Annotated in this window: 45 protein-coding genes and 1 pseudogene (1 of these 46 cut by a window edge); 22 read left to right on the top strand and 24 right to left on the bottom strand. The window is 72.0% G+C overall.

Annotated elements, in window-relative coordinates; translation table 11 throughout:
* Positions 1–77: 77 nt before the first annotated feature.
* From ACFO0B_RS10750 to ACFO0B_RS10705, 10 genes are all read left to right on the top strand, one after another.
* The gene (locus ACFO0B_RS10750) at positions 78–974 is read left to right on the top strand and encodes a class I SAM-dependent methyltransferase (protein WP_378612235.1); all 897 of its coding nucleotides are present in this window, start codon (positions 78–80) and stop codon (positions 972–974) included.
* Positions 971–2,191, top strand: coding sequence for a cytochrome P450 (locus ACFO0B_RS10745; protein ID WP_378612234.1), 1,221 nt, complete (start codon positions 971–973; stop codon positions 2,189–2,191). The genes ACFO0B_RS10750 and ACFO0B_RS10745 overlap by 4 nt, the downstream gene beginning before the upstream one ends.
* Before the next feature lie 11 nt (positions 2,192–2,202).
* Positions 2,203–3,927 (top strand): fatty acyl-AMP ligase, encoded by a 1,725-nt coding sequence (locus ACFO0B_RS10740; RefSeq protein WP_378612233.1) that lies wholly within the window; start codon positions 2,203–2,205, stop codon positions 3,925–3,927.
* Between the two features lie 131 nt (positions 3,928–4,058).
* Positions 4,059–5,003, top strand: coding sequence for a LysR family transcriptional regulator (locus ACFO0B_RS10735; RefSeq protein WP_378612232.1), 945 nt, complete (start codon positions 4,059–4,061; stop codon positions 5,001–5,003).
* Positions 5,004–5,078: 75 nt separating this feature from the next.
* Complete coding sequence (locus ACFO0B_RS10730; protein WP_378612231.1) at positions 5,079–6,755, top strand: AMP-dependent synthetase/ligase; 1,677 nt, start codon at positions 5,079–5,081, stop codon at positions 6,753–6,755.
* 25 nt (positions 6,756–6,780) lie between these two features.
* Positions 6,781–8,043, top strand: coding sequence for an NAD(P)/FAD-dependent oxidoreductase (locus ACFO0B_RS10725; protein ID WP_378612230.1), 1,263 nt, complete (start codon positions 6,781–6,783; stop codon positions 8,041–8,043).
* Complete coding sequence (locus ACFO0B_RS10720; protein WP_378612229.1) at positions 8,040–8,642, top strand: SGNH/GDSL hydrolase family protein; 603 nt, start codon at positions 8,040–8,042, stop codon at positions 8,640–8,642. The genes ACFO0B_RS10725 and ACFO0B_RS10720 overlap by 4 nt, the downstream gene beginning before the upstream one ends.
* 28 nt (positions 8,643–8,670) lie before the next feature.
* A complete protein-coding gene (locus ACFO0B_RS10715; protein ID WP_378612228.1) occupies positions 8,671–15,183 on the top strand; it encodes an SDR family NAD(P)-dependent oxidoreductase in 6,513 nt (2,170 codons plus the stop codon).
* On the top strand, positions 15,180–17,273 hold the full coding sequence (locus ACFO0B_RS10710; RefSeq protein ID WP_378612227.1) for a beta-ketoacyl synthase: 2,094 nt from the start codon (positions 15,180–15,182) through the stop codon (positions 17,271–17,273). Before ACFO0B_RS10715 ends, ACFO0B_RS10710 begins: the two co-directional genes overlap by 4 nt.
* On the top strand, positions 17,270–18,832 hold the full coding sequence (locus ACFO0B_RS10705) for a PfaD family polyunsaturated fatty acid/polyketide biosynthesis protein (protein WP_378612226.1): 1,563 nt from the start codon (positions 17,270–17,272) through the stop codon (positions 18,830–18,832). Before ACFO0B_RS10710 ends, ACFO0B_RS10705 begins: the two co-directional genes overlap by 4 nt.
* A 1-nt stretch (position 18,833) precedes the next feature.
* On the opposite strand, the gene ACFO0B_RS10700 is transcribed toward ACFO0B_RS10705, so the two are convergent.
* Positions 18,834–19,295 (bottom strand): VOC family protein, encoded by a 462-nt coding sequence (locus ACFO0B_RS10700; RefSeq protein WP_378612225.1) that lies wholly within the window; start codon positions 19,293–19,295, stop codon positions 18,834–18,836.
* Positions 19,292–19,864, bottom strand: a complete 573-nt coding sequence (locus ACFO0B_RS10695; protein ID WP_378612224.1) for a DinB family protein — start codon at positions 19,862–19,864, stop codon at positions 19,292–19,294. Before ACFO0B_RS10695 ends, ACFO0B_RS10700 begins: the two co-directional genes overlap by 4 nt.
* A 61-nt stretch (positions 19,865–19,925) precedes the next feature.
* Between ACFO0B_RS10695 and ACFO0B_RS10690 the strand changes: the two genes are divergently transcribed.
* Positions 19,926–20,885 carry a helix-turn-helix transcriptional regulator gene (locus tag ACFO0B_RS10690; RefSeq protein WP_378612223.1) on the top strand — a complete coding sequence of 320 codons (960 nt, stop codon included), beginning with the start codon at positions 19,926–19,928 and terminating at the stop codon, positions 20,883–20,885.
* On the opposite strand, the gene ACFO0B_RS10685 is transcribed toward ACFO0B_RS10690, so the two are convergent.
* From ACFO0B_RS10685 to ACFO0B_RS10645, 9 genes are all read right to left on the bottom strand, one after another.
* Positions 20,882–21,301, bottom strand: coding sequence for a pyridoxamine 5'-phosphate oxidase family protein (locus ACFO0B_RS10685; RefSeq protein WP_378612222.1), 420 nt, complete (start codon positions 21,299–21,301; stop codon positions 20,882–20,884). The two genes, ACFO0B_RS10690 and ACFO0B_RS10685, sit on opposite strands and share 4 nt — an antisense overlap.
* Before the next feature lie 19 nt (positions 21,302–21,320).
* Positions 21,321–22,133 carry a carbohydrate ABC transporter permease gene (locus tag ACFO0B_RS10680; protein WP_233017175.1) on the bottom strand — a complete coding sequence of 271 codons (813 nt, stop codon included), beginning with the start codon at positions 22,131–22,133 and terminating at the stop codon, positions 21,321–21,323.
* Complete coding sequence (locus ACFO0B_RS10675; protein WP_378612221.1) at positions 22,123–23,160, bottom strand: carbohydrate ABC transporter permease; 1,038 nt, start codon at positions 23,158–23,160, stop codon at positions 22,123–22,125. Before ACFO0B_RS10675 ends, ACFO0B_RS10680 begins: the two co-directional genes overlap by 11 nt.
* Before the next feature lie 2 nt (positions 23,161–23,162).
* Positions 23,163–24,002, bottom strand: coding sequence for a metallophosphoesterase (locus ACFO0B_RS10670; protein WP_378612220.1), 840 nt, complete (start codon positions 24,000–24,002; stop codon positions 23,163–23,165).
* Positions 24,003–24,077: 75 nt separating this feature from the next.
* Positions 24,078–25,448, bottom strand: a complete 1,371-nt coding sequence (locus ACFO0B_RS10665) for an ABC transporter substrate-binding protein (protein ID WP_378612219.1) — start codon at positions 25,446–25,448, stop codon at positions 24,078–24,080.
* A gap of 41 nt (positions 25,449–25,489) precedes the next feature.
* Complete coding sequence (locus tag ACFO0B_RS10660; RefSeq protein WP_378612218.1) at positions 25,490–26,617, bottom strand: ABC transporter ATP-binding protein; 1,128 nt, start codon at positions 26,615–26,617, stop codon at positions 25,490–25,492.
* Positions 26,617–27,492 carry an alpha/beta hydrolase family protein gene (locus ACFO0B_RS10655; protein ID WP_378612217.1) on the bottom strand — a complete coding sequence of 292 codons (876 nt, stop codon included), beginning with the start codon at positions 27,490–27,492 and terminating at the stop codon, positions 26,617–26,619. Before ACFO0B_RS10655 ends, ACFO0B_RS10660 begins: the two co-directional genes overlap by 1 nt.
* Positions 27,489–28,013: a YiiD C-terminal domain-containing protein gene (locus ACFO0B_RS10650; protein WP_378612216.1), complete on the bottom strand. Its 525-nt coding sequence runs from the start codon at positions 28,011–28,013 to the stop codon at positions 27,489–27,491. Before ACFO0B_RS10650 ends, ACFO0B_RS10655 begins: the two co-directional genes overlap by 4 nt.
* Positions 28,014–28,026: 13 nt before the next feature.
* The gene (locus tag ACFO0B_RS10645) at positions 28,027–29,187 is read right to left on the bottom strand and encodes an acyl-CoA dehydrogenase family protein (protein WP_378612215.1); all 1,161 of its coding nucleotides are present in this window, start codon (positions 29,185–29,187) and stop codon (positions 28,027–28,029) included.
* A gap of 144 nt (positions 29,188–29,331) precedes the next feature.
* On the opposite strand from ACFO0B_RS10645, the gene ACFO0B_RS10640 reads away from it, so the two are divergent.
* From ACFO0B_RS10640 to ACFO0B_RS10625, 4 genes are all read left to right on the top strand, one after another.
* Complete coding sequence (locus ACFO0B_RS10640; RefSeq protein ID WP_378612214.1) at positions 29,332–30,258, top strand: PDR/VanB family oxidoreductase; 927 nt, start codon at positions 29,332–29,334, stop codon at positions 30,256–30,258.
* A gap of 58 nt (positions 30,259–30,316) precedes the next feature.
* Positions 30,317–31,021: a hypothetical protein gene (locus ACFO0B_RS10635; protein ID WP_378612213.1), complete on the top strand. Its 705-nt coding sequence runs from the start codon at positions 30,317–30,319 to the stop codon at positions 31,019–31,021.
* A gap of 340 nt (positions 31,022–31,361) precedes the next feature.
* Positions 31,362–32,363, top strand: coding sequence for a GNAT family N-acetyltransferase (locus tag ACFO0B_RS10630; RefSeq protein ID WP_378612212.1), 1,002 nt, complete (start codon positions 31,362–31,364; stop codon positions 32,361–32,363).
* 84 nt (positions 32,364–32,447) lie between these two features.
* A complete protein-coding gene (locus ACFO0B_RS10625; RefSeq protein ID WP_378612211.1) occupies positions 32,448–33,257 on the top strand; it encodes a hypothetical protein in 810 nt (269 codons plus the stop codon).
* A gap of 6 nt (positions 33,258–33,263) precedes the next feature.
* On the opposite strand, the gene ACFO0B_RS10620 is transcribed toward ACFO0B_RS10625, so the two are convergent.
* The 5 genes from ACFO0B_RS10620 to ACFO0B_RS10600 form a co-directional block, all read right to left on the bottom strand.
* The gene (locus ACFO0B_RS10620; RefSeq protein WP_378612210.1) at positions 33,264–34,235 is read right to left on the bottom strand and encodes an SCO2521 family protein; all 972 of its coding nucleotides are present in this window, start codon (positions 34,233–34,235) and stop codon (positions 33,264–33,266) included.
* Position 34,236: 1 nt separating this feature from the next.
* The gene (locus tag ACFO0B_RS10615) at positions 34,237–35,244 is read right to left on the bottom strand and encodes an SCO2522 family protein (RefSeq protein ID WP_378612209.1); all 1,008 of its coding nucleotides are present in this window, start codon (positions 35,242–35,244) and stop codon (positions 34,237–34,239) included.
* On the bottom strand, positions 35,244–36,158 hold the full coding sequence (locus ACFO0B_RS10610) for an SCO2523 family variant P-loop protein (protein WP_378612208.1): 915 nt from the start codon (positions 36,156–36,158) through the stop codon (positions 35,244–35,246). Before ACFO0B_RS10610 ends, ACFO0B_RS10615 begins: the two co-directional genes overlap by 1 nt.
* Positions 36,158–38,128 (bottom strand): SCO2524 family protein, encoded by a 1,971-nt coding sequence (locus ACFO0B_RS10605; RefSeq protein ID WP_378612207.1) that lies wholly within the window; start codon positions 38,126–38,128, stop codon positions 36,158–36,160. The genes ACFO0B_RS10610 and ACFO0B_RS10605 overlap by 1 nt, the downstream gene beginning before the upstream one ends.
* 461 nt (positions 38,129–38,589) lie before the next feature.
* Positions 38,590–39,471 (bottom strand): SDR family NAD(P)-dependent oxidoreductase, encoded by an 882-nt coding sequence (locus tag ACFO0B_RS10600; RefSeq protein ID WP_378612206.1) that lies wholly within the window; start codon positions 39,469–39,471, stop codon positions 38,590–38,592.
* Between the two features lie 573 nt (positions 39,472–40,044).
* On the opposite strand from ACFO0B_RS10600, the pseudogene ACFO0B_RS10595 reads away from it, so the two are divergent.
* The 3 genes and pseudogenes from ACFO0B_RS10595 to ACFO0B_RS10585 form a co-directional block, all read left to right on the top strand.
* Positions 40,045–40,140 (top strand): annotated as a pseudogene (locus ACFO0B_RS10595) (aldo/keto reductase); the annotation flags it as partial.
* A 126-nt stretch (positions 40,141–40,266) separates the two neighbouring features.
* Positions 40,267–41,148, top strand: coding sequence for an alpha/beta fold hydrolase (locus tag ACFO0B_RS10590; RefSeq protein ID WP_378612205.1), 882 nt, complete (start codon positions 40,267–40,269; stop codon positions 41,146–41,148).
* A gap of 193 nt (positions 41,149–41,341) precedes the next feature.
* Positions 41,342–41,542 carry a hypothetical protein gene (locus tag ACFO0B_RS10585; RefSeq protein ID WP_378612204.1) on the top strand — a complete coding sequence of 67 codons (201 nt, stop codon included), beginning with the start codon at positions 41,342–41,344 and terminating at the stop codon, positions 41,540–41,542.
* 10 nt (positions 41,543–41,552) lie between these two features.
* Here ACFO0B_RS10585 and ACFO0B_RS10580 read toward each other — a convergent pair whose 3' ends face one another.
* Genes ACFO0B_RS10580 through ACFO0B_RS10570 form a run of 3 tightly spaced genes read right to left on the bottom strand, consistent with a single transcriptional unit; the run spans position 41,553 to position 43,376 of the window.
* Positions 41,553–42,335 (bottom strand): ABC transporter ATP-binding protein, encoded by a 783-nt coding sequence (locus ACFO0B_RS10580; RefSeq protein ID WP_378612203.1) that lies wholly within the window; start codon positions 42,333–42,335, stop codon positions 41,553–41,555.
* Positions 42,332–42,790 (bottom strand): PPOX class F420-dependent oxidoreductase, encoded by a 459-nt coding sequence (locus ACFO0B_RS10575; RefSeq protein ID WP_378612202.1) that lies wholly within the window; start codon positions 42,788–42,790, stop codon positions 42,332–42,334. The genes ACFO0B_RS10580 and ACFO0B_RS10575 overlap by 4 nt, the downstream gene beginning before the upstream one ends.
* Before the next feature lie 22 nt (positions 42,791–42,812).
* Positions 42,813–43,376 carry a hypothetical protein gene (locus tag ACFO0B_RS10570; protein WP_378612201.1) on the bottom strand — a complete coding sequence of 188 codons (564 nt, stop codon included), beginning with the start codon at positions 43,374–43,376 and terminating at the stop codon, positions 42,813–42,815.
* A gap of 241 nt (positions 43,377–43,617) precedes the next feature.
* On the opposite strand from ACFO0B_RS10570, the gene ACFO0B_RS10565 reads away from it, so the two are divergent.
* Entirely contained in the window at positions 43,618–43,935 is a 318-nt protein-coding gene (locus ACFO0B_RS10565; RefSeq protein WP_378612200.1) for a helix-turn-helix domain-containing protein, read from the top strand.
* Between the two features lie 29 nt (positions 43,936–43,964).
* Here ACFO0B_RS10565 and ACFO0B_RS10560 read toward each other — a convergent pair whose 3' ends face one another.
* The 3 genes from ACFO0B_RS10560 to ACFO0B_RS10550 form a co-directional block, all read right to left on the bottom strand.
* A complete protein-coding gene (locus tag ACFO0B_RS10560; protein WP_378612199.1) occupies positions 43,965–44,561 on the bottom strand; it encodes a ClpP family protease in 597 nt (198 codons plus the stop codon).
* A complete protein-coding gene (locus ACFO0B_RS10555; RefSeq protein WP_378612198.1) occupies positions 44,558–45,163 on the bottom strand; it encodes a ClpP family protease in 606 nt (201 codons plus the stop codon). Before ACFO0B_RS10555 ends, ACFO0B_RS10560 begins: the two co-directional genes overlap by 4 nt.
* Before the next feature lie 84 nt (positions 45,164–45,247).
* Entirely contained in the window at positions 45,248–46,411 is a 1,164-nt protein-coding gene (locus ACFO0B_RS10550) for a phosphotransferase family protein (RefSeq protein WP_378612197.1), read from the bottom strand.
* A gap of 124 nt (positions 46,412–46,535) precedes the next feature.
* Here ACFO0B_RS10550 and ACFO0B_RS10545 point away from each other — a divergent pair, with 124 nt between their 5' ends.
* Entirely contained in the window at positions 46,536–46,739 is a 204-nt protein-coding gene (locus ACFO0B_RS10545; RefSeq protein WP_378612196.1) for a hypothetical protein, read from the top strand.
* Positions 46,740–46,748: 9 nt separating this feature from the next.
* Positions 46,749–47,492 (top strand): amidohydrolase family protein, encoded by a 744-nt coding sequence (locus ACFO0B_RS10540; RefSeq protein WP_378612195.1) that lies wholly within the window; start codon positions 46,749–46,751, stop codon positions 47,490–47,492.
* On the opposite strand, the gene ACFO0B_RS10535 is transcribed toward ACFO0B_RS10540, so the two are convergent.
* On the bottom strand, positions 47,477–49,663 hold the full coding sequence (locus tag ACFO0B_RS10535; RefSeq protein ID WP_378612194.1) for a molybdopterin-containing oxidoreductase family protein: 2,187 nt from the start codon (positions 49,661–49,663) through the stop codon (positions 47,477–47,479). The genes ACFO0B_RS10540 and ACFO0B_RS10535 overlap by 16 nt on opposite strands.
* Positions 49,664–49,743: 80 nt before the next feature.
* Positions 49,744–50,406 (bottom strand): lysophospholipid acyltransferase family protein, encoded by a 663-nt coding sequence (locus ACFO0B_RS10530; protein WP_378612193.1) that lies wholly within the window; start codon positions 50,404–50,406, stop codon positions 49,744–49,746.
* Positions 50,407–50,445: 39 nt separating this feature from the next.
* On the opposite strand from ACFO0B_RS10530, the gene ACFO0B_RS10525 reads away from it, so the two are divergent.
* Positions 50,446–50,570, top strand: the 5' portion of a protein-coding gene (locus tag ACFO0B_RS10525; RefSeq protein WP_378612192.1) for a hypothetical protein. It continues 322 nt past the right edge of the window; 125 of the gene's 447 nt are visible here — the first part of the coding sequence; the start codon lies at positions 50,446–50,448; the stop codon falls past the right edge of the window.

Genomic DNA, 50,570 nt, shown 5'->3' with positions numbered 1-50,570 from the left:
GCGTGAGCGAGTCAGGCCCGGAGGCGGTAGCGGAGCGTGGCCACGGAGGGCCCTCGTTCACGCCGAATGGATACAGCGTGAGCGCTTCGGTCTGCGCCGCGCGGGCCGAGTCGGCGGCGGCCGCTGTCCGGCACCACTACGACGTCGGCAACGATTTCTACGCGCTCTGGCTCGACCCCTCGCTCACCTACTCCTGCGCCATGCCCGCCACCCCGGCCGACACCCTCGCTGCGGCACAGCAGCGCAAGCTCAGCTACCACCTGGACGCGGTCCGCGCGCACGACGCCACCGAACTGCTCGACATCGGCTGCGGCTGGGGCGCGCTGCTCGCCGTGGCCGCGAGCGAGGGCGTCGAGCGGCTGACCGGGCTCACCCTGGCCGAGGAGCAGGCCGCGCACGTGCGCGCGCTCGACCTGCCCGGCACCGAGATCGCGGTGCGGAACTGGCTGCACCACGAGCCGGAGCGGCCCGTCGACGGCATCGTCTCGATCGGCGCCTTCGAACACTTCGCCACCCCCGCGGACAGCCGGGCCGAGAAGATCCGCGTCTACCGCACCTTCTTCGAGCGCTGCCGGAGCTGGCTGCGCCCGGGCGGTGCGCTCTCGCTGCAGACCATCGCCTACGCGAACATGGCCCGCGACCAGGCCAGCACCTTCATCCAGCGGGACATCTTCCCGGACGCCGACCTGCCGACCCTCGCCGAGATCACCGCGGCCGCCGACGGCCTGTTCGAGGTGCGCACCGTACGCAACGACCGGCTGGACTACGCCTGGACCTGCGAGCAGTGGGCCGCCCGGCTCAAGCGCCGCCGGGCTGAAGCGGTCGCCCTGGTCGGCCCCGAGATCACCGAGCGGTACGAGCGCTACCTGCGGCTCTCCGCGCTCGGCTTCCGGATGGGCAAGATCGGGCTGCTGCGGATCGTGCTGGAGCCGTACCGCAGCGGCCACTTCACCGGAGGCGGGGCCCGGCGGTGACCGCGGTCCCGGTGCGGTTCAACCCGTTCACCGACGAGTTCCGCGCCGACCCGTACCCGATGTACGCCGCGCTGCGCGAGCACGCCCCGGTGCACCGCACCATGGGCATGTGGGTGCTGACCCGCCACGCCGACGTGCGCGCGGTGCTCAGGGACCGGAATTCCGGCGTCGACGTCATCCCGCTCGCCCTGCGCCGCCAGGCCGCCAGGCTCGGCGTCGGCGACACCGAGCGGATCGACCGCCTCGGGTCGAAATCGCTGGTCTTCACCGAGAACCCGGACCACGCCCGGCTGCGCGCCCTGGTGAACCGGGTCTTCACCGCCGCCGCCGCCCGGCTGGCCCCCCGCGTCACCGCGCTGGCCGAGCGGCTCACCCGGGACGCCTGGCACGACGGCGAGACCGAACTCATGGGCTCGTTCGCCGGGAAGCTGCCGGTCCTCGCGCTCTGCGACTGGCTCGGGCTGCCCGAGCACCTGCACCCGCTGGTCGGCGGCTGGACCCACGACATCCGCTTCCTGCTCGAACCCGGCCTCATGACCGCGGCCGACTTCACCAGGGTGCGCACCGTGGTCGACACCTTCACCGCCGAACTGCACGCGGTGATCGACCGCCGCCGCGCCGAACCGGGCGACGACCTGATCAGCCTGCTGCTCGCGAGCCGCATCGGAACCGGCGACCGGCTCACCGACGAGGAGCTCGCCACCATCGGCATCATGTGCTTCGTCGCGGGCGTCGAGACCACCAAGTCGCTCATCGGCAACGCCGTGCTCGCGCTGACCGCGCACCCCGCCGCCCAGGACCGGCTCCGCACCGACCCGGCACGCACCGCCGCCGCGGTGGCCGAGACCCTGCGCTACGACAGCCCGCTGCAGCACACCAAGCGCGTCGCCCGCCGGGACGTCCCGCTCGGCGACCGCGTACTGCGCGCGGGCGACCAGGTGCTGCTCTGCCTCGGCGCCGCCAACCGCGACCCGGCGGCCTTCCCCGCCCCCGACACCTTCGACCTCACCAGGGAACCCGGCGCCCACCTGGCGTTCGGCCACGGCCTGCACGGCTGCCTCGGCGCACCACTGGCCGAGCTCCAGGCCCGCATCGCGCTCGATTGCCTGCTCCGGCTGCCGGGCAGGCTGGTGCGGGCGGGCGAGCCGGAGTGGCAGGACCACAGCTTCATCGTGCGCGGCCCGCGGCGGCTGCCGCTCGCCGTCGAGACCGCCTGAGGGAGAACACCGTGCTGCTGCCCGACATCCTGCGCGAGCGTGCCCGCACCGCCCCGGCGGCCACCGCCTACGTCTTCCTGGACGAGCACGGCGCCGAAACCACCGCGCTCACCTACGCCGGGCTCGACCGACGCGCCCGCGCCATCGCGGCCCGGCTGGCCGGGACGACCCGTCCGGGCGACCGCGCGCTGCTGGTCTTCCCCTCCGGACCGGACTTCGTCGCCGCCTTCTTCGCCTGCCTGTACGCCGGGGTGATCGCGGTGCCCGTGATCCCGCCGCGCCGCGGCCGTGCGCACCCCGCCACGCACGGCATCGTCGCCGACTGCGACCCCGCCGTCCTGCTCACCGTCGGCGCACCGGAAGTCGACCTGCCGGTGCCCCAGCGGATCGCGGTGGACGAGGTGCCCGCCGCAGGCCCCTCCATCGACCCGAAGCCGTGCGCCCCGGGAGGTCCCGCCTTCCTGCAGTACACCTCCGGCTCCACCGGCGCGCCGCGGGGCGTGGTGGTGACGCATCGCAACCTGAGCGCCAACCAGGAGATGATCCGCGCCGCCTTCGGCCACGACGAACACTCCACCTTCGTCGGCTGGGCCCCGCTCTACCACGACCAGGGGCTGATCGGGAACCTGCTGCACCCCCTGCACCTGGGCGCGCCCTGCATCCTGATGGCCCCGCTCACCTTCATCCGCCGCCCGCTGCTCTGGCTCACCGCCATCTCGCGCTACCGCGCGCACACCAGCGGCGGCCCGAACTTCGCCTTCGACGCCTGCGTGCGCCACGCCGAGCGCTCCGGCGTCCCGGCCGGGCTCGATCTGAGCAGCTGGCGGGTCGCCTTCAACGGCGCCGAGCCGATCCGCGCCGAGACCCTGCGCCGCTTCGCCGCGACCTTCGCCCCGCACGGCTTCGACCCGGGCGCGCTCTATCCCTGCTACGGCCTGGCCGAGGCGACGCTGCTGGTGAGCGGCGGCGTTCCCGGCCGTGGCGCGCGGGAACTGCGCGCCGACATCGCGGCGCTCGGCGCGGGCACGCTGCGCGCGGCGGCGCCGGGGGAGCCCGCGCGGCCGCTGGTCGGCTCCGGGCGGCCCGCGCCCGGCGTCGACGTCCGGATCGTGGACCCGGAGTCGGGGGAGCCGTGCCCGCCGGGCCGGATCGGCGAGATCCGCCTCGCGGGGGCGAACATCGCGGCGGGCTACTGGCGCGACCCGGACGGCACCGCGGCGGTCTTCGGCGGTCGGCGCGCAGCCGGTGGCGTCGGAGACGGCGAGCGGGTCGACGCCGCGGACGGCCTGCGCACCGGCGACCTCGGCCAGTTCGTCGACGGCGAGCTGTACGTCACCGGCAGACGCAGGGACCTGATCATCGTGCGCGGACGCAACCACTACCCGCACGACCTGGAGCACACCGCGCAGGCCGCGCACCCGGCGGCGCGCACGGGCGGCACCGCCGCCTTCGCCGCAGGCGCCGACGACCGCCCGGTCCTGGTGCAGGAGATCGAGCGCGACACCACGGCAGCGGAGGCCGAGATCGCGGGCGCCATCCGATCCGCGCTGCTGCGCGACCACGACCTGGCACTCGGCGAGCTGGTGCTGACCGTGCCCGGCGCGCTCCCCAAGACGAGCAGCGGCAAGATCATGCGCGGCGCCGCGCGTGCGCACCACCTCGGTGCCGGGTTCGAGCGGTGGGGTGCCCCGCCGGTCGAACCGGGCCGCCGGATGAACCTTCGGCCAATTCACTAGCACGTGCGCCTCGGCTTCGTCGTGAGTTAACCCCCGCGCCATGAGCCCGGCTCCCGTACGGCCGGGCAGGTTCATCTGCGGTTACCTCTCGCCGCTAGCGTTTTTCCTACGCGGAAGAAGGGGCCGGCGTCATGGAGATCCGTCATCTGGTTTCATTCATCACGATCGCCGAAGAACTGCATTTCGGTCGCGCAGCGCAGCGCTTGCATCTGACCCAGCCGAGTCTCAGCGCCCAGCTGCAGAAGCTGGAGAAATCGCTGGGGGTCCAGCTGGTCGCCCGGAACTCGCACGAGGTCAAGCTGACCCCGGCCGGGCGGGAGTTCGAGGCACAGGCCCGATTGGTGGTGGCCCAGCTGGACCGGGCCGCCGAGGCGGCCAAGGCCACCGCCGCGGGCCGCTCCGGGCGGCTCGACGTGGGGTACAACCTCCCGGCCAGCCGGCACGTCCTCCCGGACGCACTGGCCAGGATGACCGAGCGGCACCCGGACATCGAGGTCTCGCTCTGGGAGAAGCGCACCGGCCCGCAACTGCAGGCGCTGGTCGACGGCGCGCTCGACATCGGCATGGTCTACGGCCACCCCAGCTCGCCGGAGTTCAGGTACCGGCGCCTGCTGCACCGGGTGCCGCTGGTGGCGGTGGTCGGCCGCAGGCACCGCTGGGCCGAGCGCCCCGGCGTTCCCTTCGCCGAGCTGGCGGGGCAGGACTGCGTGCTCTTCGCCAGGGAGCAGTGTCCGGCCATGTACGACTCGATCTTCCGGGCCGCGGCGCAGAACGAGATCTCGCTCGCGGTCACGCACACCGCCGACGATCCCGGCGCCACCGCGCACATGGTGTCGGTGCGGCCGCTGGTCGGCTTCGCCTCGCTGCCGCGCGCCATCTCGATGGGCATGGGCGGGCCGGGCAACGGCTCGGTCGCGGTGAAACTCTTCGACCCGGTTCCCACTCTGGATTTGTACGCGGTGTGGCGGACGAACGAATCGAAACCGGCCGTGGAGATGTTCCTGGATTGCCTGGATTTCCCCGAACCGGTGCACATCGAGAGTGCCGCCGCCGTTCCGACCCGCGCGGTTGGATAGGCGATGACATTCGCGCGGTAGGAACAGCTGCCGCGGTCGGATATCGGTTCGCGATCCCCCGGAGAATTCTGTGGTGTGAACACAGTTTCGGTGGCCGAGAACGGTTTCGACATAGCGGATACCGAGGGATTGCACTCGGTGGTCGCGGGTGCCGCGCTGCGGCATCCGGAGCGGCTCGCCCTCGGCGGCGCGGACGGCACCCGGCTCACGAGCGCCGAGCTCGACCGCCGGGTGCGGGCGCTCGCCTCGGCGCTGCTGAGCCGCGGGGTGGCGCCGGGTGACCGGGTCGCGATCCTGGGCCGCACCACGGTGGAATGGGCACTGCTCGACTTCGCGGCGCTGGCGATCGGCGCGGTGGTCGTCACCGTCTACCCGACCTCGTCGCAGGCCCAGATCGAGCACATCCTCTCCGACAGCGGCAGCGCGCACTTCGCCGCCGAGTCCGACACCGATGCCGAGCGGCTGCGCGCCGCGGGCGCCGACCGGGTGTGGCTCTTCGCCGAGGTGGGGGAGTGGTCGACCGGCCCCGAGGCGCCGGGGCTGGACCGGGTGCTCGGCGCGGTGCGCGCCGCCGACCCGGCCATGATCGTCTACACCAGCGGCACCACCGGCGTCGCCAAGGGCTGCGTCATCACGCACCGCAACATGTTCGTCTCCGCCTCGAACACCGTGCGCCGCACCGGGACCCTGTTCGAGGGCGGCACCACCGTGCTCGCCCTCCCGCTGGCCCACGTCTTCGGCCAGACCATGCTCTTCGCCTGCGTCTTCGGCGGCAGCGGCACGCATCTGCTTCCCGCCATCCCCGAGCTGGTCCCCGCGCTGCCGGTGCTGCGCCCGACCTTCCTGCCGATGATCCCGTACGGCCTGGAGAAGATCCGCAAGTTCTGCCGCACCCTGCTCGCCGCCGGCGAGGAGGACGCCGCCGTCGAGCGCGGCCTGGAGCTGCTGCGCGAGGGGGAGATCCCCGCGCCGACGGAGCACGCGGTGTACGCGGCGCTCGGCGGCAGGCTGCGCGCGGTGATCTCCGGCGGCGCCTCCCTCGACGAGTCCACCCAGGGCTTCTACGCCGGGTTCGGGGTGCAGCTGCTGAACTGCTACGGCCTCACCGAGGCCGCCACCGCGGTCACGGTGAACGCGCCGGAGAGCAACCGCTTCGGCACCGTCGGGCGGCCCATCCCGGCCACCGAGGTCGGCATCGCCCCCGACGGCGAGGTGCTGGTCCGCGGCCCGCACGTCTCGCCGGGGTACTGGGGCGCGGCGGCAGGGCTGCCGATGGCCGACGCCGAGGGCTGGCTGCGCACCGGAGATCTCGGCGAGCTGGACGCCGACGGTTACCTCACCATCACCGGCCGCCGCAAGGAGATCCTGGTGACCTCCGGCGGCAAGAACGTCGCGCCCACCCCGCTGGAGGACCGGGTGCGGCTGCACCCGCTGGTCAGCAACTGCATGGTGGTCGGCGACGGCCGCGACTTCGTCACCGCGCTGGTGACGCTCGACCCGGACCAGCTCGCCCGCCGCCGCGCCGCCGATCCCGCGCTCGATCCCGACGCCGAGATCGAATCCGCGGTGGCCGAGGCGAATTCCCTCGTCTCCCGCGCGGAATCCATCCGCGCATTCCGGATCGTGGACGGCGATTTCACCGTCGAGGAAGGGTTGCTCACTTCCTCCCGGAAACTTCGCCGGGCCGCGATCGAAAAGGCGTACGCGGCCGATATCGCCGCGCTCTACGCATCGCGCACCGTCGCGCGCTAGCCCCTTTTCATTCACCGATCGGAAAGTGAAGCGAAATATGTACGACGTCATCGTTGTCGGTACCCGGGTGGCCGGTTCGCCGCTGGCCATGCTGCTCGCCCGCCAGGGTTACCGCGTACTCGCCGTCGACCGGGCCACCTTTCCCAGCGACACCCCGTCGACCCACTACATCCACCAGGCCGGCTCCGGCTTCCTGAAGTCGTGGGGGCTGCTGGACCGGGTCGTCGCGACCGGTGTCCCGGCCATCCGGCACCTGAACTTCTCCTACACCGACATCGACATCGCGGGGTTCGCCCGGACCGCGCCGGACGGTGTCGACGCGGTGTACTGCCCGCGCCGCACCGCGCTGGACACCGTCCTGGTCGAGGCCGCGGGCGAGGCGGGCGCCGAGCTGATCCAGGGCTTCACCGTGAGCGGGCTGGTCTTCGACGGCGACCGGGTCGTCGGTATCCGCGGCAGCGAGGCGGGCGGCACCGAGCAGGAGTTCCGGGCGAAGCTGGTGGTCGGCGCGGACGGCGCCAACTCCACCGTCGCCAAGGCGGTCGGCGCCGAGACCTACGAGGGCTCCGCCGCCGCGTGCTTCATCTACTACTCGTACTACGACGGCGTCGACTGGGGCATGCAGCACCGCACCGGCTTCGGCGAGCAGCAGTTCGCCGGCTGGCCCACCAACGACGACCAGACCCTGGTCGCGGTGATGCGCAAGCGCGACCGGTTCCGCGAGTTCCGCCAGGACCCCGACGCCGGTGTGCAGGAGGTCGTGAGCCAGATCGACCCCGAGCTCGGCGAGCTGCTGCGCGACAAGGGCACGCGGGCCGAGCCGTTCCGCCCGATGCTCTACCCGGACAACTACCGCAGGAAGTCTCACGGCCCGGGCTGGGCGCTGGTCGGCGACGCCGGCTACCACAAGGACCCCTTCACCGGCTGGGGCATCACCGACGCCTTCAAGTACGCCCAGCTGCTCTCGGAGAAGATCCACCAGGGACTCTCCGGCGCGCGGCCGCTGGACGAGGCGCTCGCCGAGTACCAGGTCGAGCGGGACGCGCAGAGCGCGAGCACCTACGAGCTCACGCTGAGCATCTCCGAGCTGAGCCTGACCCCGTACTACGACTCGGTGTTCCGGGCGACCAGCATGGACGAGGAGTACATCAAGAACTTCTTCGGGCTGATCGCGGGCATCTACCCGCCGGAGAAGTACTTCGGCGAGGAGGAGCTGGCCGCGCTCTACGAGAAGGTGAACTTCCCGCTGGAGGCGCGGCACGTGAGCAAGAGCGGGGTGACCGCGTGAGCGCCGCCCTTGTCGCGCTCGGCGACAGCTTCGTGGAGGGGCGCGGCGACGACGCGCCCGGCGGCGGGTACCGGGGCTGGGTGCCCCGGCTCGGCGGCCAGCTCGGGCTGCGCCCGGCCACGGTCCGCAACCTCGGCCAGCACGGCGCCACCACCGGCGCCGTGGTCGAGCACCAGCTGCCGCGGGCGTTCGCGGCCCGCGCCGGGCTCTACGGCGTGGTCTGCGGGGTGAACGACCTGGTCAGCGATTTCCACCCGGTCCGGTTCGAGCGCAACCTGCGCACCCTGTTCAGCACGCTGCGGGCGAGCGGCGCCACCGTGGTCACCGCGAACTACCCGGACATCCCGGCCCGGCTCCCGGTGCCGCCCGGCATGCGCACGCTGCTGCGCGAGCGCTTCGCCTTCGCCAACGCGGTGCTCGGCGAGGTCACCGGCGACACCGGCGCGCTGCTGCTCGACCTGGCGGGCGACCCGGCCTGGGCGCGGCCCGAGATGTGGACCGCCGACGGGCTGCACCCGGCCCCGCTCGGCCACCACACCTTCGCCGTCGCCGCCGCGGGCGCCATCGCCGACCGCACCGCGACCACCGTCGCCGCCTGACCACCCGCCCGGTCCGAGAGGAACTTCCGTGACGGACGAACGACGCCTAGCGCGCACCCCGATCGCCATCGTCGGCATGTCGGGGCTGCTGCCGCGGGCACGCAACCACCGCGAGTACTGGCAGAACATCATCGACGGCGTCGACTGCACCACCGAGGTGCCCGCGTCGCGCTGGAACCTGGACGACTACCACGACGCCGACCCGGAGGCCCCGGACAAGACCTACTCCCGGCGTGGCGCCTTCCTGCCCGACATCGAATTCGACCCGCTGGAGTTCGGGCTGCCGCCGAACCAGCTCGAGGTCACCAGCACCATGCAGACGCTGAGCCTCGGCGTCGCCCGCGACCTGCTCATCGACGCGGGCGCCACCGGCTCCGAGTGGTACGACGCGAGCCGCACCGGCGTCGTGCTCGGCACCACCGGCCCGGTGCCGCTCATGCACCCGCTCGCCGCCCGGCTCTCCACCCCGGTGCTGGAGGAGGCCGCGCGCTCGGTCGGGCTGAGCGAGGCCGACGCGAAAGCGGTCTCGGCCAGGTTCGTCGCCGCCTACGCGCCGTGGGAGGCGAACTCCTTCCCCGGGCTGCTCTCCAACATCACCGCGGGCCGGGTCGCGAACCGGCTCGGCCTCGGCGGCATCAACTGCACCGTCGACGCCGCCTGCGCCGCCTCGCTCGCCGCGCTGCGCACCGCCGTCGCGGAGCTGCAGGACGGCCGCGCCGACATGATGATCACCGGCGGCGTCGACACCGAGAACACGATCTTCATCTACCTGTGCTTCTCCAAGGTCGGGGCGCTCTCCAAGTCCGACCGGATCAGCCCGTTCGGCAGCGACGCCGACGGCACCCTGCTCGGCGAGGGCATCACCATGCTCGCGCTGCGCAGGCTCGAGGACGCCCGCCGCGACGGCAACCGGATCTACGCGGTGCTGCGCGGGCTCGGCTCGTCGTCCGACGGCAGGGCCAAGAGCATCTACGCCCCGCGCGCGGGTGGCCAGCGGGTCGCGCTGGACCGCGCCTACGCCGACGCCGAGATCTCGCCCGCCACCGTCGCGCTGATCGAGGCGCACGCCACCGGCACCCCGGTCGGCGACAAGACCGAGCTGACCGCGCTGAAGGAGCTGCTCACCGACGCCACCGACGAGCCGCGGTTCGCCGCGCTCGGCAGCGTCAAGTCGCAGATCGGGCACACCAAGGGCGCCGCGGGCACCGCCAGCCTGATGAAGCTGGCCTTCGCGCTGCACCAGAAGGTGCTGCCCGGCACCATCAACGTCACCGCGCCGAACGCCGAGATCGCCCCCGGCGACGCACCGTACTACGTGAACTCGCGCACCCGGCCGTGGATCCGCGACCCCGAGCGCCCGGTGCGCCGCGCCGCCGCCTCGGCCTTCGGCTTCGGCGGCACCAACTTCCACGTGGTGCTCGAGGAGGCCGGCGCCGAGCGGCCGAGCGTGCTGCACCGCACCGCGCGGGCGCACCTGTGGCACGCGGCCGACGTCGCGGGGCTGATCGACGCCGTGCGCAGTGCCGCCCCGATCGACGGCGGCGAGATCCCGGAGGCGCACGCGCGCATCGGCTTCGTCTCGCTGGACGACGAGAACGCCGAGCACCTGCGCGGGCTCGCCGTCGACGAGCTGGTCCGCAATCCCTACGCCGCCTCCTGGGAGCACCCCGAGGGCGTGTACTACCGCGCCTCCGCACTGCCGGACCGCAAGGTGGCGGCGCTCTTCGCCGGCCAGGGCAGCCAGTACGTCGACATGGGCGCGGACGCCGCCATCGCGCAGCCCGCCGTCGGTGCCGCCTTCGACGCCGCCAACGAGGCGTTCGCCGGTGCGCCGCAGCGGCTCTCGTCCGTGGTGTTCCCGCCGCCCGCCTTCGACGAGGCGACCGCGGCCGCGCAGGAGCGGGCGCTGCGCCGCACCGAATTCGCGCAGCCCGGCATCGGCGCGCTCGCCGCCGGGCAGTTCGCGGCGCTGCGCGAGCGCGGGTTCCGCGCCGACGGGTACCTCGGGCACAGCTTCGGCGAGCTCACCGCGCTCTGGGCCTCGGGTGCGCTGAGCGGGTCCGATTTCCATGGACTGGCAAGGGCGCGCGGCGTGGCGATGACGCCGCGCGACGGGGTCGAGGCGGGGACGATGGTCGCGCTCAACGCGACCGTCGAGGTGGCGCGGGAGATCGTGGACGCCATCGACGACGTCTGGATCTGCAACCACAATGCCCCCGACCAGGTGGTGATCGGTGGTGGCTCGAACGCGGTCGCCGCCGCGGTCGCGGTCTGCGGTGAGCGCGGGGTCGCCACCCGCGCGCTTCCGGTCTCCGGCGCGTTCCACACCCCGTACGTGGCGCACGCGGTCGACGCCTTCGCCGCCGCGCTCGCGGAGGTGGAGATCGGGGCGCCGGACGCGCCGGTGTACGCCAACAGCGCGGGGGCGCGGTACGGCACCGACGCCGCCGCGAACCGGGCGGTGCTCACCGGGCAGCTCGGGCAGCCGGTCGAGTTCGTTGCCGCGCTCACCGCGCTGCGCGAGGCGGGGTGCACGGTCTTCGTCGAGTTCGGGCCGAAGCAGGTGCTGACCTCGCTGGTGCGGCGCACCCTCGGCGACGACGTGATCGCCGTCGCCACCGATTCCGGGCCGATCGGCAACAGCGATCTCTCGCTGACCCGCGCCGCCGTCCGGCTCGCCGTGCTCGGCTTCGGATTGTCCGGGATCAACCGGCACGCCGCGCCGGTGCTCGAGCCGCACCGGCCGAGCCGGCCCATGACGGTGACCATCTCGGCGCCCGAGTACGTGCCGGAGACGCGGAAGGCGGCGCACGCCGCCGCGCTCTCGGACGGGTATCGGGTCGAGCTCGACGGTGCCGCTCCGAACGGGAACGGCTCCGCCGGTCGCGGTTCCACCGCGGCGAGCGGCACTGGTGCCGGCGCCGCGAAGGGCGGTGTCGGCAACGGCGCCGGGACCGTCGTGAACGGTGCCGGTGCCACCGCGACGGGTCCCGGTGCCGCGCGGCGCGTGCCCGCCCGCACCTCCCACTCCGCCCCCGCACCGCGCATCGGCACCGTGGCGACGGCAACTCCGCCCTCGCCGGTCCCGGCGCCGCCCAGGTACGCCCCCGACCCGACGGAGATCTCCGTGTACTCGACCCCGCAGGACGGCGCCATGGAAAGCGCGCTGACCCAGCACCTCCGATCCCACCACCAGTTCCTCGACGGCCAGCTCGACATGGCCCGCGCCCTGGTCAGCGCGCTCGACGCCGGCGTCCTGACCGAGTCCACCGTGCGCGCCATCGAAGCGGTGAAGGACCACGGCGTCGCCATCGCCGCCAGCCACACCCGCGCCTCCGACGTCCTGGCGCAGCTGGCCGATCTCGAGGCCGGTTTCGCTCGGCCCGCCGCTGCGCGGCCGGTTCCGGCCCATCAGCCGGCCGCCGTGCCGCAGCACCGGCCCGAGGCGCTCGCCTCGGGCCACACCAACGGTTCGGTCGAGGCGCTTCCTTCGGCGCCCGCCCCGGCCGGCGACTCGGCTGCCGTAGCCACGGCAGCAAGTCCTGCCTCGGCAGGCGGCCGGCCCCCGGCCGCGCCCGCCCCGGTCGCGAATTCCACTGCCGTGGCTACGGCAGCCGCGCCGGCGCCGGCCACCCCGTCGGCCGAGACCGCCGCCGAGCAGCTGAGCCAGGCTCCTGCGGGCAGCCGCGAAGACCTGCTCCGGGCCCTGCGCGAGGTGGTCGCGGAGAAGACCGGCTACCCGGTCGAGATGGTCGATACCGGCATGGATCTGGAGGCCGACCTCGGCGTCGACTCGATCAAGCGTGTCCAGGTCATCGGCGCTCTGCAGGAGCGGTTCCCGTCCCTGCCGAACCTCGGTCCGGAGCAGCTCGGCACCCTCCGCACCCTCGACCAGATCGCCGAACTCCTCGGCGCGAGCGGCACCGACGCCGCTCCGGAGACCCCCGCGGACTCCGCCGCCGGGGACAACGCGGAAAACCTCCGCCAGGCCCTGCGCGAGGTCGTCGCGGAGAAGACCGGCTACCCGGTCGAGATGGTCGACACCGGCATGGACCTCGAAGCCGACCTCGGCGTCGACTCGATCAAGCGCGTCCAGGTCATCGGCGCACTCCAGGAACGCTTCCCGGACCTACCCAACCTCGGCCCGGAACAACTGGGCACCCTGCGCACCCTCGACCAGATCGTGGCCGAGCTGAGCACCGGCGGTGATGTCCACCCAAAAGCTGATGCCGCGGCGAACCTGCCGCGGCATGCCGTCGAACTGGTCGCCCTGCCCACCGCGGATCTCGCCGTCGGTGCCTACCGGGAGCACCCGGTGGCCCTGCTCGTCGATCCCGCGAACAGCGGCGAGGCCACCGCACTGACCACCGCGCTCACCGGGCGCGGCTGGTCGGTGCGCACGGTGGCGGAGCTCCCCGGCCCGGGGGAGCGGCCCGACCTGTGCCTGATCCTGCTCGGCGCGGGCGGAGCGGACATCGAGCGCCTGCTGACCCACACCATCCTGGCCGCTGGCCGGATCACCCCCGCCATGTCGGCGGAGCACGGCCGCGCCACCGTCGCGACCCTGATCCGCCTGGACGGCGGCCTCGGCTTCCGCACCGCCGACGACCCGGCCGGCGCCCTGCTCGGCGGCGTCGGCGGTATCCTGAAGACCCTCGCCGCCGAACGCCCCGACCTGTTCTGCCGTGCCATCGACATCGACCCCGTGGCGACGCCGGAGCGCTGCGCCGAGCTGGTGCTCACCGAACTGGAGGACGCCGCACGCGACGTGGTCGAGGTCGGCGTCACCGCCGAGGGCGCCAGGTCCACCCTGGTCCCCGGCGGCTTCGGCCCGGCCCGCACGGTCACCGGGATCCGCCCGCTCGACCGGCAACCCGACCTCACGCTGACCGCCGACGACCTGCTGGTCGTCTCCGGCGGCGCCCGCGGCGTCACCGCGACCTGCGTCCTGGCGCTGGCCCAGCGGGTTCCGGCCCGGTTCGTTCTGCTCGGCCGGACCGAACCGGCGCCGGAGCCGGAGTGGGCGGCAGGCGTCGCCGACGCCGATCTCCAGCAGGCGGCCGTCCGTGCCCTGGCGGGCACCGGTGCGAAACCCCGCGATATCGCCCGCACCTGCTCCGGCATCAGGGGCGCCCGCGAGATCCGGGCGACCCTCACCGCGCTGGACGGCCGCGCCGACTACGTGGCCGTCGATGCCACCGATGCCGAAGCGGTCGGCAAGGCACTCGCCCCCTGGGGTGGGGCGATCACCGGCATCGTGCACGGCGCGGGCGTGCTCGCCGACTCGAGGATCCCGGACAAGACCGCCGAGTCCATCGCCCGCGTCCTCGGTCCGAAACTGGCCGGGCTGACGGCACTGCTCGCCGCGGTACCGGAGCCGAAGCATCTCGTCATGTTCACCTCGGTGGCCGGCCTCTACGGCAACACCGGCCAGGCCGACTACGCCGCGGCCAACGAGGCGCTCTCCCGCTTCGCGGTGGCCTGGCGCCGGGCGCACCCGGACCGGCACGTCACCGCGATCGACTGGGGCGCCTGGGACGGCGGCATGGTGACGCCCGCGCTGCGCGAGCACTTCCACGCGCGCGGCGTCGAGCTGCTGCCCCCGGAGATCGGTGCGGCGGCCTTCACCGAGCAGTTCACCGCAGCGCGCGAAGCCGACACCGTCGTGCTGATCGGCCCCGCCGAGTCGCTGGCCGGACCCGCTCCGGTGCCGCTCGCCCCGGTCCGGCTGCGCCGCACCCTGATCGGGCTCGACGACGAGCCGACAATCGACGCGCACCGGGTGGGGGAGCACGTGGTACTGCCCGCCACCTTCGGTCTCGGTGCCATGGCGCACGCCGCGGAGCGCGCCCTCCCGGGCCGCACCGTGTTCGGCGCCAGGGACTTCCAGGTGCTCAAGGGGCTGGTGTTCGACCATCCGGTCGATGCGCTCGAGCTCGAGCTGGAGCCCGGCGCCGAGACCGGCGGTGTGCTCCCGGTGCGGGTCACGGTGCGCGACGGCGCGGTCGCGCACTTCCGGGCAACGCTGGAACTGGCCGTCGCCCCGGCGGAGCCGCCGGTGCTGACGGCGCCGACCGGCCCGGCGAGCACGCTCGACATCTACCGCGAGGCCATCCAGTTCCATGCCCCCGCACTGCAGGGGCTGCGGCGGGTGCTCGCCGACACCGGGGACACCGTGGTCTTCGAATGCGCCATCGACGCGGCCCCGGTCGCGGCGGGCGCCTACGCGAGCAGGCTGCACGACCCGGTCCGCGCGGACCTGATGCTGCAGGGCCCGCCGGTGCTCGGGCACCGGCTGCTCGGCGCGGCCTGTCTGCCGCTCGGCATCGGGCGGGTGGAGTACTACCGCCCGCTGCCGATCGGCGAGCCGTTCCGGCTGGTCGTCGGCAACGGTCGCGCGGGGCGCGTCGACGCCCGCGTCGATGCCACCGCGGTCGCGGCCGACGGCACGGTATTGCAACGGTTCTCGGACGTCGTGGTGGTCACGACGCCCGATCTGACGGAGAAGTTCCAGACCTCGGTGAGGCGGTGGATGGCATGACGACCCTCGAGTTCGACGGCATCGCGTTCGATCCGGACGCGGTGCACGAGCCCGCCGCTCCGGCGCCGGAACCGGAAACGGCCCCGGTTCCACCGCAGCCGGACACGGTCTCGGCGCCGCCGGGACCGGAGACGGCCCCCGCGGTGCCGACCACGAGTGCGCCGAATCCGCTCGCGCAGCTCCGCGCAGGCGTCGCGGACGCACACCGCGCCGCCCTGGCGGCGCAGTACGCGATCCAGCGCGCTCTCTGGGAGCGCGCCGGATTCGCGACCGGGACCGGCACCGGACAGCCCGCCCGGACCGGCACGTCGGCGCAGCCCGGCATCGCGGCGCAGCCCGGCGCCACGACGCGGCCCGCGGCCACCGGTGTCGCCACCCACCCGGCGGACCCGGGTGCGGGCACCGCCAGTGCGGAGCCGCCCGGCGTCGCCGCGCGGCCTGCCCCGCCGCACGCCCCGGAATGGGCCTTCAAACCGCAGGCCCGCACCGCCCGGACGTACCTCGACCGAGCAGCGCTCGACCAGCTCGCCGCCGGCGACATCGCGACGGTCTTCGGCCCGTCCCACCGGCGCCCCGGCATCCGCCCTGCGGCGAAGCTCGCCGCCAAGCACCCCCTCGTCCTCACCGAGGTCGACAGCCTGGAGCTCTTCGGCGCAGGCGGCCGCGGCCGACTCACCGCCTCCTACCAGGGCGACCCCGGCACCGCGGCAACCCAGGCCGCCGAGGTCTTCGCCCTGTACGCCGGGCTGCACCTCGGCCTGACCGGCTCCACCCTCGTCTCCTCCGGCCCGGCCGGCGCCCCGGGCCCGCACGCAGGCACCCTGGAACTCCACGTCACCGAGATCGACCTGGTACCCCGCCCCCACCTCACCGCCGAGGTCCGTATCGCCGGTACCGAACCACTCTCGGTACGAGTCACCGCGACCGAGCCGATCGGCGCCGAGATCGGTCCCGGCCGAGCCGACGAAACCCTGCTGCTCAACGAATTCCACCTGACACACCTGGCCCGCGGCGACCAAGCCATCGCCATGGGTGCGGAGTTCGCCGAGTACACCGGCGTCCGAGCCACCCGCCTCCCCACCGGCGGCCTGCTCCTGGTCGACCGCGTCCTCGACTTCGACGGCACCCGCGGCCGGCTGGACGAGGCCGCCTACACCACCGAGTACGACTCACCCGCCGACTCCTGGTACTACGGCGCCACCGCCAACGAGTCCATGCCGCACTTCGTCTACATGGAGACCTCACTCCAGGCCGCGCTGCTCATGGGCTACTACGCGGGGCCGACGCTGACCCAGCCGGGCACCACCCTGAGCCTGCGCAACCTCGGTGGCACCGCCACCGTCCTGCGCCGGGTCGATCTGCGGGACAGCACCATCCGCCAGCAATCGCGGCTGCTGACCACCACCATCCTGCCCGGCTCCTCGCTGCAGACCTTCGACTACACCCTGAGCACCGGCGGCGAGCCCTTCTACCGCGGCGAGACCATGTTCGGCTACTTCAGCGACGAGGCACTAGCCAACCAGACCGGCCTCGACGCGGGCCGCCCGGCCCCCACCTGGCTGGCCGAGCACCCGGACGCCGAGCGCAGGACCATCGACGTGGCCGCCCGCCGCGCCGACCCGGCGGCCCCGCTCTGCTCCCGCGACACCCTCGCGCTCATCGACCGCGTCCAGGTGGTCGACGGCGGCGGCAGGTACGAGGCGGGCTACCTGCACTCGCTGCGCGAGATCGACGCGGGCGACTGGTACTTCGACCGGCACTTCCACCTGGACCCGGTGATCCCCGGCTCGCTCGGCGTCGAGTCGGTGATCCACGCCGTGCAGGAGTGGATGCTGGACGCCGGGTACGCCGACGGCCTCGCCGACCCGGCCTTCCGCATCCCCGCCGGCATCCCCTTCGGCTGGCGCTACCGCGGCCAGTTCCTGCCCACCGACGGCACCGTCGAACTGGAGGCGCACATCAAGGAGATCAGGCGCGGCGAGCACGGCGTGATCGCCATCGTCGACGGCTCACTGTGGAAGCCCGGGCTGCGGATCTACGAACTCACCGATCTGGCGATCGAACTCGGCGAACGGCAGGTCGGGTCGTGACCACGCTGCACCGGCCGGTCGCCGAGACCCCGGCCGAGATCACCGCGCTGCTGCGCGACGTCACCCGCCCGGTGTGGGTGCTGCACCGGGACGGCCGGGTCGGGCTCACCGCCGACCGGGCCGCCACCGCGGGCGCCCAGGTGCTCGCCGCCGTCGGCCCGCTCACTCCGGACCGGCTCGGCGACAGCCGGTTCCGCGCCGCACACGGACTGCGCGGCGCCTACATGGCGGGTGCCATGGCCAACGGCATCGCCGCACCCGCGCTGGTCTCGGCGCTGGCCGGGGCCGGGTACCTCGGCTCCTACGGCGCGGCAGGCGTCACCCCGGACCGGGTGGACGCCGCGCTGGCCGGGCTGCGCGCCGAACTCGGTGAGCTGCCCTACGCCTGCAACCTGATCCACAGCCCGTCCGAGCCCGCGCTGGAGCGGGCCATCGTCGACGCCTGCCTGCGGCACGGCGTGCGCTGCGTGGAGGCATCGGCCTTCATGGGCCTCACCGCCGAGGTGGTGCGGTACCGCGCGGCCGGGCTGAGCACCGATCGGCAGGGCCGGGTCGTCGTCGGCCACCGGTTGATCGCGAAGGTGTCCCGGGTCGAGGTCGCCGAGCACTTCCTGCGCCCGGCCCCGGCCGCCCTGCTGAACCGGCTGGTCGAGTCCGGCGACATCACCGCCGAGCAGGCCGGGCTCGCCGAGCAGGTGCCGATGGCCGACGACATCACCGCGGAGGCGGATTCCGGCGGCCACACCGACCGCCGCCCGCTGGTCGTCCTGCTGCCGGAGATCATCGCGGCGCGCGACCGGCTCGCCCGCACGGTCCCCGGCGCCGCCGAGGTCCGCGTCGGCGCGGCGGGCGGCATCGGCACCCCGGCCGCCGCCGCGGCCGCCTTCGCGCTCGGCGCCGCCTACATCGTCACCGGCTCGGTGAACCAGGCGACAGTGGAGGCCGCGCAGTGCGCCGCCACCAAGCAGCTGCTGGCAGGCGCGCAGTTCGCGGACTGCGTCATGGCGCCGTCGGCCGACATGTTCGAGCTAGGGGTGCAGGTGCAGGTGCTGCGCCGCGGCACCATGTTCGCCGGCCGCGCGCAGAAGCTCTACGACACCTACCGCGCCTACGACGGTCTCGATGCGCTACCCGCCGAGCTCCGCGCCGACCTCGAGCGGACGCTCTTCAAGCGCCCGGTGGAGCAGGTCTGGGACGAGTGCGTGCGCTTCTTCACCGAGCGCGACCCGGCCCAGCTGACCGGCGCCGCGGAGCACCCGAAACGCCGAATGGCCCTGGTATTCCGCTGGTACCTCGGCCTCTCCTCGGGCTGGAGCATCCGCGGCGAGGCCGACCGCGTCGCCGACTACCAGGTGTGGTGCGGCCCCGCCATGGGCGCCTTCAACACCTGGGCGGCAGGCACCCACCTGGCGGCGTTGCCGAATCGGCAGGCCGCCGAGATCGCCGACCAGCTGCTGCTCGGCGCGGCGTACCTGACCAGGGTCGCGCAGTTGCGCACCGCGGGAATCCGGCTGCCCGCCGGCTGCGCCGACTTCGTCCCCATCCCGCTGGAGGCGTGAGTCAGTCCAGGCAGAACTCGTTGCCCTCCGGATCGGCCATGACGAGGAAGCCGTGGCTCATCGGCGGTGCCGGTTCGGAGCGGCGCAGCCGGATGGCGCCGAGCGCGACGAGGCGGTCGCACTCGGCCTCCAGCGCCGCCATCCGCTCGTCACCGGTCAGCCCCGGCGCCGCCCGCACATCCAGGTGCACGCGATTCTTGGCGACCTTGTCCTCCGGCACCTGCTGGAAGAAGAGCCGGGGACCGGTGCCGTCCGGATCCTCGGCCGCCGAGTTGCTGTTGCGCTGCCCCTCGGGGACGCCCATCTTCGCGAGGAACGTGTCCCAGGCGTCGAGCGGGTCGGCGCCTGCGGCGAGCTCGACGCCGGGCGGGCCGGGGATGACATAGCCGAGCGCGTCGCGCCAGAAGAGCGAGAGCCCGCGCGGGTCGTGCGCGTCGAAGGTGATCTGGACGGTCCGGCTCATGCGGTCGCTCCTCGTCGGGTGTGCAGGTAGAGGTCGCGCAGCAGGCAGACCTCGGAGAGATGGTGGATCAGCTCGCGGTGGATGTGCAGGACCAGCTCGGCCATCGGCGCGTCCCCGTGCCCCGGCTCCTTCGGCCCGACGGGGGTGGCGAGCGCGGTCTCGTCCAGCCCGCGCACCCCGGTCAGCCAGGCATCGAGCTCGGTATCCAGCTGTGCGAGCGCTGCTTTCGCGGTTCCCGCGTAGGCCCAGTCCTGGTACGACGCCGCCGGCCCGCCGAAGTGGGTCGCGTTGCGCACGGCCAGCACCCCGACGATCACGTGCCCGAGCCGCCAGGCGATGGTGGTGAAGGGCTCGGGCGAGGGGGTCGGGAAGGCGAAGTCGATCAGGTGCTCGCCGGTGCCGAATTGCAGCGCCGACCCGTCGCGCGGCCGGACGTTCCACGCCTCCGGCACCGGTGACCAGGTGTACTCGTCGTCGGTGAGGCCGGCCAGCCGGTCCCGCACCTGATGGTTCCAGTGGAACTCCCACTGCTCGCGCAGCGCGCGGTTCCAGTCGAGTGTCGATGTCATGCCCCCACCCTCACAGCCCCTGCGGACAGGATCGGTCCGCTAGTCTCGGGAGACTGTGGGTGTGGCGGACGAGGAAGCGCGCGGCACGACCGAGCGGGTACTGACCCTGCTCGGGCTGCTCCAGCAGCGCCGGGTCTGGACCGGGGACGAGCTGGCCGACCGGCTCGGCGTCACCCCGCGCACGGTGCGCCGCGACGTCGAGCGGCTGCGCGCCATCGGCTACCCGGTCCGCGCCGAGCACGGCATCGGCGGCGGCTACCAGCTCGGCCCAGGCCAGGAGCTGCCGCCGCTGCTCTTCGACGACGAGGAGGCGATCGCCACCGCCGTCGCGCTGCTCGCGGGCACCGGCGCCGCGAGCACCGGGGACGCGGCGCTGCGCGCCCTCACCAAGCTCGACCGGGTGCTGCCCACCCGGCTGCGGCACGAGGTGCGCGCGCTCTCCGGCTCGGTCGAGTCCTTCGGCGGCGGCCGCGCCCCGGTCGACCCGGAGGTGCTGATGACGCTGGCCCGCGCCTGCCGGGACGAGGTCGAGGCCGGGTTCGAGTACCCGTCCAAGGAGGGGACCGGCCGTCGCCGCGTCGAGCCGCACCGCCTCGTCGCCTCCGACCGCCGCTGGTACCTGCTCGCCTACGACCTGGACCGCGCCGACTGGCGCACCTTCCGCCTCGACCGCATGGCCGAGGTCACCGCCCGCACCTGGCGCTTCCGCCCCCGCGCCGATGCCCCCGATGCCGCCGCCTTCGTCCAGCGGGGCGTCGCCGGCGGCGCCTACCGCCGCCAGGCCCGCTTCCTGGTGCGGGCCCCCGCGGCGACGGTCCGCACCCAGGTCTCCGCCAACGCCGCGATGGTCGTCGAGGTCGACGCCACCACCTGCGAAATCCACAGCGGTGCCGACAACCTCGACGTAGTACTCATGTACGTGGCCGCCCTCGGCCACGCCTTCCGCGTCCTCGAACCCCCCGACCTCGCGACCCGCGCCGAGGAGTTGGCGGCCCGCCTCACCGCCGCGGTACAGCCCTAGACCGACCCCAGGTCCGCCGAGAGCCACTGCTCGGGCCGCATGTACACGGCGACCTGCTCCCCGTGCGACTGCGCGTACTCCAGGTACCCCTCGAGCTTCTCGGCGGGCAGATACCGCGCCGCCATCTCGCGCACGAGTGCGTCACCGGGCTCGATCCGGGTGACCGGCCCCTCCGCGGTCACGTAGCGGATGGTCGGCTCCAGCACCTGGACCATGAGGCTGAACCGCTGCGCGGCCTTCAGCAACTCGAGCTTCCTCGAGGTGGCCCCGGTGAGCACCCAGAGCTCGCCACCGGGGGTGTAGTCGTACCAGATCGGCACGTTCAGCGGGGCCCGGCCGGGAGCGCCTGCGACGGCGAGCGCGCCGATGTGCGGCCGGGCGAGGAATTCCTGTCGTTCTTCCAGGGGGAGCGCCATGCGCTCACCCTACCCACCGCTACTTCAATCCCGAGCGCACGAAGGCGTTCACGATGTGCCGCTGCAGCAGCAGGTACATGATCAGCACCGGCAGGCAGGCGAGTCCGGCGAGCGCCATCATCGGCCCCCACTGGTCGCCCTCGGTGCCCATGAAACTGCGCAGCCCCAGCTGCAGCACGCTGTTGGACTGCCGCAGCACCACCGCGGGCCAGAAGTACTCGTTCCAGGCGTTGATGAAGAGCAGGATACCGAGCGCGGCCAGTGCGGGGCGCAGGTTGGGCACCACGACGGTCCACAGGATGGACCACGAGGAGCGGCCGTCGATCCGGGCCGCCGCCACCAGCTCCTTGGGGAAGCTCGCCATGTGCTGGCGCAGCAGCAGCACCGCCAGTGCCGAGCAGAGCGTCGGCAGCGCGACCCCGATCAGCGTGTTGATCAGCCCGAGCTGGGTGAGCAGCACGTAGTTCGGCAGCATGGTCACCTGGAACGGCACCAGCCAGGTGCCGACGAACGCCAGGTAGAGCACGCGCTGGAACGGGAACGTGTACAGCGCGAAGGCGTACGAGGCGAGCAGCGCCACCAGCAGCTGCCCGGCCGCGGAGAACGCCGCGACGAAGAAGGTGTTGCCGATCAGCCCGAGCACGTCCACCTTGTCGGCGGCGTCGGTGTAGTTGGCGATCGAGAGCGGCCACGGGAACGGCGTCAGCGAGGTGACCTCCTCCGGCCTGCGCAGCGAGGTCGCGAAGAGCCAGTAGATCGGGAACACCGCGATCAGCGCGGTCGCGCCGAGCAGCAGGTGGCTGCCGAGCGCGCGCAGGCGGTCAATCGTCATGGAAGGCAACCTTCTCCGAGATCCAGACCAGGGCTCCGGCGAGCACGCCGAACCCGAGGAAGAGCAGCACCCCGGCCGCGGCGCTGAGCCCGGCGTCGAAGCTGTGGAAGGCGTAGTCCCACAGCAGGTAGTAGATGTTCGTGGTGGCCTGCGATGGCCCGCCCTGCGTCATCGAGTCGATCAGCGGGAAGGTCAGCGCGGGGCTGAGCAGCACCGTGGTGAGCACCATGAACATCAGGGTGGGGGAGAGCAGGGGCAGCGTGATCCAGCGCCGGATCTGGCCAGGGCTCGCGCCGTCCACCTGCGCGGCCTCGTCGTAGTCGCTGCTGATCCCGGCCAGCCCGGCCCAGATCACCAGCACCGCGAAGCCGAGCAGCTGCCAGCCGGTGATCACGATGATCACCGTGTGCGCGGTGTCCACGTCGTAGACCCAGTTGCGGTCGCTGTTCAGCAGTTGCCCGATGACGCCGCCGCCCGGGTGCAGCAGCCAGCGCCACACCGCGGCCGCCGCCACCGGCGCCACCAGGAACGGCGCGAAAATGAAGGCGTGGTAGAGGGTTCGAGCCCGGCCGTGCACCCGCCGCCCGGCCAGCGCGACGAGCAGCGGGAGCAGCACCGTGAAGGGCAGCAGCCCGAGGATCAGCACGCCGGTGCGGCCGAGCGAGTCCCAGAAGGCCGGAAGCTCGAGCAGCCGTTCGTAGTTGCCGGTGCCGACCGGCGTCATCGGCTGGGTCGGCAGCAGGTTCCACGAGTAGGTGGAGAGCTCGAACGCCTGCACCAGCGGCCGGTACGTCCACACCACCAGCAGCACCAGCGCGGGCGCCAGGTACAGGTAGGGGACGAGGCCCCGCCCCAGCCGACGGAGCCGGGCCGAAGCCGTGGCGGTGCCCGCCGCCTTCTCCGGCTCGCCACCGGAAGCAGACCTGTCGCCGGAAGCAGACCTGTCGACGGAGGCCGACTTGTCGAGGGCAGCGGGCTCGTCGAGGGCGGCGGCTGCGTCGCGGGCGGGCGCGTCGAGCACGAACATGGCTACCGCGCTTCCGCGGCGAGGGCGGCGAGCTGATCCAGCGTCGCCTGCTCGTCCCGCTCGTAGAGCGCCTCGGCAGGCGTCGCCTCCACCGCGGTCGCCACCAGCGAATCGCCGACGACGTCGATCCGGCTGTACCCGAACGCGGCGTACCCGCGCTGCCTGCCGACCGGGGCGAAGGAATCCTGCCGGTACGAGGTCGCCGGGCCGACCCACACCGGGATCCCGGCCAGCGCCGACGCCGCGGTGAGGTGGCTGTGCCCGCAGACGATCAACCGGACGTCGCTGCCGCGCAGCACCTCGGCCAGCCGCTCCGGCTGCCGCAGCCGCAGCAGCTGCGAGACCGGCAGCGCCGAGGGGATGGGCGGGTGGTGCAGCACGAGCAGGGTGCCGTGCGGGGCCGGTTCGCGCAGCAGCTCGCGCAGCCGGTCCAGCTGCCCGTCGCTCAGCTCGCCGTGGTGCAGCCTGGGAACGCTGCTGTCCAGCAGCACGATCCGCAACCCGGCGATCTCCGCCACCTGGTCGGTCTCGGCCTCCGCGCTGCCGAGCAGTTCGGCGCCGAAGGCCGCGCGCTCGTCGTGGTTGCCCGGCGTGTAGAGCACGCGCGCGCCGAGCTCGGCGGCGACCGGCTCGACCGCGTCGCGCAGCCGCCGGTACGCCTCCGGCGAGCCGTCGTCGGCGAGGTCGCCGGAGAAGACGATGGCATCGATGTCGCGGTGCGAGGCGCGCAGCTGGTGCAGCACGTGCGTGAGGTTGGCGAAGGTGTCGACGGTGCCGTGCACGCGTTCGCCGGTGGCGCGGATATGGGTGTCGGTGAGCTGGACGATGGTCACCTCGGACATGGAGCCCCCTTGCGGAACCGCGCGCCCCCGGAGGGGACGCGCGGCTCGGATCGTTGGTCGGTTACGGATGGCCGGTCACTGCCGCGGCATCAGCTGGGCGCCCTGGTCACGCGCCGCGCCGAGCGTGGACCTGGGGTCCTTGTTCTGGAAGACGGCGGCCTCGACCGCGTCCATCATGCCGTCGCGGATCTGCAGGTAGTTGTTGCCCGGCATGGAGATCCAGGGCTCCATGCTCGCCAGCTGCGCCACGTTCGGCGCCAGCAGCGGGTTCTTCGCGGCCCAGCCCTGCAGCCCCGCCGGGTCGTTCATCAGCCCCGTGCGCAGCGGCAGGTAGCCGATGCCCTGCGAGATCGTGGTGTACGCGCTCTCGCTGGTGAGGAACTTGATCAGCTCCCACGAGGCCCGCTGCTTGGCCGGGTCGTTGGCGAGGATGTGCAGCGACGCACCCGAGTTGGTCGGTACCACCGGCTTGCCTGCGAAGGCGGGCATGGGCGCCGCGCGCAGGTCCCACTTGTCCTTGGCGCCGGAGACGAAGGTGCCCTGCACCGCGCTGGTCTCCAGGATCATGCCGATCTCGCCGCGGCCGAACGCCTCGTAGCCCTGCTTCTGCTGCAGCCGGGGCATGCTGCCCGACTCCACCAGCCGCTGGCCTAGCGCGGCCACCTCGACCGCCGGGGCGTCGGCGAAGGTGAGGTCGCGCCGGTCCTCGGAGATGACCCGGCCGCCGTTGGAGCGCACCAGCGACTGGAAGCACCAGTCCTTCGCGGTCTTGGTCAGGCAGTCGATGTAGACCCCGCCCTTGCCGGTCTTCGCGATCGCGGCCGCGGCCGTGCTGACCTCGTCCCAGGTGGTCGGCGGCTTCGCCGGGTCGAGACCGGCCTCGGTGAAGAGCGAGGCGTTGTAGTAGAGCACCGGCGTGGAGAAGACGAACGGCACCCCGTAGGTGTGGCCGTTCCAGTCCGCGAGGGTGCGCGCCCGCGGGGCGTAGGGGTGCTTGCCGCCGTCGAAGTTGGCCGCCACCGCGTCCTTGCCGACCAGCGAGTCGAGCGGCTTCGCGCCGAGCTGGTTGATGGTGAAGTCCAGGTCGCTGAAGCCGAGCTGGGCGACGTCCGGCGGGGTGCCCGCCACCATCTGGTTCTGGATGCTGGAGATCGTGTCGGTGGCCGGGTTGGGGCTGTTGCCCTGTGGCTTCTGCGCCGTGACCTCGATGTTCGGGTGCGTGGCGCGGAACTCGCCGAGCAGCTTGTCGAAGGTGTCGGTCCAGGCGCCAGCCAGGCCGTAGTTGTAGGACTCGAAGACGATCGAGACCTTCTGGTCCGGAGCGAGCTCCGGGATCCGGGAGGTCTGCGCATCCCCGTCGGACGCGGTCGGGCCGAGGCCGCCGCACGCGCTGAGCGCGAGGACCGCCGCGAACACCAGGCCCAGTACGGGCACGGTGCGTTTCACTGTGTTCTCCTCATCATCGAAAAAAGTGCGAGCCTGACGGATCAGGCGACGGCGACGCGGGCGTCGCGGTCGATCGGGGCGCCGGAGTCCGGTTCGCGCCAGCGCAGCCGCAGCCCGGTGGCGGCGTCGAAGAGGTGGACGTCGGCCGGGTCGGCGTGCACGCCGAGCAGCTCGCCGGTGGCGACCCCGGCGGGGCGCGGAACCCGCACGCCGAGGGTGTGTTCGCCGGTGCCGAGGTGCAGCAGTTCTTCGCTGCCGAGGTTCTCCACCATCTCCACCCGGCCGGTGATCGCACCCGCGGGGTCGGGTCGCAGCCGTTCCGGGCGGATGCCCGCGGTCACCGCGAGCGGCTCGGTCTCCGCGCCCGCGGCGTACGGCAGCACGATGTCGACGCCGGTCGCGATCAGGTGCAGCCTGCCGTCGCGCGGCGTGACCGTGGCGGGGAAGAGGTTCATCGGCGGCGCGCCGAGGAACCCGGCGACGAAGGTCGAGTTCGGCCGGTCGTAGAGCTCGGCCGGGGTGCCGACCTGCTCCACCCGCCCGTCGTTCAGCAGCGCGATCCGGTCGGCCATGGTCATCGCCTCGACCTGGTCGTGCGTCACGTACAGGAACGTGGTGCGCAGCGTGCGGTGCAGCGTGATCAACTCGGCCCTGGTCGCGGAGCGCAACTTGGCGTCCAGGTTCGACAGCGGCTCGTCCATCAGGAACGCCCCCGGGTCGCGCACCATCGCCCGCGCCAGCGCCACCCGCTGCCGCTGCCCGCCGGAGAGGTTGGCCGGCTTGCGCTCCAGCAGCTCACCGAGCCCGAGCACCGCCGCCACCTCCGCCACCCGCCGCGCGATCGCCGCGCGCGGGGTGCGCCGGGCGCGCAACGGGAAGCCGATGTTCTTCGCCACCGTGAGGTGCGGGTAGAGCGCGTAGCTCTGGAACACCATGGCCAGGTCCCGGCGCTGCGGCGCCAGGTGCGTGATGTCGCTGTCGTCCAGCAGGATCCGCCCCGAGCTCGGCTCCTCCAGCCCCGCCACCATGCGCAGCAGCGTCGACTTCCCGCAGCCGCTCGGCCCGAGCAGCACCATGAACTCGCCGTCCGCGATGTCGAGCTCGACCTCGCGCACCGCCATCGACGCGCCGAACGTCTTCGACACCTTCTCGATCCGCAACCGTGCCATCACGCGCCTCGCGCCCACGCGGCGATCCGGGCGGCCAGCACCGGAGAGTCCTTGACCCAGGTGAAGTGGTCGCGATGGGCGACGCCGGAGCTCGCGTCCACGTGCCAGCGGGTGACCCGTGCGCTCGGCATCCGGCCGACCAGGAAGTCGACATTGGACTTCGGGCCGAGCACATCCTCGTCCAGCGAGATCACCAGCACCGGCCGGTCCAGCCGGCGCAGCAGCGAGTTGTACCGCCGCTGCGAGCCTTTCGGCCGGTAGAAGCTGGTGAGCGAGTGCATCGACCAGTCCCGCATGACCCCGCCCGGCATCGGCGCCGGGATCAGCACCCCGCCCGGCCACTGCCCGGTCCGGCGCGCCACCCAGCCGATGTACTGGATCTGGCTCAGCGCCTCCCACCAGCGCCGCAGCCCGAAGGCGTACCAGAAGACGGTCCCGGTGCCGATGATCCCGACCCCCGCCACCCGCTCCGGCTCCGCGCTCGCGAAGAGCAGCGCGAGCTGCCCGCCGAGGCTGTGCCCGAAGAGGAACAGCGGCGCCGCCGGGAAGCGTTCGCCGACGGCGGCGACGATGGCGGGCAGGTCGGTCTCGATCATCTCCCGGTAGCCGAAGTCGCTGTGCTCGCCGAGCGCCGGGGTGGCCTCACCGTGCGCGCGCAGGTCGGTGGTGGCGACGGAGAGCCCCTCGGCGTGCAGGCTCGCCGCGAGCGCCAGGTAGTGCTTGGCCTTCATGGCCATGGCGGGCAGGATCAGCACCACGGGGGCGTCCGGCTGCGTGGCGGGCAGGAAGCGCACGGTGAAGGTGACGCCGTCCTCGCTCGCCACCGAGGCGGACTCCAGCTCGGTGAATCTCGGCAGCTTGCTCGGGGCGCTCATCGCTCGGTCTCCCCGGGATTGGTGTCGCAGACGTAGTCGAAGCCGAACTCCGCGACCAGCACGTCGGAATCGTCGAGCAGCGCCGCCGGGATCACGATCTCGAACCGCTCGGCGACGGTGGAGGCGAGCACCCCCGCCACCGCCTCCGGCGGCACCGAGGCGATCGCCCGGATCCGGCCGGTGGCCGGGCGCCGGTAGCGCGCGTTCGCGCCCCGCAGCACCAGCCGCTGCACCCGGTACAGCTTGCTCGCCGCGGCCCCGACGAAGGCGGCCGCACCGACGATGTCCGCGGCGGTGAAGAGCGCGCCCGCGTGCACGGTGCCCATGTGGTTGGTGGTCGGACCGCAGGCGGGGATCTCCACCACCGCCCGCTCCGGGCCGATCTCGGTGATCTCGGTGCCGACGTGGGTGCCGAACGGGATCAGGGTGTGCGAGGTCGAGCGCAGGTACTCGTAGTCGACGTGCTCCGGATCGAGCTCCGGGTAGCCCGCCGCGAAGCCGGTGAGTTCACGCGTGGTCATGGTGGTTCCCCTTTCAGCGGTGTGCGCGCAGCGCGCGGCGGGCGATGGAGGTGCGCAGCACCTCGGACGGGCCCTCGTAGATCCGGAACGCCCGCGCCTCGATCAGGAACCGGGCGACCAGGTGGTCCTCACAGACGCCGAGCCCGCCGTGCAGCTGCACCGCGCGGTCCAGCACCCGCCACACCGCCTCGGAGACGAAGGTCTTCGCGATCGAGGCCTCGTGCCGCGACTGCGAGGCGGTCGGCCCGTGCGCGTCGATGGTCTCGGCGGCGGTGCGAATGACGCCGCGCGCCGCGACGATGTCCATCTCGCTGTCCGCGACCAGCGCCTGCGCCATGCCGTGCTCGGCGATCGGCGCACCGAACGAGGTGCGCGAGTTGATGTGCCGCAGCGCCAGGTGGTGCCCGCGCACCGCGAGCCCGAGCCAGTTCATCGCGAACACCAGCCGCGAGGGCGCCAGCCGCACCTGGGCCAGCGGCAGCCCCTGGCCCACCGTGCCGAGCACCGCCGAGTCGGGCACCTCGCACTCCTCGAACAGCACCTCGCAGTGCCCGCCCGGCGCACTGGTGTAATCCATGGTCGGCATCCGCCGCCCGACCCGGAAGCCCGGATTGTCCGCGTCGACCAGGAACATGGTGGCGCCGTCGTCGGTGTTCGCCACGCAGATGACGAAGGCCGCGCCCTGCGCGCCGGTGCAGAAGTGCTTCGCGCCGTTGATCACCCAGCCGGCGTCGGTCTCCCTGGCGTAGGTCTGCAGCATGCCCGGATCGGAGCCCGCCCCCGGCGCGGGCTCGGTCATGGCGATGGCCGAGCGGACCTCACCCGCTGCGAGCGGAGCCAGGTAGCGGCGCTGCTGCTCCGCGTTCGCGACGTGCGCGAGCAGGTGGATATTGCCGTCGTCGGGTGCCCAGGCGTTCAGTGAGATCGGGCCGAGCAGGCTGGCGCCCGCGGCCTCGAGCACCTGCGCCTGCTCGGCGGTGTTCAGCCCGAGCCCGCCGTAGCGCGGATCGGAGAGCGGCCCGAAGACCCCCGCCTCCTTCGCCAGCTTCTGCAGCTCCAGCCGCAGCGCGTCGTCCATCACCCGGCCGTCGACGACGACCTCGCGCTCCACCGGGACGACCTGCTCGTGGATGAACTGCGTGGTCCGCTCCACCAAATCCGGGACGTTGTGCATGGCGCCAGTCTCGGTCGGCGAGTCCCGGGCGTGTCGGGGCGATAGGCGTTGTCGATCGACCGAATCATCCGCCCGTTCGCGTCCTGCGCCGCGGCCGGTTTCCGGTGACGGTTACCGCATCACACCGTCCGGTGAGGAGACCAGATGACCGACATCACGGCACGGGTGCGCGCCCGCAGGGACGAGGCGGAAGGCGTCTTCGCGCTCGACCTGGCCGACGCCTCCGGCGCCCCGCTGCCGCGCTGGCGTCCGGGTGCCCACATCGACGTCGACGCGGGCCCCACCGGGGTCAGGCAGTACTCGCTCTGCGGCGACCCCGGCGACTCGAGCAGCTGGCGCATCGCCGTCCTGCACGAACCCGACGGCCGCGGCGGCTCCGACCACCTGTACCGCACCGCCGCGGAAGGCTCGCTGATCCGGGTCTCGCGGCCGCGCAACAACTTCGAGCTGGTCGAGGCCGAGGAGTACCTGTTCGTCGCAGGCGGCATCGGCATCACCCCGATCCTGGCCATGACCACCACCGCCGATGCCCCCTGGTCGCTCTACTACGGCGGCCGCAGCCGCGCCCACATGGCCTTCGCCGAATTGCTGGCGGAGCGCCACCCGGCTGCCACGAAGCTGCTGCCGCAGGACGAGCACGGCCTGCTCCCCATCGCCGAGCTGCTGGACCGCCACCCCCGCGCCACCGTCTACTGCTGCGGCCCCGAACCGCTGCTCGCCGCCACCGTCGCCGCGGGCACCGAGCGCGGCATGCCGGTGCACGTCGAGCGATTCGCGCCGAAACCGGTGGCGGAGGGGGCCGATGCCGGGTTCGAGGTGCGGCTGGCGAGCACCGGCCAGACCTTCCGCGTACCGCCGGGCAGGTCGATCGCCGACGTGCTCGAGTCCGCGGGCGTCCCGGTCATCACCTCCTGCCGCGAAGGCACCTGCGGCAGCTGCGAGACCACGGTGCTCGCCGGTGCCGTCGAACACCGCGACTCGCTGCTCACCGAGGACGAACGGGCCGCCGGGAAAACCATGATGCTCTGCGTCTCCCGGGCCAGGCAGGACCTGCTCGTCCTCGACCTCTGAACTACCCGGAGCCCGACCGGGCTGCCGGGTGCACCGAAAACCGAGAGGAAACATCAGGATGAGGAAGATCGTCGCGGTGGCCGCGGGCCTGGTCGCCGCCTGCGGAATCGCGTCCGGCACCGCCGGCGCGGCTCCGGCCGGTGACGGCACCGTCGATTTCACCGCGCACGCCACCGACACCCAGAGCATCATCAGCATCGACGAGGGCTCCCTCGTCGTCGAGGACGCCGCGCTGAAGATCAAGGCCCCGAACGGCGACCTCATCGCCGGGACGCCCCTGAGCTTCCGCGTCGACGACTTCGAGTTCCCCATCGCGGCCCGGATCGCGGACCGCACCGCGACCCTGACCCCGCAGCTCGACGTGGCGCAGGCCGTCTACAAGCCGGTCGCCCTGCCCTACGAGGACAAGGCCCCGTTCAAGAACGAGTACGACCGCGAGGTCGCCGCCTGGTCGCGCCTGACCAGCACCATCAGCGCGGGCGCCACCATCGGCACCCTCGTCGGCGGGCTCGTCGGCGGCGCGGCCGGCTGCGTGCTCGGCGGGATCGCCGGCGCCACCGTCGCCTCGGCCACCATCGTCGGCCTCTTCGGGCCGTTCGTTCCGGCCGCTGCCATCGGGTGCATCGGCGGGATCCTGGCCATCGGCGCCCTCGGCACGCTGGCCGGGCAGATCCTGATCACCGCGCCGGTGGCCATCGGGGCTGCCATCCAGTACTTCTCCACCATCAACGCGCCCGCGCCGGTTCCGCCGGCGGCGAAGTAGGGCGTACCGGCCCGGCGGTAGGTCCGGGGGACAGGCGGCTCCACCCGGCTTCGGCCGGGTGGAGCCGCTGTCGTTCCTGGCATTTCTCTGCTCTGCCCGGGTGCCGACGAACACGCCTGTCCCGCAGCGCGGACCGATCCCGCAGCCGGCGGTATTGTGGGCGAGTCGTCCGGTCGAGAAAAGGTGCCGTTAGGTCTGTTTTTCGAGGCTCGCACGCGGGAATTCCTTCGGAGAGCGGCCGCGCGGATGTAGCGATATGGCATCGGAGGTCGATCCTCCGTAACCGTTCGCGACTGGCGCGGCGATACCCGTCCTGGAACGAGCACCCTCAAAGGGAAACATGACTGTCATTGGAAACGTCGAGTCGGCCACAGTGGAGGCCGATCCCGACCGATATCGGAAAATGGCGCCCGACGAGCCGGAGCGTACGGGTGAACTCGTCTGCCGGCCGGCCGAAGTCGGTGACCTCGAAAAGATCGTAGCCATCGAGTCTGCGGTTTTCTCCGAGCCGTACCAATTTCTGATGTTGTACCAGTTGTGGCCGATGTACAAGGCGGGATGGACGGTCGCCGAAGTTGATGGCGAGTTCGTGGGCTATGCGCTTTTTCTGCAGTCCGCGGATACCGCGCTGCTGTTGACGTATGCCGTCGCCGACTCCTTTCGGAAATTCGGGCACGGCAAGCGAATTCTGCAGAACGCCATGCGGCATCGGGGTACTGCCAGGCGTCGCCTGGTGTATGCCCCACCGCGGTGCAAAGACCCCGCCACCGCCAGGATGCTCGAGCGGTTGGGGTTTCGGGGCATCGACGACAGACGTAATTTCCTGCATTCGGATTCCGCTGACTATGAGGAGATTCGGGATGGCAATCTGACATGCCGGAGGGCGCGATACAGCGACCTCGCCAGAATTGCGGACCTCGAAGCAGCGGTTTTCGAGGATCCATACCGATTCTTGATGTTGTATCCGCTCTGGTTTCTGCATCGCCGACTGTGGACCGTCGCTGAGATCGACGGCCGGTTGGTCGGCTACGCACTGCTACTGGAAGAACGAGGCGAGGCGCTCATATTCACGTTTGCGGTGGCAGAGCGCTGTCGGCGGCTCGGCTACGGCGAGATCGTGCTCCGGCACGCGATCGCGCGGAGCCGATCGGCAGGAACCGAATCGATCACGCTGACCGTCAAGCCGGCCAACACGACGGCGAGCAGGCGTTTCGAGAGGGTCGGCTTCGTGAAGACCGGTGCGGAGGAGGACTACTTCGGCCCGGGCGAAGATCGCCATCTGTACAGCATCGATCTGACGTCGAACATTTCTGCACCGCCCGCCGCTCGAGCGGCATTGTGAGCGGTCGGCTATTCGACCGTCGGATCGGCGACGGCTCGGTGGGTATCCTGGTGGAAGTGGCTCGTCGACGGCAGGACCGGGGATATGGAAGACCGATCGCCGGTGGTAGCGTCCGCGACGGACTTCGTCGAGCGGCTGGCTGAGGAGCTCGAGACCTCGGATTCACCCGCGCGTACGGCCCTCGAGGCTTTCGATGAGGATGTCGAACGGGTGCTCGATCACTACGATCTCACGTCGGTGCGGAGCAAAGCGCATGCGCTGACCTTCGCCTCGATGTACGACTCGGCGGAAACGGCCGAGGCGGAGGACGATCGCGACCCGATTCCCAGGGCTGTCCTGGCCGCGCTCATCGCGGCGGACGTCGAATTCCGCGGCCCGCTGCGATTGAGTGGCAGGCGGAAGGTCCTGCTCGCCGAGGTGTACGAGGCGCTCGGCGCGCGACTGTCGAGGGCCGGCCTGTACGACCACGCGGGGCTGGCCTTCCGTCGGGCGATGGCGCTGCATCGGGAGAACGAGGACGACGAATCCGAGGACCGCTGCGGATATCTCTCGGCTCGAGCCCGGACGCGGGCCACGCCCAGGGGTTTGCGGCGTCTGACCGGTGAGTTGTCCTTCTATCTGTGCGGACACGGATACCGACCGGCTTGGTTGTTGGGTTGGGTGCTGGTGCAACTGGCCGGTTTCACAACGGCAGCCCTTGTCATCGGTGGGGACGCACCGCCGACCTCCGTCGTCTACATGGGCCTGGTGAGCTTCCTCGGCCCCCTCGGTCTGGAGGACACCGAGGCAATGAATTCTCCCGCTCGGCCGCTGTTCATCATCGAATCCTGGACCGGTGTGGTCACCATGTCGGTGTTCTTCGCACTGCTGGTCCGGAAATGGTTCCGGATGTAGCGCGGCTCAGCGGTCGGCTGTCGAACCACGATGCCGTAGCGCATCCAGCGTCGCGACGGCGATGCTGTCGCGCAGCTGCCCGACCAGGTTGTTCCACTGCCGGGTGAAGCCCGGATCATTCTGTAGCTCCTTCCACAGTGCGCGCAGCGAGACCGGCGTGTGCGCGCCCGGCATCCACAGGCGGGTCAGATGCTCGAGGGCTGGGCCGAGAATGCCGAGCCGCTCGCGGCTGTCCGACGGAAAGCGATCGGCCTCGTCGAGTGCACGAGCCAGTGCGGTGAGCAGCCAGTCGTGCACCGCGAGGTCTTCGCAGAACCGCTGGGCGTCTTGCAGGTCGGGTTCCTCGCGCACGATGAGCCGGACCGTGCGGACGGTGTCGTCCACCAGGCGCATCCCCACCGCCGGGCCGCTGCTGCCGCCGACCTGCGCGGTCCAGCGCAACCGGGTGGTGCCCGCATGCAGGGGTGGGTTCATATCGAGTTGTGGATCGGACCGGATCCGGGCCAGTGTCCGTTCGCTGATCGAAGCGAGATCCAAAATGTCGGCGCCGGTTCGCTCCGCGAGGTAACTCTCCGCCAGCGCGGGCCCCGCCGAGGCGCGCTCCGGAATCCGGGTCAGTACCTCGACCACTCCCTTCCGGCTGATGTAGTGCGACCACGGACGCCGGCGGCGGTCGGGTGCGCGCACCACGGCCACGTGCGCGGACGACTGGAGAATCCGGCCGCCGGCCAGCACCAGCGTGGTTGCCGCGGTGCCGACGATCCGCGCGGTCTCGGCATTCAGGGCCAGGTCACAGTCGACACCGACGGCCGTGGTCGGCGAGACGGCGAGGGTGCCCGGCCGTTCTCGCCATCGGACACCGCGGCCGGGCACGAGCTCCAGCAACTCACACGCCTCCGCGCGGGGTAACGCGGCGGCGGAGGGCAGCAGACAGGTGCGGACCTCGCCGAGTACGACGAGGGGGGTGGTCGCCGCCATCTCAGGAACCGTCGAGCAGTAGGTGGGACTGACGCTCGCCGATGGTTCTCGATACCGCGACGGGGGTGTCCTCCGCCGCGCCCTGCGCGACGATGATGTTCACGAGGTCGTCGTCGAGATCGAGGTGGTCGAGCACGACCCGCACCGCGTGTTCGATCCCGATGTAGCGCTTCGGCAGCATCGACAGCGTCTGGTAGGCCGCGAAGGGCGCCGCAGTCGGGTTGAGCTGCACGACGGGTGGCACCTCTCGCCATCGCCGCGGCCACGGCTCGCCGCGCCGTGGCTGCGGATTCACTATCGCGGCACCCTGATATCGCAACATACCCAGCCGCAGGAGATGCCATACCGCGGCCAGGAACGCGCAGGACCAGCGGGTCACGGGCGCTCCTTCGGCGAGCCCGGCGCTCCAGAGCTCGACGTCGAGGAATATCGAGTGCTCACGTCTGCCGAATTCCTCGGGCGGACGATACCGACGGGTACGCATGGCCTGCGTGGGGTCGTGATCCGAGGACCGCCTGCCATTGCACAGCCACCCCGACTGTGCCGTCGGCGGCCTGCCACCGTTGTCCGGGGGCGCGGGCTCCGAAACGATGCGCGCGGCGACCATCTCGGCGATCGGAATGGGTGCGCCCACCGGCACTCCGTCGACGAATGCCGACGACTTCGCGCACCCGGATTCGCGCGCGAGGTAGTCGATCACCAGCCCGGCCTCATCGGCGGCAGCCAGCAGCCGAGGCAGGGTATCCAGGGGATCGCTTTCCGGCTGGAAATAATCGTCCACCAGATAGCACGTGCTCACCCGGGCATTCGGGCCGAACTGTACCCGTGCCGACTCGGTGAAGGCAGTGACCAGGGGGACCATGCGTCGAAACTCCGAGCGCACCCGCTCCGGCTCATTTGTGATCTGGTTCAGGTAGAAGTGCCCGACCTCGATCGACAGGTGGGACAGCGGAACCGGCGCGATCCACGGTTGCTCGGTCGCCTCGCTGTAGCCCTGGCCGTTCCGCATCACAGTCGCTCCCAGGTCGCCACATCGACCAGTCGGCGCGCGAGATCCGCGTAAGCGACCGCTGTTTCGGGATTGGCGATGTGGGCGTTGACGTCGCTGTCCAGGATCACCTGTTCCCGCCACTGCAACACCGGCTCCATCGGCGTCGAGCCGAGCACCGTCGTGGTACCCAGCTGGTTCGCGGTTGCCAGTCGGCGGAGGGCGGCATCCTGCTCCTGCAACCAGGCGGCCTGTGCCGGCCGGTTCGCGGTCGTCCGCGCGGTCGTGGTCGGTACCGCTGTCCGCACGTATCGGGTCGAGCCGAGGAGTTCGTCGGCGTTGTGCCCGGCGGCCTCGCCTGCTCGCAACAGTCCGTGCGGGCCGTGTACCAGCCCGGACGCGGCGAGGATGTGTTGCCGGGTCCAGCGATGGAAGATCAGCCAGCGAGCGATCCGGCGACGCAACGAAGGTAGGGCCGTCGCCTGCAGGACGATCTCCAGTGCCGCCGAGCGTCCCGCGCTCAGGTCTACGATGACGACGCGGAACTCCTGCTCGAGGGTCGACAGCAGTTCGGCGCACCGGCGCACGACACCGCCGTCGGAGGTGAGGAACTCGGCGCCGCCTTCGTCGCCGGGAAGCAGCACCAGGCGGCCGGAGCGCGGGCTGATCCGGGAGAGTTCGGCGCGGTCGGTGGCCGCACCGACGTCCACCCTGGCCGCGGTGCCGGTCTGGCCGAGCAGGTACGAGTGCACACCGCCCCCGTTGATACCGCGCTCCATGGCGCTGATCTCGAAAAGTGCTCCGGCGGTCGGCGATCCGAAGTCGAAGTCCACGTAGGCGACATTGCGGCCTGCGATCGCGAGCCGATGCGCGATATTGCAGCTCGTGACCGAGCGCCCGGTGCCGCCCTTGTCCGAGGTGGAGAAGACCAGCATCAGGCCCTCATCGCGTCCTGGCGCGCGTACGCCAGTTCGTCGAGTTCGATCAGCGCCTGGGTGGCGAGGCTGTAGGCGGTGCCCGGTCGTTCGGCGAGTACCCGACGTGCGCGGTCGAGCGATTGCCGGATGCGGTCGACCGCAGTGTGCCTCGGGGTGGCGTCGTAGCCCTCGACCCGGAGTTCTTCCTGGTTGAGTAGGTGTTCGGCTTCGCTGAGCAGGTCGATCGCGCGCGACACCATGGCGCTCGGCGCCAGTGGTGGGCCGGTGAAGGTGTCGTAGGCGATCACCAGGCACTCCATCATCCGCTCGGTGAGAAACCAGGAGGGGCCGCTCGCGTCCTTGCTCGACCGGAGCATCGGCGCTGGGTCATCCCACAGCCCGGTGCCGGGGCCATCGCGCAGCGCCCGGCCGTTCAGGTGCTCCATGGCGGCTTCGGCGAGCGTGATGAGCTGGTCGCGGGTGGCGACATCGGTGCGGAGCCGCGCGGCCTGCAGACACCGTTTCATCAGCACCGTCGCGAAATCGGAGACGTGCCAGTGCAGCCGCGGACCATCGGCCATGCTCTCACTACCGGCCAGCTTCACCCGGATTCCGGGATGGTGCAGCTCGGCGGCCGGGTCGTCACCGGTGAGCCTGCTGGTGATCCGCCCCCGGCGCGCGAGCTGGTCGAAGATCCGCACCGTGCGGGCGAGGTCGTCGGTGCTTTCCCGATAGACCAGGTCCTGGACGAGCATCGCCGCCACGGCGAGGCTGTAGTAGTCCGATTCCTCGCCGTCCGAGGTCCGCCACGGGATATCGTCGAGCGGCCACCGACCGCTGCCGAATCGGGCGATGATCGACCAGTAGGTGCGCGCGAGTTCGAACCTGAGCTGCAGTGCGTCGGCGAGCGTGCGTTGCTCGTCGGTGAGCAGCTCGAGCTCTCGAATCCGCTGCGACAGTAGATCGCTGATACCGTCCAGGGCGACGGCGGTGAAGTACAGATACGGCCGGGACTCCGCAAAGCCTCGCTGGTGACCGACCCGGAGCGGAACCGTGTCGATGGTGCTGGCGCTCTGCACGATTCCCCAACCCCAGCCGCACTCGAAGAGCCGCTCGTCGTCGGCGACATCGATTTCCCTGGTCTGGCTCAGTTTGACCTCGTTGGCGGCCTGCACCCGGAGGCGCTCCAGCCGTTCGGAGAGCTGATTGATCACGTCGTCGAGCGGAGCCCGCGACTGGTTCAGCATGGTCAGGATCGCCCTGCCCTCCGGAGATTTCGGCGCGGGAGTGTGAATGACGAAACTTCGCACCAGGCCGGTCATCGCCCCGGTGAGGCGGCGACCGACGGCCTCGATCAGCGGTGGGATGCGGTCGCGCAGTTGCTTCGCCTCCAGCCGGACCTCGCCGGCCACGGAGCGCTGGAAACCGCGCAGGAATCGGAGCGCCGCCATGCAGAGACTCAGCGACATGGAGAAGGAGTCGACCACTTCGAGGCGCAGTTGTTCGTCCGTCGGCCGCCCTTCGTCGGCGTGCAGGTACGAACCGGCATGAAACAGCGGTTCACCGTCCGGTGCGGTATAGCGGGCCAGGTATTCCTCCAGCAGCGCGACTATCACACCCCCGATTCCCGTCTCCTCGCCCCACGCCTCCAGAGTCGCCTTGATGTCGGCGGCCATCTCGTTCGGCTGATCCAACGCGAAGGCGGAGATCTCGGTGGCCGGATACAGCAAGCAGAGCAGCTGTTCCGCATCGCTGATCGAATTGGAGCCCTCGCGGCCACCCCATGTCCAGGTGCCGTCCTGGTACGAGAAGGCCAGAACGGCCCGCCACAGATCCAACAGTTGCTGTCGTGGCCTGATGCGCATAGATCCCGCCCTCGCCCCCGCGTCTGTCGCTCTCGCCGGACGCCGTGCATGGAGTTTGCACGTTTTCGGTACGGACGACCAAGAAATCTCGCGTTTTTCGATGACAGCGAATGCAGTGTGCAAGCATTCCGAAGGTCTGCCCGCGAGTATTCGAGACGGGGATCTGCCACCGAAAACTGCAAGCGTGCAACAGAAAGCGGCACAACAGGTTTGTCTGGGATCATCGGGATCGCGGATTGATTCGCGCCGACGCCGGTCGATCACGCACCCGCAGCGGGTGGATCGCCCTCGCCCTCGCGCTCGGTCGCCACTTCCTGACACTTCCGACGGTGGGGTGCCGGGTTGCGCAGCCGATGGCGATCGAGTCTGTGCGCGGTGCCCTTTCGCCCGATGTCGGGCGTCGATTCGGAGGAGGCATCGGGATTCGAGCCGAATTGCGCGCTCTCGATCGCGCAGATTCCGGGGAGATCCGCTGCTACCACGCGCCGGTAGGTGGTCGTTCGGACGACGCCGAGACTGTCACCGATGCAAGCGGTAGCGCAGTGAGTTCCGGGGGCCCGTGTGATCCTCGCTCTGAGATCCTCTCACTGTTCGAGCCCCACCAGGCGGGCGCTCTCTTCCCACAGCTCCACCCCGGCCTCCACGTCTTGCGCCAGCCCCGAAGGCTCCTGCCACCCCAGCTTTCCTCTACGCACCGCCGCATAACTCTGCCCCGGGCCTGGCTCGACAGCACTCGACGCGAGCAGCGCCAGCGCTTCCCCCGCAGCGGGCACGGTGTTCATCGTCGGATGGAACTGCCGAAGTGGCCACCCGACGGGCGTGCCGAGCACCTTCCACGCCACTCGCAGCGGCAGCGACAGACCGCCCGCCAGACCGGTACCGAATACCTGGCCCGGATCGAACGCGATGGGAATCAGCACATTCGAGTACTCCGCGGCGAGGTAGCGGACGGTGAGGACCGCACAGAGCTTGGAGGCGGTGTAGGCATGCTGTCCGGCCCGAGCGGGGAGCGAATCATCCAGAGCCGGGTCGGCGAGCAGTCGGGCGGTGGCGTGCCGCGGCGGCTCTAGCCTCGCTTCGGTAGCGGGATCGTGGGTCCCGCTGGTCGTCAGCAGAACTACCGCCCGCGGCGCGAGGGCGGGGAGTAGGAGACGTAGCAGCAGATAATGCGCCAAGTGGTTGATGGCGAAGGTGGTCTCGAACCTGTCCTCTGTCCGCCCATCGGCATCCGGCCGAATCACCCCGGCGTTCAGGACCAGCGCATCGATCGTTTCGGCCCCGAGCCGATGCCGCACCCCGGCGGCGAACGTCCGCACCGACGCCAGCGACATCAGATCCAACGGCAGCGACTCCACCCCGGACGGCGGGCGCCGAGCCCCGAGCACCACCCGGTGCTCACCCCGCAAACGCTCGACGGCGACGGCACCGATACCCGACGTCCCGCCGGTCATCACGATGGTGGACACAGGCGCCCCCTGAGCACTCGGCCGATGGCGATGAATGTAGCAATGCTCCACGGTCGCGGAGTTCGAATCACGCTGAGCTGACCCGTCGTCACGCCTACCGCGAAATGGTCAACTTTCCCGGACAGCGCCGGACCTTCAGGTCACCAACAACCTGGCGGACCGGCTGACCTGGCAGGATCGGGAGTCGGGCGAGGTGAAGCCGTGGCCGGCGAAGTCGCCGTCGTCGGCGAATCCGGATCCGGGAAGTCGGCCACCGCCGGAATTCTGACCGGGCTCACCGAGGCCAACCGACCCTGCTGAGCTCGCCACCTGGGCCGCCGGCTTCGACGCGGTCCTGCCGGCCCCGGTCGGCGGCGCCGACGCGGTGCGCGACACCATCGACCGGGTGGTCTCAGCGCTCGTACGCCGCGAATCGCACCCGACCCTGCGCGCCGTCTTCGCCGGCCCCCCGTGACCGGAGACGGCGGGAGCCCCGCACTACCGTGCGCCGAAGGCGAACCCGATCCGGCCGCGGAACCGCTCACCGTGGCAGGGAGCCGCGCGGCGATCACGCCGATCCTGGCCCGCCTCGCCGGCCCGAGCCCGTACCTGAGGGGCGGCTCGCGCAAGTCCATCCTGACCTCGCTGGACCACAGCCCGCGCGACCTCGGCACCGACTACGTCGCCATCTGAGCTCGCGTTCATCGACGAGCACGGTGTGCACGGGACCGGGCTCCGGCCTGTTCTCGTGCCTTGATACGGACATATCGCTTTATGTGGTACGTTCATATTAACAACTCTGGGAGGGTGGAGAGCATGGCGAGGATCGGCAGGTTCAGCAGTGCGGCTAGCGAGGCGCGGTTCCGGGCGGCCTACGCGGCCGTGGCCGCGCGCTGGCCGGTGCCGTCGACGGAGCACCAGGTGCCGACCGCGTTCGGAAGCACCTACGTGCGGAAGTCGGGGGCGGGGGACGGCGCTCCGATCGTGCTGCTGCCCGGCATCGGCGGCAACGGGCAGGTCTGGTACCCGTTCATCGAGGAGCTGGCGCGCGATCACGTCGTCTACACGCCGGACGTCATCGGCTGGGCGGGGCGCTGCGTCCAGACGGCCCCGGTGCGCGACACCGCCGATATCGCCGCCTGGTTCACCGAGGTGCTCGACGGGCTCGGCGTGGGGCGGGTGCACCTGGCCGGGAACTCACTCGGCGCGTGGCTCGCCGGCGCCGTCGCGGTGCACCGCTCGGACCGGCTGGCCAGCCTCACCCTGCTCGAGCCGAGCGCATCGACCTTCGCCCGCCCGCGGCTCGGGCTGCTGGCGAAGTTCATCGTGTCCGGGGTCAACCCGACCCCGGAGCGGATGCGGAAGCTCAACCGGTGGCTCATGCCGCGCTACGTCATGGACGACGCGAGCATCGAATTGGCAGGCGCCATCACGAAATTCCGGATGGCCATGCCGTGGGACCGCACCTTCACCGACGCGCAACTGGCCGCCATCGACGCCCCCACCCTGGTGCTCTTCGGTGCGGAGACGATCGTCGCCGACCCCGAGTCCGGCGCCGCCCGGGCGCGGGAGGGGATCGCCCGGGCACAGGCCGAGATCATGCCCGGTGTCGGCCACGACCTGCTCTGGGCCAATCCGGAGCAGGTCGTCCCGCGCTTCCTCGCCTTCGTCGAGAGCCACGAGCAAGCCAGGACCTGAGCGGGCCCGCTCGCCCGGATCAGGGTCAGGCGGCCGGATCGGACTTCCGCGCGACAGGCCGCGCGGCCGGAAGCAGCGCGAAGGCCGGGTGGAGCTCTCGGCGCCGCGCTCGATCTCCACCGCCGGTGAGCTGCGCAGACTGTGTTCAGCGGGAGATGAATTCGCGGCGATTCGAGTGCTCTACCATCGTGGCGTGACCGAGGACCCGAGCGAGCTCACCCCGCGCATCGGCAAGGTGGCGCGCCGGGAGCTGACCGCGCACGGCTACACCCGCTACCGGCAGCTGAGCGCGGTGAGCGCGCGGGAGCTGCGCGCCATCCACGGCGTCGGGCCCGAGGCGATCCGGATCCTGACCGAGGAGCTGGCCGCGCGGGGGAGCGGCTTCGCGGACTGACCGCGACCGGTCAGTGCGAGCGCGCGGTCCAGCGGCCGCCCTCGTGCCGCACCTCGACCGGGTGGTCGAAGGCGGCCGAGACCGTCTCGGTGGTGATCGCCGCGGCCGCCGGTCCGGAGACCACCTCGCGCCCGTCGGCGATCAGCAGCGCGTGCGTGGTGGTGGTCGGCAGCTCCTCCAGGTGGTGGGTGACCAGGATGGCGGCGACCCCCGGGTGCGTGCGGTCCAGCCCGGCGATGGTCGCCAGGAGCTGCTCGCGCGCGGCGACGTCGAGGCCGGTGGTCGGCTCGTCGAAGAGCAGCAGCCGGGGCTCGGCGACCAGGGCGCGGGCGATGAGCGCGCGTCCGCGCTCGCCCTGCGAGAGCACCGGCCAGGTGCGGTCGGCCTCGGGCGCGAGTCCGACCGTGGCGATCATGGCGTCGGCGCGGGCCACCTCGGCCACGCTCGGTTGCCAGCGCATCGGGGTGTCGACGGTGGCGGTGATGCCGGTGAGCACCACCTCGCGCACGGTGAGCGGGGAACGCAGCGGGTGCCTGGGGTTCACGTGGCCGATGCCGTGCCGCAGCGCGGCCAGGTCGACCCGGCCCATGCGCCGGCCGAGCACGTCGACGGTGCCGGTGGTGGGGAAGGTGACGGCGGCGCAGAAGCCGAGCAGCGTGCTCTTGCCCGCGCCGTTCGGGCCGAGCAGGGCCCAGCGCTCGCCCTCGCGCACGGTGAGCGAGATGCCGTCGATGATCTGTCTGCCGTCGCGTCGGAAGGTGACGTCCGCCAGCTCCAGGACGATGTCGCTCATGCGTGTTCGGGCGGGAAGCCGCCGGTCGCGATCGGACCCCATCGTTCGATGGTCACTCGGATCAGCGACTTGTTCTGCCGCTCCATGGCGGCGCGGTAGTCGTCCCAGTCCGGGTGCTCGCCCGCGATGCAGCGGTAGTAGTCGACCAGCCCGTCCAGCGCCTCCGGCATGTGCAGCACCTCGGCCGTGCCGTCCACCTGCACCCAGGCGTCGTCCCACTCGTCGGAGAGCACCAGCACCGAGGCCGCGGGGGTGCGCTCGAGATTCCTGGTCTTGGCCCGGCCAGGGTAGGTGGAGATCACGATCCGCCCGTCCTGATCCACCCCGCAGGTGACCGGCGAGATCTGCGGCCGCCCGTCCGCCCGGACCGTGCTGAGCAGGGCGTGGTGCCGCGGCCGCAGGAATTCCAGCAGCTCGGGGCGCGGCACCACGTCGGCGGTGGCGATACGGGGCACGGGGACGTCCTTCCGGGAACGGTCAGTGATCCTCGCTGCGGGTCCGGCCGCCGAGGTACGCGCGCAGCGCCGGATCGTCCGACACCAGCCGGTCGACCTCCGCGCCGCCGGTGCAGGGCAGCAGCGCGACGGTGATCGCGCCCGCGCCCCCGCCGACCACCTGCCAGGTGCCGCCGGAATCGGTCCAGCGGCGCAACGCCGCCACGGGATCGTCGGTCATGGTCCCTCCGAGCCTAGCCGTGGCACGGAGCGGGCGCCCCAGCACCGTCCTGGCCGGCAGCGCGGCGAACTCCAGCTGCCCGCGCAGCCCGGCTGCCGACCGCACCGTCGTTGTCCCCGGCGGCGGTGGCGGGCGGTCGGCGAAGCGGTCCGCCAGCCAGTCCGCGATCACCGGCAGCGCAAGGTACCGCAGCACGGGACCGGTGCCGCGCCGGTCGCGCAGGTAGTGCACGCGGGCGCAGGCCGGGGCCGAGCGCGCCCCGATCACCTCGTCGTGCACGCCGTGCACCACCACCACCAGCACCGGCATGGCGGGCGCCCGGCCGCCGGTGTGGCTGTCGGCGAGCGCCGCGACCGGATCGCTCACCGATGCGACCGCGCCGACCACATCCAGCTCCGGGGCGTACACCCCGGTGGGTCGCGGTTGCTCGCCGCGGCACTCGTGGTCCAGCGGTCGCTCCCGGAGGTCGCGGCGGTCGCGGCGGTCGGTTGGAACCGAAACCGAACCTCCACCGATCGAACCCTTCACCCCCGGCTGGAGCTGACCGCATTTCGCTGTCCGCGAAACAGTGCGGGGCAGCGGGCACCCCCACCTCTACCCTCGACCTATGACCGAGCATCACGGACTCCGAGTAATCCCCGGCGGGCGGGCCGAGACCGAACCGCTGTGGCGCGAGGTGCTCGGCGAACGCCTGCGCGCCCTGCGCACCGAACGCGGCGAGCGCCTGGTGGAGACGGCGGGGCGCGCGGGCATCTCCCCCCAGTACCTGTCCGAGGTCGAGCGCGGCCGCAAGGAGCCCTCCAGCGAGATGATCGCCGCGCTGGCGGGCGCGCTCGGCACCTCGCTCGGCGAGCTGGCGGGCGCGGTGGCGGGCGAGCTGAGCCGCCCGGCCGCCGCGCCCACCGCCCTGTTGCGCGCCGCCTGACGCCGCGCCGTGCGAGATGCGGCGCGGCGCTAGCGCGACCTGGGCGGCAGCACCCGGTCGACCAGCCCGTACTCCACGGCGGCGCTCGCGGTGAAGACGCGGTCCCGGTCGGTGTCGTGCCGCAGCCGCTCCACCGGCTGGCCGGTGTGGTGAGCCAGGATCGCCTCGATGTCGGTGCGCATCCGGACCAGCTCGTCGGCCTGGATGATCAGGTCCGGGATGGTGCCGCGGCCGCTGGCGACGGGCTGGTGCAGCACCACCCGCGCGTGCGGGAGCAGGCTGCGCTCGCCCGGTCGGCCGCCGGCGAGCAGCACCGCGCCGACCGCGATGGCCTGGCCGACGCAGGTGGTCTGCACCGGGGCGTTGATGTGCTGCATCGTGTCGTAGACGGCGAGCATGGCGGAGAGGTCGCCGCCCTCGCAGTTGATGTAGAGCTGGATCGGTTGCTCGTGGTTCTCCGACTCCAGGTGCAGCAGCTGCGCGATGAGCGCGTTGGCGACCCCGGAGTCGATCACCGTGCCCAGGTAGACGATGCGCTCGCTGAGCAGGTGCGAGTAGATGTCGGTGATCCGCTCGCCCCCGCGCGGGTGCGAGGCGACGACGTTGGGAATCGTGTAGCTGCTCACGACGTGATCCCCACCCGCTGCCGCTCCGGCACGACCTGCCCGAACGATTCCACGATGTGGTCGATGAAGCCGTACTCGCGCGCCTGGGTGGCGGTGAACCACCGGTCGTGCAGCGAGTCCTCGTACACCCGGTCGTAGGGCTGGCCGGTGTCGGCCGCGATCAGCCCGAGCACCGTCTCCACGGTGTAGCGCAGATCCTCGGCCTGCACCTCCACCTCGACCGCGCTGCCGCCGATCCCGGCCGAGCCCTGGTGCATGAGGATGCGTGCGTGCGGCAGCGCGTACCTGCGCCCCGGCGAGCCGGCGGAGAGCAGGAACTGCCCAGCGCTGCACGCCAAGCCGAGCGCCAGCGTGCTCACCTCGCACGGGACGAGCCGGAGCACGTCCCTGATGGCGAGCATGGACGGCACCGAGCCGCCGGGGGAGTGGATCCAGAGCGCGATCCCGGCCCGCGCGTCCTCCGCGGCCAGGGTGAGGATCTGGGTCATGAGGAGGGTGCCGTTGTCGTCGTCGAGCGCGCCGTCCAGCACCACGATGCGGCGGGCGAGCAGCTGCTCACGGGCCCGCCGATCGAACATCGGGATCTTGTCGTCGTGTGCCATGGCTCCACCGTGCCGCAGCCGCAACGGTTTCCGCGGCCCGTGCTGCCCTGAGCAGATCCGCTCGCAGCAGCACGGGCGGGCGGTTCAGTTCTTCCGCGCGTCGATCAGCTCGGTGAGCAGCCCGAACCCGTCGTGCGCCGCGACCGCGGCGACCGCGCGCTGCACGCCGACCGCCGAGACCTCCAGCGGCTGCATCCGGTCGCTCGCCTCCGCGGTGCAGACCGCGTTCAGGTAGAACTCGGTGGTGGCGGCGCGGTACAGGGTCCACATCCGCTCGGCGTCCACGTCGATCCCGGCCGCTTCCAGCCGGGCCGTGTACCGATCGACCAGCCCGCGCTCCACCTTGCGCAGCAGCTCCGGCTCCATCGATGCGGTGAGGCTGTAGGCGACGTCCCTGATGCCGGGGCCCGCGGTCGCGATCTGCCAGTCCAGGAAGCCGGGGCCCGCGTCGGTGAAGTACAGGTTGCCCAGGTGCGGGTCGCCGTGCATGAGGGTCTGCGGCACCGACGCCCAGAAGGCGTCGATCTCGGGGGCGCGCTGGTAGAAGATCCGGCACTGCGCCTGCATCTCCGCCGGGACGAGCTCGGCGGCATGGCCGTTGATCTTCTCCAGGAAGCGGCGCCGGATCAGGTTCGCCAGCTGGATCGATGCCGTGGTGCGCTCGGCCAGCGGGGCGAGGTCGGTGCCGAAGCGGTCGGTGCCCCAGAAGGCGGCGTGCAGGTCGGCGAAGGCGTCGACGAGGGCCTCGGCCTCGGTGTCGCTGATCGAATCGAGCACGGTGCGGAACCGGGCCACCTCGGAGAGATCCTCCAGCACCAGCAGCGACCGCTTCCGGAACCCGGACACCTTCGCCGCGTAGCAGCGCGGCACCCGCACCGGCGGCTCGTCGCCGAGCGCCCGGTAGGCGATGGTCTCCTTGATGCCCATGCCGAACACGTTCATCATCACGTGCTGCAGGTAGTTCGCCGGCGGCAGCTTGAGGAACAGATGCTCCGGGATGTCCGCGGTGCTCCGCACCGCGATCCGGGCCCGCGCCGCGGTGCCCGAGTGCTCGTCGAGCACCTCGATGGCGGTGATGCTGCCCTCCGGCAGTCCGAGCACCTGCTCCAGCCACCGCGGCTTGATCCGCTCGGCTTTCAGCGGGATGTCGGCGCCGACGCCGATGCTCCGGTCGAAAGCGGCGCGCAGTGCTTCGCGCACACCCATGCCGATACTCATGGCCGTCGCCACCGGGGTGGGAATCGTCACGTCTGTCCTGTCTCGTCTCCGTGCTTGCAACTCTCGAGGGATCCTAACGAGTTTCGACCGGAGAGGGGCGGCGTGTGACCCCGCGCTGTCGGGAAGGTGCAGTGCCGGTGCCGGATTCGGCGCCGTGCGGGGCCGGGGTGACCAGGCGGACGGCCTGCCCGGGACCGCTGTGCTCCCGGTCCGGGCGGCGGCGCCGATGTGGTCCATGCGCGGGCAGGCGGCGTGTAGTTCGCCCGTTCGCGTCGCCGAGGCCGGTGGCGAGGACAACGGCTCACCGGCCCGCCCCGCCACCACCTTCCACGTCCTCCTGGCCGCGGACGCGCCCTAGGGTGAGCGGATGCGCATCTTCGACGCCCACCTGCACATCGTCGACCCGCGCTTCCCGCTGACCGAGAACGACGGCTACCTGCCGCCGGAGTTCACCGCGGCGCGATACCGCGAGCGGGTCGCGGGGCTCGGGATCGCGGGCGGCGCGGTGGTATCCGGCTCGTTCCAGGGCTTCGACCAGGGGTATCTGCGGACTGCGCTGGACGAGCTCGGGCCGGGGTTCGTCGGCGTGACGCAGGTTCCGGCCGAGGTCACCGACGCGGAGATCGCGGAGCTGGACGCGGCGGGGGTGCGGGCGGTGCGGTTCAACGTGCGGCGCGGGGGATCGGCGGCGCTCACCGAGCTGGATCGGCTGGCGCGGCGGGCGCACGAGGTCGCGGGGTGGCATGCGGAGCTCTACATCGATGCGCGGGATCTGGCGGAGCTGTCGGGCACGATCGCGGCGCTGCCCGCGGTGAGCATCGACCACCTCGGGCTGCACGCGGACGGTGTGCCGGAGCTGCTGCGGCTGGTGGAGCGGGGGGTGAAGGTGAAGGCGACCGGGTTCGGGCGGGTCGAGCTCGATCCGGCGGTGGCGATGCGCGCGGTGCTCGAGGTCGACCCGTCCGCGCTGCTCGCCGGCACCGACCTGCCGTCCACCCGGGCCCGCAGGCCGTTCGCCGACGCCGATCTCGACCTGGTGGCCGAGGTGGCGGGCGCGCACGCGGCGGCGGTGCTGTGGGACAACGCCGCCGCCTTCTACCGGCTCGGCTGAACCCGCTCGACCGCGACGTGGACCGCGTTCAGCGCCGCGGTCTGCGAGAGCGGGTCGACGGTGGCGTCGGCGAGCAGATTGCGGTTGGCGCCGTGCACCTCGGGGCCCGCGCCACCGCGCGGGTCGAAGACGCGGGAGCCCCAGCCGTGGTCGACCACGACGATGCCGCGGCGCGGCCGGTCGCTCAGCGCCGCCCGCAGCTCGATGGCGCCGGTGGGGGAGCTGACCCGGACGAGGTCGCCGTCGGCGATGCCGAGCGCGGCGGCGTCGTCGGGGTGCAGCAGGGCGTCGTTGCGTTTGCCGCCGGGGTGCAGGCCGGGGATCTCGTTGAGCCAGGAGTTCATCGAGTGCCTGCGGCGGCGGTTGCCGAGCTGGAACGGGAACCCCGGCGGGGCCGCTGGCACCGGCTCGGCGAGCAGTTCGCGGGTGCGGGTGACGAATTCCGGCGGTGCGATCCGGACCCGTTTGCCCTCGGTGCGCAGGGCCTTGCGGAAGTGCCCGTACTCGCGCGGGCCGAGCACGATTCCGTGCGGTGCGGCGGCGATCTCCCGCCAGCGGGGCTTGCGCCCGCCGAAGCGCCGCGCGGAGGCGACCATGAGCCGGTCCACCCAGTGCGCGCCGAACGCGAGCCCGGGGCGGCCGGTGCGCGCGGCCAGCCGGCGGGTGGCGCGGACGAAGCCGTTCAGCCCCCGGGCCCCGAACAGTGGAACGTCCATGGCCAGCGCCAGATCGAGGAAGATCCGCCACTCCTCGCGCACCTGCGGCGGCGGGCGCAGCACCGCGCGGCCGTAGTGCACGAAGGGCTCGTCGTGCATGCCGCTGGTGAGCGCGAGCAGGTCGTCGCGCTCCAGCCAGTGCGTGGCGGGGAGCAGCCAGTGCGCGTGCCGGTGGCTCTCCCGCTGCACCACGTCGATGGCGACGAGTAGTTCCAGGTCGGCGAGCGCGGCGTCGAGTGCCGCGCCGTCCGGGCCGGAGACGACCGGGTTGCCGCAGTTCAGCACCAGGGCGCGGAGCTGCCCGCGGCCGGGCGTGGTGATCTCGGCGGGCAGCTCGCTCAGCGCGTGCGCGCCTGCCACCAGCGGGCGTCCGGCGATCCGGCTGCGGTGCGGGGTCGCCGGGGCGAGCGCGGTGATCCGCAGCGCGTCGAGTATGCCCGGCTCGAAGCGGCGCCCGCCGGGGCGGTCCATGCGGCCGGTGACGAGGTTGAGGACGTGGCCGAGCCATTCGGCGACGGTGCCCGAGGTGTGCAGCGCGGTCCCGGTGCGGGTGACCGCCATGGCGGCGGGGGCGGCGGCGAAATCCCTGGCCACCGTGCGGATCAGCGGCGCCGGGATGTCGCAGCGGGCGGCCAGGTCGTCGATGTCGGCCGCGGCGACGAGGGCGCGCAGCTCGGGCAGGCCGGTGACCAGGCCGGCGCAGTCGCCGCGGTGCTCGAGCCCCTCGCCGAGGATCACCGCGACCAGGGCGAGCAGCAGTGCCCAGTCCTGTCCCGGCCGCACGGCCAGGTGCAGATCGGCGCGGTCGGCGCTCTCGGTGCGCAGCGGGTCGACCACCACGATCCGGGCGCCCGCGCGCTGCCGCTCCAGGGCGCGCTGCCAGCCACCGGGCGCCGACTCCAGCCAGTTCCAGGCACTCACCGCCGGGTTGGCGCCGACGAGCAGGAAGTAGTCGCACCGGTCGATATCCGAGGTCGGGATCATGATCGGGGAGCCGTAGAGCGCATCGGCCACCACGTGCGCGGCGTTCTGGTCGACCGAGCCGACGGCGTAGCGGTTCTGCGTGCCGATCCCGTCCAGCCAGGCGTTCATGAACACCAGGTTCGAGGTGGAGAAGCCGGCCGGGTTGCCGTAGTAGGCGCCGACCGCGTCCGGCCCGCCGCGCGCGACCAGCGCGGTCATCCTGGCCGCGATATCGGCGAGCGCCTCCTCCCAGGTGGCCTCGACGTACCCGTCCCCGGCCCGCCGCATGGGCGTCAGGATGCGGCGCGGGTGCTCGACCAGCTTGCCCGCGGTGCGGCCCTTGCCGCAGAAGTCGCGCCAGCTGTGCGGGTTCTGCTTGTCCGGGAAGATGGTGAGCACCCGGTTCTCCTCGACGGTCACCTTCAGCCCGCAGGCCGCCGGGCAGTAGCGGCAGAAGGTGTAGCGGGTCTGCGGGATCGGCTCGGCGGCCACGGCGGCTCCTTACGTTCTCCTTGGAGGAGAGTTCCGTTCTCGGAACGGTACGAGGGATCCGGCCGTCTGTCGAGGGGTGGTCAGCCGCGCAGCTCCTCGATGCGCTCGCGCAGGTGGGTGAGCAGCGCCTCGGGCGAATCGAAGCCGGCGGGATCGATGGGCGGGCCGAAGCGGATCGTCACCGGGCGGGTGCGGTCGATGCGCCCCCTGCCGTCCGCGCCGCCCAGCGGGAGCACGTCGTTCGTGCCGGTGGTGCCGACCGGGACGATCGGCACCCCGGTGCGGAGCGCGAGCTTCGCCACGCCCGGCTTGTACGGCTCGACCTCCCCGGGCCGCACGCAGCGCCCCTCGGGGTAGATGATCAGCACGCCGCCGTGGCGCAGCACCCACTCGGCCTGCTCCAGCGCCGCGCGGCCGGAGTCGGGGTCGCGGCGGATCACCGGAATGTGCCCGAGCCCGCGCACCAGCACCCCGACCACCGGCCAGGTCCACAGCTCCGCCATCGCCACCGCCATGGCGCGGCGGCGCAGCGCGCCCCAGAGGAAGACCGCGTCCAGCATGGAGATGTGGTTGCTCGCCACCAGCACCGGGCCGCGCACCGGGACCGCATCGCGGTCGATCACCGTCACCCGGACGAGGCGCGACCAGGCCAGGAACCGCAGCACCCGGCGCACCAGCTTCGTGGTGACCCAGGCCCGCAGACCGAGCCCGACCGGGCGCCGCCGATCCTGCTCGCGCGTCATAGCCACTCCTCCCCGGCCGGCGCCGGTTAGGCTGCGGCCGTGACAATCCTGCTGATCGTGCTTCTGGTCATTGTCATCGTCGGGCTGGTCGGCGGTGTCATCGCGCTGACCGTCGTCTTCGTCACCGGCCGGGTGAAGCGGTCGTCGGCGAACGCCATCGACAC

The organism is Nocardia jiangsuensis, assembly GCF_042650385.1.
In the GTDB taxonomy this organism is placed as follows: domain Bacteria; phylum Actinomycetota; class Actinomycetes; order Mycobacteriales; family Mycobacteriaceae; genus Nocardia; species Nocardia jiangsuensis.
Note: the sequence above shows the minus strand (reverse complement) of the source record. Positions and strands in the feature narration are given on the sequence as shown.

Excerpts from the sequence above, each read along its gene's own strand:
- ACFO0B_RS10735 (WP_378612232.1), top strand. The coding sequence starts at position 4,059 with ATGGAGATCCGTCATCTGGTTTCATTCATCACGATCGCCGAAGAACTG.
- ACFO0B_RS10710 (WP_378612227.1), top strand. The coding sequence starts at position 15,180 with ATGACGACCCTCGAGTTCGACGGCATCGCGTTCGATCCGGACGCGGTG.
- ACFO0B_RS10700 (WP_378612225.1), bottom strand. The coding sequence starts at position 19,295 with ATGAGCCGGACCGTCCAGATCACCTTCGACGCGCACGACCCGCGCGGG.
- ACFO0B_RS10695 (WP_378612224.1), bottom strand. The coding sequence starts at position 19,864 with ATGACATCGACACTCGACTGGAACCGCGCGCTGCGCGAGCAGTGGGAG.
- ACFO0B_RS10685 (WP_378612222.1), bottom strand. The coding sequence starts at position 21,301 with ATGGCGCTCCCCCTGGAAGAACGACAGGAATTCCTCGCCCGGCCGCAC.
- ACFO0B_RS10680 (WP_233017175.1), bottom strand. The coding sequence starts at position 22,133 with ATGACGATTGACCGCCTGCGCGCGCTCGGCAGCCACCTGCTGCTCGGC.
- ACFO0B_RS10675 (WP_378612221.1), bottom strand. The coding sequence starts at position 23,160 with ATGTTCGTGCTCGACGCGCCCGCCCGCGACGCAGCCGCCGCCCTCGAC.
- ACFO0B_RS10670 (WP_378612220.1), bottom strand. The coding sequence starts at position 24,002 with ATGTCCGAGGTGACCATCGTCCAGCTCACCGACACCCATATCCGCGCC.
- ACFO0B_RS10660 (WP_378612218.1), bottom strand. The coding sequence starts at position 26,617 with ATGGCACGGTTGCGGATCGAGAAGGTGTCGAAGACGTTCGGCGCGTCG.
- ACFO0B_RS10655 (WP_378612217.1), bottom strand. The coding sequence starts at position 27,492 with ATGAGCGCCCCGAGCAAGCTGCCGAGATTCACCGAGCTGGAGTCCGCC.
- ACFO0B_RS10650 (WP_378612216.1), bottom strand. The coding sequence starts at position 28,013 with ATGACCACGCGTGAACTCACCGGCTTCGCGGCGGGCTACCCGGAGCTC.
- ACFO0B_RS10645 (WP_378612215.1), bottom strand. The coding sequence starts at position 29,187 with ATGCACAACGTCCCGGATTTGGTGGAGCGGACCACGCAGTTCATCCAC.
- ACFO0B_RS10640 (WP_378612214.1), top strand. The coding sequence starts at position 29,332 with ATGACCGACATCACGGCACGGGTGCGCGCCCGCAGGGACGAGGCGGAA.
- ACFO0B_RS10635 (WP_378612213.1), top strand. The coding sequence starts at position 30,317 with ATGAGGAAGATCGTCGCGGTGGCCGCGGGCCTGGTCGCCGCCTGCGGA.
- ACFO0B_RS10630 (WP_378612212.1), top strand. The coding sequence starts at position 31,362 with ATGACTGTCATTGGAAACGTCGAGTCGGCCACAGTGGAGGCCGATCCC.
- ACFO0B_RS10625 (WP_378612211.1), top strand. The coding sequence starts at position 32,448 with ATGGAAGACCGATCGCCGGTGGTAGCGTCCGCGACGGACTTCGTCGAG.
- ACFO0B_RS10620 (WP_378612210.1), bottom strand. The coding sequence starts at position 34,235 with ATGGCGGCGACCACCCCCCTCGTCGTACTCGGCGAGGTCCGCACCTGT.
- ACFO0B_RS10615 (WP_378612209.1), bottom strand. The coding sequence starts at position 35,244 with ATGCGGAACGGCCAGGGCTACAGCGAGGCGACCGAGCAACCGTGGATC.
- ACFO0B_RS10610 (WP_378612208.1), bottom strand. The coding sequence starts at position 36,158 with ATGCTGGTCTTCTCCACCTCGGACAAGGGCGGCACCGGGCGCTCGGTC.
- ACFO0B_RS10590 (WP_378612205.1), top strand. The coding sequence starts at position 40,267 with ATGGCGAGGATCGGCAGGTTCAGCAGTGCGGCTAGCGAGGCGCGGTTC.
- ACFO0B_RS10580 (WP_378612203.1), bottom strand. The coding sequence starts at position 42,335 with ATGAGCGACATCGTCCTGGAGCTGGCGGACGTCACCTTCCGACGCGAC.
- ACFO0B_RS10565 (WP_378612200.1), top strand. The coding sequence starts at position 43,618 with ATGACCGAGCATCACGGACTCCGAGTAATCCCCGGCGGGCGGGCCGAG.
- ACFO0B_RS10555 (WP_378612198.1), bottom strand. The coding sequence starts at position 45,163 with ATGGCACACGACGACAAGATCCCGATGTTCGATCGGCGGGCCCGTGAG.
- ACFO0B_RS10540 (WP_378612195.1), top strand. The coding sequence starts at position 46,749 with ATGCGCATCTTCGACGCCCACCTGCACATCGTCGACCCGCGCTTCCCG.
- ACFO0B_RS10530 (WP_378612193.1), bottom strand. The coding sequence starts at position 50,406 with ATGACGCGCGAGCAGGATCGGCGGCGCCCGGTCGGGCTCGGTCTGCGG.